This window comes from Streptococcus sp. 27098_8_12 (assembly GCF_041432115.1).
In the GTDB taxonomy this organism is placed as follows: Bacteria; Bacillota; Bacilli; order Lactobacillales; family Streptococcaceae; genus Streptococcus; species Streptococcus parasanguinis_V.
The window spans coordinates 1-47,873 of sequence record NZ_JAPVZA010000018.1; the positions used below are offsets into that span (position 1 = coordinate 1).

Here is a 47,873-nt window from a genome sequence, read left to right on the forward strand (position 1 = left end):
ATCTCTTTTTTTACTTTTCATTTTAATGTTAATTAAAGCTCCGTTTAGTTAACGGAGCTTTTCTCTATTTAGTTATTTGGGAAAAATGCTTGATATAAGGCTTTAATTGCTTTTTCTTCTTGATCTTTACTTACAACGAACATAATGGAAACTTCACTAGAACCTTGCGAGATCATTTGAATATTTACTTCATTTTCTGATAGTGCTTTGGCTGCAGTGGCGGTAACCCCTACCTGACTCTTCATTTTCTCCCCAACGATCATAATGATGGAAAGATCATGTTCAATTTCGGCTGTGTCAACTTCGAGTTTTTGTGTTAATTGTTTCAGAATTTCTTGTTCTTTGATCGGAGTCAGTTCACGTGAACGCAAAATGATAGACAAGTCATCAATTCCTGTTGGCATATGTTCCCAACTGATATTGAGATCTTCTAAAATTTGAAGGACTTTTCGACCGAAACCGACTTCTCGGTTCATTAGGTATTTTGTAGTGTTAATACTAACGAATCCTGAATCACCTGCAATCCCTACAACAGTCACATGATCATTTGAATGTTCCAAAACGATGCGGGTTCCAGGGTGGTCTGGATTATTAGTATTTTTAATGACTAATGGAATTTTACCTCTGTAAGCTGGAACGAGAGCTTCATCATGCAAGACTGAAAAACCAGCATAGGCTAATTCACGCATTTCTTTGTAGGTTAATTCAGGAATAGAATGTGGGTGTTTAATGATACCTGGATGTGCTGCAAAAATACCATTTACGTCTGTAAAGTTTTCGTATAAGTCTGCTTTTACACCTGCTGCAATAATCGATCCTGTAATATCAGATCCTCCACGAGAAAATGTACAAATGTCGCCATCTTGAGTAACACCAAAGAATCCTGGAATGACAATCACTTCACTTGAATCTTTTAGTTCTTCAATTTTATCGTAACTAGATGGTAAAATACGAGCGTTGGAAGGTTCGGCAGTGACCGTAATTCCTGCTTCTTTTGGATGGATATATCTTGCTTCTAATCCATTTTGATTGAAATAAGCAGCAATGAGTTTAGCGTTGTTATTTTCGCCTGCTGCTAGGAATGCATCGTATGTGAATGGATTTCCTTTTTTAGGTAAATTTGTTAAATCATAGATATCTTCTGCAATTTCTTGAATAATGGAATCTTTGAGACCCAATTCTTCTGTAATGGCCCGATAACGTTCAATAATCCACTGTTGTGTTTGTGTGACATCCTTATCTGAAGTAAATTCTTTATAATACCGGATCAGAGCATCTGTTACTTTTGTATCTTCAGCGTTGCGTTTGCCTGGAGCTGATACAACTACAAATCTTCTTTCTGGATCATCTTTAATGATATTAAGTACTTTTTTTAATTGAGAAGCTGATGCTAGAGAACTTCCACCGAATTTAGTTACTTTCATATTTTCTCCTTAATAGTTTCATTAATACATTATACCAAAGTTCAGTTATTGATACAATGTATTTACAGATAGGGCATAAAATAATTGATTCTGTAGAGGGGATAAATTGTAATTATTCAAATTTTACAATTTTGTTACATCTTATAGATATATTTTACTATTTTACTTTTTTGTGGTATGATATGTTATAATTCAAAAGTTTTAATATCAAAATATTTTATATTTAAACAAAAGGAGTCTGTGATGTTTGAAACAATTTTGTATTCTGTCGAAAATGACCTCGCGACAATCTCTTTAAATCGTCCTGAAGTATCCAATGGTTTTAACATTCCAATGTGTCAGGAAATTTTAGCTGCCCTGGAAGATGCAGAAAAAAATGAGGAAGTAAAATTCATTATTCTATCAGCAGAAGGGAAAATCTTTTCAGTTGGTGGAGATTTGAGCGAAATGAAACGCGCAGTCGATGCGGATGACATCGAGTCTCTTGTTTTAATTGCCGAATTAGTTAATACGATTTCAAAGAAAATCAAGCAATTGCCAAAACCGGTTATTATGGTGGCAGATGGAGCGGTTGCTGGAGCAGCTGCTAATATTGCAGTAGCTGTTGATTTTTGTATTATTAGTGATCGTACTAAATTTATCCAAGCCTTTGTTGGGGTTGGTTTAGCACCGGATGCGGGTGGGTTATTCTTGTTAGGAAAAGCCATTGGCATGTCTCGGGCTACTCATTTAGTAATGACGGGTGAAGCCTTGACTGCTGAAAAGGCATTTGATTATGGTCTAGCTTATCGTGTTTGTGAATCTGAAAAACTCGATAAAACGGTTGAGCAATTGCTAAAAAAATTAAGAAGAGGATCTTCAAATTCTTATGCTGCCATGAAAGAAATGGTTTGGGAAGCATTCTTGAAAGAATGGGACCAATATGCGGGTCTTGAATTGGATTTGCAAAAGAAACTAGCATTTACAGAAGATTTCAAGGAAGGGGTTATTGCCTACTCTGAGAAACGTCGGCCACAATTTAAAGGAAAATAAATTTGTAATTTTTCTATGTTTTGTGAAAAAATGCTTGCAAATTATTTTCATTTTTGATAAAATTTGACTATCAAAGTAAAATTAGGAGGTGGAGTTTTGAATTACCAATTAGTTAACGACTATTTAACATCCATCTTTAATAATGTTTTGGTTATTGAGGAGTCGAGCCTAAGAGCAAGTCGATTCAAAGATGTTTCTATTAAAGAAATGCATACGATCGATGTGATTGGTTCGACACCGAATGCAACCCCGAGTGATATTTCACGGGAGTTGATGGTGACTTTGGGGACTGTCACGACAAGTTTGAATAATCTTGAGCGCAAAGGGTATATCGAAAGAAGAAGATCGGAAGTTGATCGCCGGGTTGTACACTTGAGTTTAACGAAGAACGGTCGTCTACTTTATCGTCTTCATCAGCAATTCCATAAACGGATGGTCAACCAGATTATTGGAGATATGAGTCCCGAAGAGAAGAAAGTGATGCAAAAAGGATTGCAAAATCTGTATCGTTTCTTGGAGGAAATTAAATAATGGTCTTTGCTAAAATTAGTCAAGTTGCTCATTATGCACCTGACCAAGTAGTATCAAATGATGATTTGGCTGAGATCATGGATACAAGTGATGAATGGATCAGTAGTCGGACAGGTATCCTTCGGCGTCACATTTCAAAAGATGAGACGACAAGTGATCTAGCAACAATTGTTGCACAAAGATTATTAGCAAAAGCAAACTTAGATGCTGAGGAAATTGATTTCATCGTTGTTGCTACGATTACTCCAGACAGCTTAATGCCATCAACTGCAGCCCGAGTACAAGCTAATATTGGAGCTTCTCGAGCTTTTGCCTTTGATCTGACTGCAGCATGTAGCGGATTTGTATTTGCATTAGCCACTGCTGAAAAATACATTTCTTCAGGAATGTATCGGCGAGGAATTGTGATCGGTAGTGAGACGCTTTCAAAAGTATTAGACTGGTCAGACCGTTCCACTTCAGTCCTTTTTGGAGATGGAGCTGGTGGTGTCTTGCTTGAAGCGAGCGATCAAAATTCGTTTTTGGCTGAGAATCTTTTTACGGATGGTAGCCGAGGTGCTAGTCTTGAGTCTTGCTATTTGGGTCTGTCTTCCCCTTATTCAGAGGAAGTTTCTGATCGAAGATATCTGACAATGGACGGACGGGCAGTTTTTGATTTTGCCATTCGTGATGTCACGAAAAGTATTCAAAAAATTATAGCAGACGCCTCTATGGAAGCAGAAGAGATTGACTATTTTCTGTTACACCAGGCGAATGACCGAATGTTAGATAAGATGTCAAAAAAACTGGGTGTCTCTAGAGAGAAAATCCCAGCAAATATGATGGAATATGGGAACACTAGTGCTGCTAGTATCCCCATTCTATTATCGGAGTGTGTCGAGAATCATCGAATCAAGATGGATGGAAGTCAAAAAATTCTTCTGACAGGATTCGGTGGAGGTTTGACATGGGGCACACTTCTTGTTACAATCTAGTTAAACATGTGGAAACACATTTTAAAAATTTATATATTATTTTTTAAGGAGGCCTATCATGGCAGTATTTGAAAAAGTACAAGAAATTATCGTTGAAGAACTTGGTAAAGAACCATCAGAAGTAACTCTTGAGTCTACATTCGAAGATTTAGAAGCAGATTCATTGGATTTGTTCCAAGTGATCTCTGAAATTGAAGATGCTTTTGACATCCAAATCGACACTGAAGAAGGATTGTCTACAGTTGGTGACCTTGTCGCTTACGTAGAAGAAAAAACAAAATAATGATAGATGAGAGTATCGAAAGATATTCTCTCTTGTTTAGGTAATAGTTTGAGGCTCAAAGAAACAATCTTTTAAACTCAAACTATTACTTAAGCGAAAAAAGAGGTAGGTATAATGCAAACACGAATTACTGAACTATTGAATATTAAATATCCAATCTTCCAAGGTGGGATGGCATGGGTCGCTGATGGTGACTTGGCTGGAGCAGTATCAAACGCCGGTGGTCTTGGAATCATTGGTGGCGGGAACGCTCCAAAAGAAGTTGTAAAGGCTAACATTGATAAAGTGAAGTCTATTACAGATAAACCTTTTGGTGTAAATATCATGCTTTTGTCCCCATTCGCGGATGACATTGTTGACCTGGTGATTGAAGAAGGTGTAAAGGTTGTTACAACTGGTGCTGGAAATCCTGGGAAATACATGGATCGTTTCCATGAAGCAGGGATCACTGTCATTCCTGTTGTTCCATCTGTTGCCCTTGCAAAACGGATGGAAAAATTGGGTGCCGATGCAGTGATTGCAGAAGGAATGGAAGCTGGAGGTCACATTGGTAAATTGACGACTATGACCTTGGTTCGTCAAGTGGTTGAAGCTGTTTCTATTCCAGTAATTGGTGCTGGAGGTGTCGCTGATGGTGCCGGTGCTGCAGCTGTCTTTATGTTAGGTGCCGAAGCTGTTCAGGTGGGAACTCGTTTCGTGGTTGCTAAAGAATCTAATGCTCACCAAAACTTTAAGAATAAAATCTTGAAAGCGAAAGATATTGATACGGTAGTTTCAGCATCAGTTGTTGGACACCCTGTTCGTGCGATCAAGAATAAATTGGCTTCTGCCTATAACCAAGCTGAAAAAGATTTCTTGGCAGGTAAGAAGACTCAAGAAGAAATTGAAGAATTAGGGGCAGGTGCTCTTCGCAATGCCGTTGTTGATGGAGATGTTGACAATGGATCTGTAATGGCAGGTCAAATTGCTGGTCTTGTGAGCAAGGAAGAAACCTGTGCTGAAATTCTAGAAGATATCTATTATGGTGCAGCCAAGGTAATTCAAAAAGAGGCTGCTCGTTGGGCAGATGTAAACGTCTAAAAACGTCGAAAGGATTAGGATAGTGACAAAACGTGCGTTCTTATTTGCTGGTCAAGGGGCTCAGAAATTGGGCATGGCGAGCGATTTGTATGCGACTTATCCCGTTGTTAAAGAGACATTTGATACGGCTAGTCGTATTCTAGGTTATGATTTGCGTGAATTGATTGATTCTAACGAAGAAAAACTGAATCAGACACGCTATACTCAACCAGCTATTTTGACAACGTCAGTAGCCATTTATCGTCTCTTAGCAGAAAATGGTATCACTCCTGATATTGTTGCCGGCCTCTCTTTGGGGGAATATTCTGCCCTGGTTGCGGCTGGAGCTCTTTCGTTTGAAGATGCAGTAGCTTTGGTTGCGAAACGTGGTGAGTTCATGGAAACAGCAGCTCCTGCTGGAAGTGGGAAAATGGTTGCTGTTATGAATACAGATCCAAGTTTGATCGAAGAGATTTGTCAACAAGCATCCGAAAAGGGTGTAGTAACACCAGCTAACTACAATACGCCAGCACAAATTGTGATTGGTGGTGAGGTTGCGGCTGTGGACTATGCTGTGGAACTATTGCAGGAAGCAGGTGCCAAACGCTTGATCCCTTTGAATGTGTCAGGTCCATTCCACACAGCCTTACTGGAATCTGCTAGTCAAAAATTGGCGGCTGAACTAGAAAAAGTATCATTTAATGATTTTGATCTTCCTTTAGTTGGGAATACAGAAGCGACTATCATGAAGTCAGAAGATGTGAAAGCACTTTTGGCCCGTCAAGTAAAAGAACCGGTTCGTTTCTATGATTCAATTGCTACGATTCAAGACTTTGGTGTAGATGAAGTCATCGAGATCGGACCTGGAAAAGTCTTGTCAGGATTCTTGAAGAAAATTGATAAAACTCTTCCAACTCATAACGTCGAAGATCAGGCTAGTCTATATGCACTTCTGAATGCTTAAAACGAGGTAAAGATGGAACTTAAGAATAAAAATGTTTTTGTAACAGGTTCAACACGCGGAATTGGATTGGCTGTGGCTCATAAATTTGCGAGTCTCGGTGCCAATGTTGTCCTAAATGGACGTTCTGAAATTTCTGAGGACTTGCTTGCACAGTTTGCTGACTATGGTGTGACTGTTGTTGGTATTTCTGGGGATATTTCTAATGGCGAAGATGCTCAACGTATGGTAGCTGAAGCTATTGAAAAGCTTGGTAGTGTTGATGTTTTGGTCAATAACGCTGGCATTACAAACGACAAGTTGATGTTGAAGATGACTGAAGAAGATTTTGAACGTGTCTTGAAAATCAACTTGACTGGTGCCTTCAATATGACACAAGCTGTCTTGAAACCAATGTCTAAGGCGCGTCAAGGTGCCATCATCAATATGTCATCTGTTGTAGGTCTCATGGGGAATATCGGTCAAGCTAACTATGCGGCTTCAAAAGCTGGTTTGATTGGTTTCACCAAATCAGTAGCGCGTGAAGTTGCGGCCCGTGGTGTCCGTGTCAATGCTATCGCTCCCGGTTTCATTGAATCAGATATGACTGACGCTATTCCAGAGAAAATAAAAGATGCCATGCTAGCTCAAGTGCCAATGAAACGAATTGGTCAAGCTGAAGAAGTGGCAGAAGTTGCGGCTTTCTTGGCAGGTCAAGAATATTTAACTGGTCAAACAATTGCCATTGATGGCGGCATGACTATGCAATAATGAATGCTTACTGATCGAAAATCACTTACTTAAATATCCATCCGACAAAAGGAGAATATATATGTCTACAAATCGTGTTGTTGTTACAGGTTACGGTGTAACCTCACCAATCGGAAATACACCAGAGGAGTTCTGGAATAGCCTTCATGAAGGAAAAATTGGAATCAAGCCCATTACAAAATTTGATGCTTCTGAAATTCCAGTCTTTAATGCTGGTGAAATTCAAGATTTCCCATTCGATAAATATTTCGTGAAAAAAGATCAAAATCGTATGGATACTTACTCATTGTATGCAATCTATGCTGCGATGGAAGCTATTGAAAATTCAGGCTTGAACATGGAAGAAGAAGATCGCGATCGTGTAGGTGTGATTGTATCATCTGGTATCGGTGGTTTGCAAGAATTGGAAGATCAAATTATCCGGATGCATGAACGTGGGATGAAGAGAATCCAACCAATGTTTATTCCAAAAGCTCTTTCAAACATGGGTGCTGGAAACATCGCACTTAAGATTGGGGCTCAAGGGGTATGTAAATCTGTGACAACAGCTTGTGCTTCTGCTAATGATGCCATTGGTGAAGCTTTCCGTGAGATTAAATTTGGTATGCATGATGTTGTTTTGGCAGGTGGTGCTGAAGCTTCAATTACTAAGATTGGTATCGGTGGTTTCAATGCCCTTACGGCCCTTTCAACAACGGAAGATCCAGAACGTTCATCTATCCCATTTGACAAAGACCGCAATGGTTTTGTGATGGGTGAAGGTGCAGGGGTTCTTGTCATCGAAAGCTTGGAACATGCTCAAAAACGTGGTGCTAATATTTTAGCTGAAATTGTTGGTTATGGTTCAAACTGTGATGCTTACCATATGACAACACCGACACCAGATGGTTCAGGTGCGGCCAAAGCGATTAAATTAGCGATCAATGAAGCGGGTATCAAGCCTGAAGATGTCGATTATGTCAATGCACATGGTACATCTACACCTGCCAATGAGAAAGGTGAAAGCGGAGCTATTGTTTCTGTACTTGGTAAAGAAGTTCCTGTATCATCTACTAAATCATTTACAGGACACTTGCTTGGTGCTGCTGGTGCGGTTGAAGCAATTGCTACCATCGAAGCGATTCGTCACAGCTTTGTACCAAAAACTGCTGGTACTAAAGAATTGTCTGACTATATCGAAGCAAACGTTGTTTATGGTGAAGGTCAAGAAGCGGATATTCAGTACGCTATCTCAAATACCTTTGGTTTTGGAGGACACAATGCTGTTCTGGCCTTTAAACGTTGGGAGGGTTAATTCATGAATATTTCTGAAATCAAAGATTTGTTGGCTCAATTTGATGCGTCAACTTTGCGTGAATTCTCATATAAAAATAATGGCGAAGAATTGAATTTGAGTAAAAACCAAACGAGTTCAGTTGCGGCTACACCGGTTGCTCCTGCACTTGAAGTGGTAACAGCCCCTCAAACTCCTGTAGTAGCCCCTGTTGTTGAAGCACCAGCAACTCCAGCTGTAGCGGCTGAACCAGTTGCTGCTCCAGCTCAGGCTGCAGAAGGTGATGTGGTTGAAAGTCCATTGGTTGGGGTGGCTTACTTGTCGCCAGCTCCGGATAAACCAGCCTTTGTATCTGTAGGAGATAAGGTCACTAAGGGTCAAACACTCTTGATTATCGAAGCCATGAAAGTGATGAATGAAGTCCCAGCACCAAAAGATGGGGTAGTCACTGAAATTTTAGTAACGAATGAAGAAATGGTTGAATTTGGAAAAGGATTGGTTCGAATCAAATGACAATTGATATTAATGCTATTCGTGAGGCTTTGCCGCATCGTTACCCAATGCTTTTGGTGGATCGCGTTTTAGAAACAAGCGAAGATACGATTGTTGCCATTAAAAACGTGACAATTAATGAACCATTTTTTAATGGACATTTTCCACAATATCCTGTTATGCCAGGTGTTCTCATCATGGAAGCTTTGGCACAAACAGCAGGTGTACTAGAGTTGTCAAAACCTGAAAATAAAGGAAAATTAGTCTTTTATGCAGGGATGGACAAGGTGAAGTTTAAAAAACAAGTCGTTCCAGGAGATCAACTGGTGATGACAGCTACTTTTGTCAAACGTCGTGGAACAATTGCTGTTGTTGAAGCGAAAGCAGAAGTAGACGGTAAGCTTGCAGCTTCAGGAACGCTTACGTTTGCAATTGGAAATTAAGAAAGGCCTATCTATGTTTCGTAAGATCTTAATCGCCAATCGTGGTGAGATTGCAGTGCGCATTATTCGTGCGGCTCGTGAACTTGGCATCGAGACGGTTGCGGTGTATTCTACTGCTGATAAAGAAGCCTTGCATACCTTACTAGCGGATGAAGCAGTCTGTATTGGCCCTGCTAAATCAACAGAATCTTATTTGAATATGAGTGCTGTCTTGTCTGCAGCTGTTCTAACAGGAGCAGAAGCTATCCATCCTGGTTTTGGATTTTTAAGTGAAAACTCAAAATTTGCGACCATGTGTGAGGAAGTGGGCATTAAATTTATTGGTCCTTCTGCTAAAGTCATGGATTTGATGGGGGATAAGATTAATGCTCGTAAACAGATGATCAAAGCAGGAGTACCTGTTATTCCTGGATCAGATGGTGAAGTCTATACTGCTGAAGAAGCCCTCGAGATTGCAGAACGTATTGGTTACCCTGTGATGTTGAAAGCATCTGCAGGAGGTGGTGGTAAAGGAATTCGGAAGGTTGAAAAACCAGAAGATTTGGTTGCTGCTTTTGAATCTGCTTCCTCAGAAGCTCAAGCTGCTTTTGGGAATGGGGCCATGTATATGGAGCGGGTGATTTATCCGGCACGCCACATTGAAGTACAGATTTTAGCGGATCAGCATGGACATGTCATTCACTTAGGTGAACGCGATTGTTCTCTTCAACGAAATAACCAAAAAGTTCTAGAAGAATCCCCTTCGATTGCTATTGGAAAAACTCTTCGTGATCGGATTGGTTCTGCAGCTGTTCGTGCAGCTGAATCAGTTGGGTACGAGAATGCTGGAACGATTGAATTCTTGTATGATGAAGGCAAGGGTGAGTTCTACTTTATGGAAATGAATACCCGTGTGCAAGTAGAGCATCCTGTCACGGAATTTGTAACGGGAGTGGATATTGTTAAGGAACAGATTAAAATCGCAGCTGGCCAAGAATTATCCGTTACTCAAGAGGATATTGTCATTAAAGGCCATGCGATTGAGTGCCGGATCAATGCGGAAAATCCTTCCTTTAACTTTGCACCAAGCCCAGGTAAGATCACTAATCTCTATCTTCCAAGTGGTGGGGTTGGCTTGCGTGTGGATTCTGCTGTGTATCCTGGTTATACGATTCCACCATACTATGATAGTATGATTGCCAAGATCATTGTCCATGGGGAAAATCGCTTTGATGCACTGATGAAAATGCAGCGTGCTCTTTATGAGTTGGAAATCGATGGTGTCACAACCAATAGCAGTTTCCAGTTGGATTTGATTTCAGATTCACATGTGATCGCTGGTGATTATGACACTGCATTTTTGATGGAACAATTCCTTCCAAATTATAATAAGGAATGATGAAAAAGCCTGGACTTGTGAGGGAAGTATGAACATCATCCTCACAGTTGCAGGCTTTTATAGTAATGCTACAGATGCTGTAGCATATTATAAGGAGTAAGTAATGGCATTATTTTCTAAAAAAGATAAATATATTCGGATCAATCCGAATAGGTCAGCCTGGAAGGAGCCTCAGCCAAAACCTGAAGTTCCTGATGAACTATTTTCACAATGCCCAGGTTGTAAACATACCATTTACCAAAAGGATTTAGGTAGTGAACGAGTATGCCCGAATTGTGGCTATACCTTCCGTATTTCTGCTAAAGAACGCTTGGCGCTGACAGTGGATCCAGCTAGCTTTGAAGAAATGTTTACAGGAATCGAAACGACTGACCCTTTGAATTTCCCAAATTATAAGAAGAAATTAGCAGCAGTTCGGGAAATGACAGGACTGGATGAAGCTGTCCTGACTGGAACTGCCTTGATTAAAGGGCAAAAAGTTGCGCTTGGGATCATGGATTCCAACTTTATCATGGCTTCAATGGGTTCTGTAGTAGGCGAAAAAATTACTCGTTTATTTGAATTTGCGACAAAAGAAAAATTGCCAGTTGTTCTCTTTACCGCTTCCGGTGGTGCTCGGATGCAAGAAGGAATCGTGAGTTTGATGCAAATGGCAAAAATTTCTGCGGCTGTTCAACGTCATTCTAAAGAAAAATTGTTCTATTTGACGGTATTGACAGATCCGACAACTGGTGGGGTGACAGCCTCATTTGCTATGGAAGGTGATATTATCATGGCAGAGAGTCAGGCCTTGGTTGGTTTTGCCGGTCGGCGCGTGATCGAATCAACTGTGCGTGAACAATTGCCAGATGATTTCCAAAAAGCAGAATTTCTACAAGAACATGGATTTGTAGACTTGATCGTGGAGAGAAGCCAAATCCGAGCAACAGTTGGACAATTATTGGCCCTTCATGGAGGTAAACATGAGTAAAATAACACAGATTATTAAAGAGGCACGTGACCAAGGAAGATTGACTGCGCTTGATTTTGCTCAAGGAATTTTTGATGATTTTATCGAATTACATGGAGATCGAAACTTCCGTGATGATGGTGCGGTGATTGGTGGGATTGGACGCTTAGGCGATCAAACGGTTACAGTCGTTGGAATCCAAAAAGGAAAAAATCTTCAGGATAATCTAAAACGTAATTTTGGGCAACCCCATCCAGAAGGCTATCGAAAAGCTTTGCGCCTCATGAAGCAAGCAGAGAAATTTGGCCGTCCAGTTGTGACCTTTATCAATACAGCGGGTGCTTATCCTGGTGTTGGTGCTGAAGAACGAGGACAAGGGGAAGCCATTGCCCGTAACCTCATGGAAATGAGTGATTTAAAAGTTCCGATTATCGCGATTATCATCGGAGAAGGTGGCTCTGGTGGTGCCTTGGCTCTTGCTGTGGCAGATAAGGTCTGGATGCTTGAGAACTCCATCTATGCGGTCTTGAGTCCAGAAGGTTTTGCCTCTATTCTTTGGAAAGATGGAAGTCGTGCCATGGAAGCAGCAGAGTTGATGAAGATTACTTCTCACGAATTGTTAAATATGGAAATTGTCGATAAGGTGATTCCCGAGCATGGATTTTCAAATGGAGAACTACTGGCTCAAGTGAAGAAGGAATTACAGGAAGAGTTAAAGGTTTTACAAGCTTTACCTCTCGAAGAGCTTCTGGAGCAACGCTACCAACGTTTTCGTAAATATTAAAAAACTGAGCTTGCAATTTGCAAGACTCAGTTTTTTTAAACTTTATTTTGGTGCGATGACTTCTGCGCCACCCATGTATGGGCGAAGGACTTCTGGAATGGTCACAGAACCGTCTTCGTTTTGGTAGTTTTCAAGAATAGCAGCGACGGTACGTCCAACAGCCAATCCAGAACCGTTCAAAGTGTGAAGGAGTTTTACCTTGCCATCTGCTTCATCACGGTAGCGGATTTGCGCACGGCGAGCTTGGAAATCTTCTGTATTGGAACAGCTTGAGATTTCACGGTAGGTATTTTGCGCTGGAATCCATACTTCCAAGTCATAAGTCTTGGCAGCTGAGAAGCCCATGTCTCCTGTTGAGAGAGCTACTACACGGTATGGAAGGTTCAGTTTTTGAAGGATATTTTCAGCATTGACAACCATTTTTTCCAATTCATCATATGATTCTTCTGGTTTAGCAAATTTCACCATTTCAACCTTATGGAATTGGTGCAAACGGATCAATCCACGAGTATCACGACCAGCTGAACCAGCTTCTGAACGGAAAGATGGACTCATAGCGGTGAAGTAGATTGGAAGATCTTTCCCATCAAGAATTTCATCGCGGTAGTAGTTTGTCAAAGGAACTTCGGCTGTTGGAATGAGGACATAATTGGTATCGCTAAGTTCAAAAGTATCTTCCTTGAATTTTGGATACTGACCAGTACCAAACATAGAATCATGGTTGACCATGTAAGGAGGGATGACTTCAGTGTAGCCTTCTTTGCCATGTTCGTCCAACATAAAGTTGTAGATAGCGCGTTCTAAGCGAGCTCCAAGTCCTTTGTAGAAGAGGAAACGAGCACCAGTGACTTTAGCTCCGCGTTCCCAGTCAAGGATATCAAGGTCTTCACCTAAATCCCAGTGAGCTTTTGGTTCAAAGCCAAATTCGCGCGGTGTTCCCCAACGGCGAACCTCAACGTTGTCATCCTCATCCGCTCCAACAGGGACACTATCAGCAGGGATGTTTGGAAGGGTAGTAGTGAATTCAGTTAATTTTGCATCGATTTCAGCTAATTCTGTATCCAATGCTTTGACCTCTGCAGAGAGGGTTTGCATGGCAGCAATCTTATCATCTGCATTTTCCTTGTTGCGTTTAGCTTGTGCGATTTCAGCAGATACAGTGTTACGCTCTGCTTTGAGATTTTCTACTTTGACTAAGATATCTCGACGTTTAGCATCGATTTCTTTCATTTCATTCAAAATAGCTGCATCTACGCCACGTGTTGCCAATTTTTTAGCAACCGCATCAAAGTCTGTACGAATCCGTTTAATATCTAACATAGCTTCTCCTTTAACAAAAAACACACCTGTTAGAGTGTTGGAGTGGCAGAGCCACGGTTCCATCCAACTTCACAGGTGTGCACTTGATTCGATATTGTATTTTAAAGAAACGGTAGAATTTCAATTAAGATTTCTATCTGCTCGCAGCAACCGCAGACTTTCTGAAAGAACCTCTTAACTTACTTATCCGTTTGCGTCTATTATACAAGAAAAGATCCTATTTTGCAAATAGATTTTTAATTTTAGCCGTGATGATTTGGATCAACGTAGGAAGTTTGACAATTTTATCATTTCCTAGATGTTCCCGAGCAATCTTTAAAATTTTTCCAGAGTCTTTTGAAGCAAAGAGAAATTTTGATTCTCTGGTATAGATTTCAAAATGGCGGCTAATTTTACGTCCGGATACATTGGCTCCGATTTGATCGATTTCTTGCCAGGGAATTTGGATGTAGTCTTCAACATTAGCATCCGCATAAAATTCAAAAGCGGCATTCCCGACTAGGATTTTTCCAACCTTTCCCCCCACTCCAAGGTAAGAAACCCCTGTAGTATGGAATTCAACGGTTTTATTCAATGATTGAGCCATGAGATCCTCCTGTATTGCTATTCATTCCATTATATCATAATAAAAAGAAGGTCGAAACCTTCTTTTTTGTTGATCTTTGCTTACATCAAGCCAGCAACGTGTGCCAAGACACCGATTACAAAGAGGGCGATGATGATAGTGATTGGAGATACTTTCTTCTTAAGCAACCACATACAAGCGAAAGTAAGAAGCAATCCCATCAAACCAGGAATCAATGAATCCAAGTTTTGTTGGAAAGTTGTAACTTTTTCAGGTGTTTGAGATAGACCTGAACCAACTTGAGCGAAGGCTTCTTGGATACCCTTGTATCCTTCAGGAAGTTTATCCCAGTGGATATAAGCTTTGTCGTCTAATTTGACAGAAGAAACATTGAAGACGAATTTAATAGATACCCAACGTTCTACCAAGACAGCGAGGATGAACATCCCAAGGATAGAAGCCCCTTTAGTGATGTCTTGCAAGATCCCACCAGACATATCTTTGGTAATTTCAGAACCTGCTTTGTAGCCAAGTTCTTGCGTGTACCACAAGAAGGCCATACGAATCGCATTCCATGCGATAAAGAAGATGAGTGGGCCAAGGATGTTACCAGACGCAGCAAGTGATGCACCAAGAGCCCCAAGAATTGGACGTACTGTAAACCAGAATACTGGATCTCCGATACCCGCCAAAGGACCCATCATACCAATTTTAACCCCTTGGATGGCAGCATCGTCAATCGCAGCACCGTTTGCTCTTTCTTCTTCAAGAGCAAGTGTTACCCCGATGATAGGAGCGGCAACGTATGGGTGAGTGTTGAAGAATTCCATGTGACGTTCAAGAGCAGCCGCTTGGTCTTCTTTCTTCGTGTAGAGTTTTTTGATAGCTGGGATCAATGAGTAAGCCCAACCCAAGTTTTGCATCCGTTCATAGTTCCAAGAACCTTGCAAGAAGGTTGAACGCCACCAAACTTTTTGACGATCTGATTTAGATAATTGTAATTTTTCAGTCATGATAGTGTCACACCTTTCTTAATAGTCTTCGAGAATGTCGCCAATTGGATCGTTAGAAGTAGCGGCACCGCCACCTCCATTGCCACCTTTCTTAGAAAGAGTAAGGTAGATCAAGGCAAGGGCAACACCGATTGCTCCAAGAGCGATCAAAGTTAATTGGCTAACGGCTGCAAGAGCAAAACCGATGGCAAAGAATGGCCATACTTCACGGCTCGCCATCATGTTGATAACCATGGCATAACCAACGGCTACAACCATACCACCACCGATTTGCATTCCATCAGAGAGCCATTTTGGCATTTGTTCAAGAGCAGTTTTGACAGTTTCAGCAGGAATCATCAACAAGAGGGCTGCAGGAATGGCGATACGAAGACCTTGAAGAAGAAGGGCCACAAAGTGAGCGCGTTCTACACCTTTGATATCCCCTTTTCTAGCAGCAGCGTCGGCAGTGTGAACCAAACCAACGGAAAGGGTACGGACGATCATGGTCAAGAAAAGACCAGCAACTGCAAGTGGAATAGCGACACTTTGAGCGACAACGATTCCTTTTGTACTGAAGTCTCCCCCAAGTACCATGATGATGGCAGCAGCGACAGATGCAAGGGCAGCATCGGGTGCAACTGCGGCACCAATGTTTGCCCAGCCAAGTGCAATAAATTGAAGGGAACCACCAAGCATAATGCCAGCAGTCAAATTACCTGTTACCAAACCGATTAAGGTACAAGCAACAAGGGGTTGGTGGAATTGGAATTGGTCAAGGATACCTTCAAGACCTGCTAAGAAGGCAACAACGACCACTAATACCATAGAAATAATAGACATGTTTAAAATCCTTTCGTAAGTAATCGATTATTGAACGTTAGCTTTGTTAATTAAGTCAAACAAATCTTTCTTAGAGTCATTTGGTACTTTACGGACGTCAAATTCAACTCCAAGATCACGCATTTTTTCAAATGTAGCCACGTCATCTTTATCCATTGACAACACATTGTTCACCATGGTTTTACCAGTTGAGTGGGCCATTGAACCAACGTTCAAGGTTTTAATCGGAACACCACCTTCGATGGCGCGAAGAGCATCTTGAGGTGTTTCAAATAAGATCAAAGCATGGGTATTTCCAAAACGTGGATCTTTTGCAACGTCGATCAATTTTTGAATTGGGACAACGTTTGCTTTCACACCATTTGGTGCCGCTTGTTTGATCAATTCCTTACGGAGTTCATCTTTGGCAACAGAATCTGAAGCAACAATGATCCGATCGGCTTTTGAATCAGGTGTCCAAGCAGTTGCGACTTGTCCATGAAGAAGACGTGTATCTAAGCGGGCAAGGTTAATCTTGAGTTTTCCATCTCCGATAACCGTTCCTTCTGGAATAGCAGCTTGGGCTACAGGAGCAGCAGCGGCTGTACTAGCTTCTTCAACAGGATTCAATTCTTCTGGAAGGGCTTTGACACCGTCTTTTGCTTCCTTGATGATGTTTGCAGCGACTTGATCAACGCTGGCATTTGCATCCATCAAACGTTCTGTATAAGCTTGAATCAACATCGGAAGGTTCAATCCTGTGATGATCGCAAATTTACGATCTGGATTTTCTCCCATGACGCGACTTGCTTGGTTAAATGGAGAACCACTCCAAAGGTCAGCCAAAACCAAGACTTCATCTTCTGCATCAAATGCGGCAACAGCTGCATTAAATTTAGCATAGAGATCATCCGGGCCTTCACTTGGCATGAACGTAACCACTTGAACTTTCTCTTGATCCCCAAAGATCATCGAGCCGGATTGGTGGATTCCAGCTGCAAATTCACCGTGGCTAGCAATAATGATACCAATACTCATTATTGACATTCCTCCTTATAAAATTTGTTTGACTTTCAGTTTAAGAAAACTTTAAGCTACTTTATTATAAATCGTTTTCACACTTAAGTCAATTTTTCTATCAAAAACTCGATATAAAAGCATTAATTTATTATATTAAATTATCGTTGAATAAAAATTGAATGCTCTTGAATGGCTCTTGTTTATTAGTTGATGATGGCAGAAGAAAGAAATGATATGTAGGTTTCATAGGATTTTGTTCTTAATGAAAAGATTCCGACAATCAAACGATATTCTCGAAAATAAAAATAAATATATAATAAATTGTAAAATAGAGTGATTGAGAGCACTCAAAAAGACTAGCCCAGTTGGGCTAGTCCTGTAGGTTCAGTTGTTTAGTTTGTAAAGTCAAGTACCATACGTCCTTGAATGGTTCCGGCTTCCATTTCGTCAAAGACTTTGACAGCATCTTCTACTGGACGTTTTTGAACGACAGGGACTACCAAGCCTTCTGCACCAAATTGGAAAGCTTCTTCCAAGTCTTTACGAGTTCCTACAAGAGAACCAATGACTTGGATACCATCTAATACAGTTTTCACAATGCTGAGGTCCATCATTTCAGAAGGAAGACCAACTGCGACCACGCGGCCACCTGCACGAACAGAATCTACTGCTTGGTTGAAAGCTACTTTAGAAACAGCTGTTACGACAGCAGAGTGAGCTCCACCATTTGTTTTTTCTTTGATCAATCCTGGGACATCTTCAACTTCGCGACCGTTGATGACAAAGTCTGCACCAACTTCTTTTGCCAATTCTAGTTTATCATTGTTGATATCGACAGCGATGACATGAGCGTTGAAGACTTTTTTGGCATATTGAACAGCCAAGTTTCCTAGTCCTCCAGCTCCGTAGATGACAACCCATTGTCCTGGTTCAGCTTTGCCTTCTTTAATGGCTTTGTAAGTTGTAACCCCGGCACATGTAATAGAAGAAGCTTGTGCTGGATCTAATCCTTCTGGTACTTTCACTGCGTAATCTGCAGTAACGATACATTGTTCAGCCATTCCTCCATCAACAGAGTAACCAGCATTTTTTACAGTACGGCAAAGAGTTTCACGACCAGTTGTACAGTATTCACAAGTTCCACATCCTTCGAAGAACCAAGCAACACTAACGCGGTCACCAACTTTTAAGCTTGTCACATCTGGAGCAAGTTCTTTAACAATTCCGATTCCTTCATGTCCAAGAACACGGCCTGGGACTTTACCGAAGTCTCCGTGAGCAACGTGCAAGTCCGTGTGGCAGACACCACAGTACTCAATTTGAACAAGTGCTTCACCTGTTTCCAATGGACGCATATCCTTGTTTGCAACGATTTCAACACCAGTACCTTCTGGATTAACAACAACAGCTTTCATTTTGTTCCTCCTTAAGTGAACGAGAAGCGATTTAGTTTTTTTGAAAGCGCTTCTTTAATAACTATGTTAATAATATCACAAACTTATCTGTTGAACAATAAAAAAATGGAAAAAAAGGGGGGTATTGATTAACCGATTAAGGATTTAGGGGACAAAAAGACATGAGGGATAGCTCATGTCTGTTCCTATTATAAGAATAATTGAATGAGTTGGCGCGCGACACCATCTTCATTATTCGTGAAATCAGTGATGGAGTCTGCATAGGGGAGAAGGACGGCGCTGGCATTTTTCATAGCGTATCCATGACCAGCTAGAGCTAGCATCTCAGTATCATTGTGCTCATCTCCAAAAGCAATCAAATCTTTCTGATCCATATTGAGTTTACCTAGAAGGTAGGTCAGAGCGGATGCTTTGGTCACATTTTTGGGATTGCATTCCAGAATATTTAAGGGACCACCCCAAGTATTAATAGACAGATTGTAGTCATAATGCCGATTCATTTCATCTGCCAGAGCATATTTGTCTTCCGCTTTCGTTTGAAAAAGGATACAGTTTGGGTCACTTGTTACCCGTTCTGGGTTGAATTGATTTTCTGGTTGGAAAGATTCAATACCGAATAATTTAGGGTCTGCGACTTGCTCATTTGGATCGGTAATAAAGAATTTATTGCGGTATTCGCCAGCGATAAAGTCTGCTTGGATGGTATCTCGGTTGGCGACCATATCTAGGAGGTATTTTTTATCTAAGGTTAAACATTGTTCATCTGCCCATTTTTTCTCAGGCAGATGGGTGAGGGAGCCATTGAAATTGATCATCGGAGTATCAAGCTCTAGTTGTTTGTAATAGGTATGGGCCATACGGTAGGGACGTCCTGTTGTAATAATGATTTTATGGCCAAGAGCGCTAATTTTTTTAATGGTATCAATAGTAAAGTCGCTCAATTTACTTTCGGAATTTAAGAGGGTTCCGTCTAGATCGAGAGCGATCATCTTTTTATGCATATTTCAGTTCCTTTCGAGAAGAATGAGACCATTATATCAGAAAAATCGGAAAAGCGCTCAAAAATCGAGAAGAGAAGCGGGATTTCTTGAAAGGCGAAAGATCTTTTGGTAGAATAGATATAACGTTCGCAAATTGATTGGGAGCGAGAATGATGAAAAAGGAGTTTATTCTGAAATGGATAAGTTTTTTAAACTTTCAGAACATGGAACCACTGTTCGGACAGAGGTTCTTGCTGGTCTGACAACCTTTTTTGCGATGAGTTATATCCTCTTCGTAAATCCGCAAATGTTGTCACAAACAGGTATGCCAGCTCAAGGGGTCTTTCTTGCAACGATTATTGGATCTGTTGTCGGAACCTTGATGATGGCTTTTTATGCCAATTTACCGTATGCACAAGCACCAGGAATGGGCTTGAATGCCTTCTTTACCTTTACCGTTGTATTTGGTATGGGCTACTCATGGCAGGAAGCTTTGGGAATGGTCTTCATTTGTGGTGTGATTTCATTGATAATCACATTGACAAATGTTCGGAAGATGATCATCGAATCGATTCCGACAGCCCTACGCTCTGCTATTTCAGCGGGGATTGGGATTTTCTTGGCCTATGTTGGGATTAAGAATGCAGGATTTTTGAAATTTACGATTGACCCTCATACCTATACAGTGGTCGGAGAAGGAGCAGATAAGGCGAATGCAACGATTTCAGCCAATGCATCTGCTGTTCCTGGTTTGGTTGATTTTAACAATCCAGCTGTCCTCTTGGCTCTTGTTGGTCTTGCGATTACTATTTTCTTTGTTGTCAAAGGGATTAAGGGAGGGATTATCCTTTCTATCTTAGCAACGACTGTGCTTGGAATTCTCATCCATGTGGTTGATATCACTAAAATCGACTTTGCAAGTAATCATCTAGGAGCTGCCTTTAATGATTTAGGCAAGATCTTTGGTCAAGCATTGGGATCAAAAGGATTGGGTTCGTTGATTTCCAATACGTCTCGTTTGCCTGAGACCTTAATGGCCATCTTAGCCTTCTCCTTGACTGATATTTTTGATACAATCGGAACTTTGATCGGTACGGGTGAAAAAGTTGGGATTGTTGCGACAAATGGGGAAAACCATCAATCAGCGAAATTAGATAAGGCCCTCTATTCAGACCTTGTAGCGACTTCAGTCGGAGCTATTGCAGGAACTTCAAACGTAACGACGTATGTTGAATCTGCAGCTGGTATTGGAGCTGGTGGACGCACTGGTCTGACAGCCTTGGTTGTGGCAATCTGTTTTGCTATTTCAAGTCTCTTTAGTCCGTTGTTGGCGATTGTACCGACCGCTGCTACAGCTCCAATTTTGATTGTTGTTGGGATCATGATGTTGAGTGGCTTGAAAAATATCCATTGGGAAGATATGTCAGAAGCAGTTCCTGCCTTCTTCACCTCTATCTTTATGGGATTCAGCTACTCGATTACACAAGGGATCGCTGCTGGATTTATCACCTATAGCTTGGTGAAAGTGGTTAAAGGACAAGCCAAAGAAGTGCACAGCATGATTTGGATTTTAGATGTTCTATTTATTTTAAACTACGTTAGCATGGCCTTGAATTAAGCATCAGGAAAGTGCCAAAAAGGAATGGGAGTTGTCTCCCATTCCTTTTTGGATGGATCGAGGGAATGAATGGGAGAGTTTCCTGTTTTCTTTGATTCCTTTTTCTCAAAAACAAACCGGAGTCGAACAATTTCTAAAAGAAAGAGCAGATTTTTAAAAAGTTTGGTATAATAGAGAAATGATTAGTCACAATGAAACGGAGCTGATCGCTCTAGGAAAACAGCTAGGAAAACTCTTAGAAAAGCAAGACGTGATCATCTTATCAGGTGATCTAGGGGCAGGAAAAACGACCTTTACCAAAGGAATTGCAAAGGGGTTAGAGATTGATCAGATGATTAAAAGCCCGACCTATACCATTGTTCGTGAATACGAAGGCCGCTTGCCTTTATACCATTTGGATGTTTACCGGATTGGGAATGATCCAGATTCTATTGATTTAGATGATTTCCTATTTGGAGATGGTGCTACCATTATTGAATGGGGAGAGCTGATTGAGCCGAGTCTCTCGGATGCTTATCTAAAAATTTTTATCCGAAAATTGGAAGATGGGCGAGAGTTGGCTTTTGAAGCTCATGGAGCGCGTGCAGAAGATTTACTAGCATCCTTTAAGCAGGTGGAAAAAAACGATGACTAAGGAAAAGGAAGTGACAGTAGAAATTCGGCAAGCTGACAGTGCAGACGCGGCTCTTGTCGTTGATTTCTTAAATCAAGTTGGGAAAGAGTCAGATTACATGACGCTAGATGAAGCTGGGATAGGCATGTCTCCAGCAGACATGGAGCAATTTCTGATGGTGCAAGAGATGGCGGAAAACCGGATTTGCCTCTTGCTATTTCTAGATCAGGAACTGGCAGCTTTGTTAAATATCACTGCAGCTTCTCAACGGTCCATTCGGCATATTGGTGATGTCTTTATTGTGGTTCAAAAAGCTTATTGGAATCAAGGGCTTGGACAGATCCTGTTGGAAGAAGGGATCGAGTGGGCGCACTCGACCGGTGTTCTTAGGAAACTAGTCTTGAATGTCCAAGTGCGCAATGAACGGGCGGTTCACCTGTATAAAAAGTTAGGTTTTGAGATCGAAGGTTGCCAAGCTCGTGGAGCTTGTTCAGCTGAAGGAGAATTCTTAGATGTTTACCTTATGGGGAAACTGATAGATTAGAGAGAGATTCTATATGGTTAAAAAAATTATTTTAATGTTTTTGAGCTTATTGACGGTAACAGTGATTGGGATTGGGGCTTATGGCCTTACCATCCTAAACCAAACGACTGGGACCCTCAGTAAGACTTATAAGGGCTTTGGAAATGAGACCAATGTCATTGCAGAAAACAAGCCGATGACCATCCTTTTGATGGGGGTTGATACAGGTAGCGGTTCTCGGGAAGATCCTTGGGCCGGAAATAGTGATACCATGATTTTGGTGACTGTTAATCCTCAAACAAAAGAAACAACCATGACGAGTTTGGAAAGAGATATCCTAACCAATATTACTTCAGATGGCGAAACGGTCCAAGCAAAATTGAATTCGGCTTATGCTCAAGGCGGTGCCAAGTTAGCCATTAAGACCATTCAAGATCTTTTGAATATCCATATTGACCGCTATGTCATGATCAATATGAAGGGACTGGTTCAATTAGTGGATAAGGTTGGTGGTATCACGGTCAACAATCCATTTGACTTCGATATCTCGATCGAGGAAAATGAGCCAGAATATACGGCTAAGATCGCACCAGGACGTCAGGAGATTAATGGGGACCAAGCTCTCGTTTATTCACGGATGCGCTACCAAGACCCAGAAGGAGACTATGGACGTCAAAAACGCCAACGTGAAGTGATCAAAAAGATTGTTGAGAAAGTTTTAAGCCTCAATAGTTTGAGTCACTACAAAGGAATCATTGAGTCTGTTAGTGACAATATGCAAACCAACATTTCACTTGATAGCAACAGTCTTCTTCAATTGTTAGGATATAAAGATGCCCTTTCAACGATTCATCAGTACCAGCTGAAAGGAGAAGATGCCACCTTAGCAGATGGCGGAAGTTATCAGATTGTCACTTCAAAACATCTCTTGAAAATTCAAAATATCATCCGCAAAGCTTTGGGTCTGAAAGAAATTAAAACATTGAAAACCAATGCTTACCTATTAGATGGAGATGAAGAGTTGAAGAATACTTCTTCTCAAAATGATACGCCAGCGGCATCATCTGAGGAAGCACCTGTTTACCAAGAGTTTAATCAATTACCAGTTGTACCATCGACCCAGGATACGGGAGTGGTGACGCCTCAAAGTTCTGTTGCACCAGTGACACCAGTTGCTCCTGCAGCTACAGAGTCGAGCAGTGTGACACCTACGGTACCTTCAGAATAAGAAAAAAACGATTGAGTTTTCTCAATCGTTTTTACTTGGTTGCCAGATGTCTTGAATTTCTTTTAGAGAGGCTGTTGCTTGTTGACTAAATAGTTTGGTCTTGTATTGGAAATCCGTTACCAATTCTTGAAGATTGGTCTTTTGGTCTTGGATAATATCCAGATTGCGTTGGATTTTTGCTAGGTTATCTTGAATTCCCTTAACCAATTGGCTGGATTCAGTCACCTCTGTTTTGATTTCTTTGCGGTTTTTTACTAGGTGGTAGCTAATGCTAGCTCCTGTTGCAAACCAAAAGAGATTTTTGAGTTTCATATAGACTCCTTTTTAACTGTTTTTGATGGTTTCTGCGAGAACTGCTAGTTGTTCAAAATTAGGCTCGTGTTCAGTAAATGAAATGGCAAGCTCATCTTGATCAGAATAGCGAGGGATAATGTGGACATGTGTGTGAAATACGGTTTGTCCAGAAACTTCTTCCATGTTGCTGATGATATTCATTCCCTTAGCTTGGGTAGCAGCTTCTACTTTTTTAGCAACTTTAGAAACACGTGCAAATAGTTGAGCTGTGGCGGTTTCGTCCATCTCTAAGAGGTTGCGAGCGTGTTTTTTTGGAACCACTAACGTATGACCTGGTGTAACCTGAGAGATGTCCAAAAATGCGAGGACTTCCTCGTCCTCATAGACTTTGGAGGAAGGAATGTCGCCAGCTATAATCTTACAAAAAATACAATCGTCAACCATAAATACACCTCATTTAGACTAAATTTTGTTATAATATAAGAACATTATACCAGAAATCGGAGAAAATATGTTAGAAATCAACAAGTTGACAGGGGGCTATGTCAACATCCCTGTCCTGAAAGAGGTGAGTTTTTCAGTTCCGGATGGCCAACTGATTGGTTTGATTGGACTAAATGGAGCTGGGAAGTCAACCACGATTAATGAAATTATTGGTCTCCTGCATCCTTATGCTGGGGAAGTACGGATTGACGGCTTGAGTCTTCAAGAAGCTCCAACTGACTATCGTAAAAAAATCGGCTATATTCCAGAAACTCCTAGCCTATATGAAGAATTAACCTTGAGAGAGCATATCGAAACCGTAGCTATGGCCTATGATTTAGACATGGATCAGGTCATGGTGCGCGTCCAGCCTTTGTTGGAACGATTTCGTTTGGCTGAAAAATTAGATTGGTTCCCGACCCAGTTTTCAAAAGGGATGAAGCAAAAGGTCATGATTATTTGCGCCTATGCAGTGGATCCAAGTCTTTATATTGTCGATGAACCCTTTTTGGGATTGGATCCTGTTGCGATTGCAGATTTGATTCAGTTATTGGCCGATGAGAAGGCAAAAGGAAAATCGATTTTGATGAGTACCCACGTTCTTGATTCGGCTGAAAAGATGTGTGATGGTTTTGTGATCCTCCATAAGGGTCAGGTCCGAGCACAAGGGACCTTGGACGAGCTGCGTTCAACTTTTGGGGATGAAAAAGCAAGTCTAAATGATATCTACATGACCTTGACAGAAGAGGAAACAGCATGAAAGAGTTGATGAAAAAACGGCAAGAAACGTTTCGAACTCAATGTGTAAAATATAGCCGCTATGTTCTCAATGATCATTTCGTCCTCTTTATGCTGATTTTCATAGGATTTTTGGCGGTTCAATACAGCCAATTCTTGCAAGATCTCCCCAAAGATACAAGCCTGATCCGCTGGAGTCTCATGATTGGCTTGCTCCTCTTGGTTCCGATAGGCTCCATTGCGACCTACTTAGAGAAGCCCGATGCTTTATTCCTTTTAGTAAAGGAAGAGGAAGTGAAAAGTTATATCAAAGGGCAGGCCAAGAAGTCTTTTGTGTTTTGGTTTTTGATTCAAAGTGTTGTCCTTCTATTATTTGTGCCTCTTCTTCTGGCAACGGGGCTGGATAAACTTGCTATTGTAGCCTATATCCTTGTCTTAGGAGTGGCTAAAGGGGCTGTTTTTAGCTGGAAGGAAGCGCGCTTCTACCAGGATGGAAATTTGAATTGGACCTTAGCCATTGCTCGTGAGAATGCAAGGAAACAATTGATTCTTCGCTTCTTTGCCTTGTTTACAACGGTAAAAGGTATTACCAACAGTGTCAAAAGAAGAGCTTACTTGGATGGTTTCTTAGGGCTTCTTCCCAAAACACATGGCAATACGTGGCTTCACTTATATATGCGCTCCTTCCTACGGAATGGAGATCTTTTCTCTATGACTCTCCGACTCTTGGCTCTTTCCATTCTCGCTATCATCTTTATTCCCCAACCCCTCGTAGTGATTGCCCTTGTAGCCTTGCTCAATTACTTGGTTATTTTTCAATTACTGGGGCTTTACAGTGCTTTTGATTACCAACCCTTGACCCTCCTTTTTCCGATGAAAAAGGGCAGTAAAAAGGCAGGGTTGAACAAAACGATTCAGCTGGTCATGGGGATGATAACGGTGATAGAAGGGGGAATTGGCCTGGTCTTTATTTCAGATAAAGTCCTGTTGTTAGGCTTATTGGCTTATACAGTTGCTTTAATCCTACTCTATCTTCCATTTAAGATGGCGCGCTTGGTTGACGAAAATCGTTAAAATTAGTAAAATAGATTGGAAACTTTTTACGGAGGAAAAGATGGACTCGAATGAAAAAGAGCTAAGCCTCACCCCAATTCCTGGGAAGAGTGGGAAGGCCTACATGGGGACCTACCCAGATGGTGGGCGCGTTTTTGTAAAAATGAATACGACCCCAATCCTTGCGGGTCTAGCAAAAGAACAGATTGCTCCTCAATTGTTATGGAGTCGACGATTGCCAGATGGAAATGTGATGAGTGCCCAAGAATGGTTGAATGGGGAAATTCTCACGCCAAATGGGATGTCAAAAAAACAAGTGGTCAATATTTTAACGAGATTGCACCGTTCTAGACCTTTGATGACCCAATTGAAAAAACTTGGCTATCCTGTGGAATCTCCATTAGAATTGCTCAATTCTTGGAGCAACCGGTTGCCAATTGCCCTACGTCAGAACCACTATATCCAATCAGTCGTAAAGAATTTACGTAAGACAGTGCCTGCCTTTCGGGAGGATTATGCGACGATCGTCCACGGAGATGTTCGTCATAGTAACTGGATTGAGACAGAGAGCGGCTTGATTTATCTAGTCGATTGGGACTCTGTTCGTTTGACAGACCGGATGTTGGATGTGGCGCATATCTTGAGTCACTATATCCCAGATTCTAATTGGCGCGATTGGTTAGGCTATTATGGCTACAAGTACAATCAAAAAGTATTTGATAAACTCTATTGGTTTGGTCAATACTCTTTCTTGTGCCAAATTGCTAAATACTATGAAAATAATGATTTAGAAAATGTCAATCGCGAGATCTATGCTCTGCGCAATTTCCGGTTGAAATATGGAAAGGAAATATGAGAGTTAGAAATCGCAAGGGAGCGACTGAATTATTAGAAGCGAACCCGCAATATGTGGTCCTAAATCCAGAAGATGCCAAGGGAAAATGGCATGAAATTTTCGGGAATGACCATCCTATTCATATCGAAGTGGGTAGCGGAAAAGGGGCCTTTATTACTGGGATGGCCAAGGCCAATCCAGAGATCAACTACATCGGAATTGATATTCAAAAATCAGTCTTGAGTTATGCTTTAGATAAGGTCTTAGAAGCTGATGTTCCTAATATTAAATTGCTTTGGGTAGACGGGGATAGCTTGACCAACTATTTTGAAGATGGAGAAATCGATCAACTCTATCTGAATTTTTCAGATCCTTGGCCTAAGAAACGTCATGAGAAGCGTCGTTTAACATACAAGACCTTCTTGGATACCTTCAAGCAAATTCTTCCAGAACATGGGGAGATTCACTTTAAAACAGACAACCGAGGTTTGTTTGAATACAGTTTGGTGAGTTTTTCGCAATATGGAATGACTTTGAAGGGAGTCTGGTTAGACCTTCATGCTAGTGACTTTGAGGGCAATGTCATGACGGAATATGAGAAGAAGTTCTCAAGTAAAGGCCAGGTCATTTACCGTGTAGAAGCACAGTTTTAGCATATTCCTTGCAATCATTGGGAAATCGTGCTATAATACATTAAATGAATAGAAAAGGAGAGGCGGGGAAATATCTTCGCCTCTTATCTATGAGGAGGTGGCAACCATCGCAACGATTGTTGACTTAGTAACAGAAGTGATTCAGCCAGCTATAAAGGAACCATTTGAATTGGTCGATGTTGAATATGGCAAAATGGGTGGTGACTACGTCTTAAGCATTTTCGTAGACAAACCAGAAGGGATCACACTGAATGATACAGCGGATTTGACAGAAATCATTAGCCCGCTATTGGATCAAATCAAACCAGACCCATTTCCAGAACAGTACTTTTTAGAAGTTACCAGTCCTGGCCTGGAGAGACCATTGAAAACCAAGGAAGCACTCGAGGGAGCTGTTGGCAAGTATGTCAATATCAGCTTGTATAAGGCTGTTGAAAAACAAAAGGTTTTTGAGGGGAACTTGGTAGGTTTTGAAGAGGATGTTTTGACCATTGAGTATATGGATAAAACACGAAAGAAAACTGTAGAAATTCCTTATAACCTTGTGTCCAAAGCAAGGTTGGCTGTAAAATTGTAACAGAATGAAAGAAAGGATGCCTTTATAATAGAGGCAAGAAAAACATGAGTAAAGAAATGCTAGAAGCCTTCCGCATTTTGGAAGAAGACAAAGGGATCAAAAAAGAAGATATCATTGAAGCCGTCACAGAATCATTGCGTTCAGCTTATCGCCGTCGTTATGGACAATCAGAAAGTGCAGCGATTGAATTCAATGAAAAAACTGGAGATTTCCGTGTTTATACGGTTCGTGAAGTGGTGGATGAAGTCTTTGATAGTCGCTTAGAAATCAGCTTGAAGGATGCCTTAGCCATTAGCTCTGCTTATGAGTTGGGGGACAAGATCAAGTTTGAAGAAGCACCAGCTGAATTTGGTCGTGTAGCAGCTCAATCTGCTAAACAAACGATCATGGAAAAAATGCGTAAGCAAACGCGCACCATCACCTATAACACTTATAAAGAACATGAAAATGAAATCATGAGTGGAACAGTGGAGCGCTTTGATAATCGTTTTATCTATGTCAATCTTGGTTCGATCGAAGCTCAATTGTCTAAGCAAGATCAAATTCCAGGAGAAGTGTTCCAATCTCATGATCGGATTGAAGTCTTTGTCTACAAGGTAGAAGATAATCCACGTGGTGTCAATGTCTTTGTTAGTCGAAGCCATCCTGAAATGATCAAACGTTTGATGGAACAAGAAATTCCTGAAGTCTATGATGGAACTGTTGAGATTATGAGTGTAGCGCGTGAAGCTGGAGATCGTACAAAAGTTGCGGTTCGCAGCCATAATCCAAACGTAGATGCGATTGGAACGATCGTTGGTCGTGGTGGATCGAATATTAAAAAGATTACCAGCAAGTTCCACCCAGCTCGATACGATCAAAAATTAGACCGTATGGTTCCAACAGAAGAAAACATCGATGTCATTGAATGGGTTCCAGATCCAGCTGAATTTATCTACAATGCGATCGCTCCTGCAGAAGTGGACCAAGTTATTTTTGATGATGAAGATAGCAAACATGCTCTCGTTGTGGTTCCAGATAATAAACTATCTCTTGCCATTGGTCGTCGTGGTCAAAACGTTCGTTTGGCAGCTCATTTGACTGGTTACCGCATCGATATCAAATCTGCTAGTGAGTTCGAAGAAATGGAAGCAGCTCAAGAAACTTTTGAAGACCAAGTAGAAAGTGACGAAGAGCAAGTCGATTAAGAGAGGGAGGGAAAATGGTAAAAACAAGAAAAATCCCTTTAAGAAAATCTGTCGTTTCAAATGAAATTATTGATAAGCGCGATTTGCTCCGCATTGTCAAAAATAAAGAAGGACAAGTCTTTATCGATCCAACTGGCAAAGCCAATGGTCGAGGTGCTTACATCAAGCTAGACAATGAAGAAGCGGCACTTGCTAAGAAAAAGAAAGTTTTTAATCGTAGCTTTAATATGGAAGTGGAAGAAGCTTTCTATGATGAATTGATCGCTTATGTAGATCATAAGGTGAAGAGAAGAGAGTTAGGCCTTGAATAAGCAAAAGATAAGTAATTTGTTGGGCTTGGCGCAAAGAGCAGGAAAACTCATTTCTGGAGAGGAACTTGTGATCAAAGCCATCCAGGAAGAAAAAGCTAAATTAGTTTTTCTGGCAAATGATGCAGCTAGTAACCTGACAAAAAAGGTGACAGATAAGGGTCACTATTATGAGGTTCAAGTATCTACCGTGTTTTCAACACTAGAATTAAGCACTGCAATTGGACGTGCCCGTAAGGTCGTCGCTGTTGTAGATGCTGGATTTTCAAAGAAAATGAGGTCTCTTATGGAATAGAAGAGGAGGACAGCAATTGTCTAAGAAAAGATTATACGAAATTGCCAAAGAATTGGGCAAGGAAAGTAAGGAAGTCGTCACTCGTGCGAAAGAATTAGGTTTTGACGTCAAGAGTCATGCATCTAGTGTCGATACTGATGTTGCTGAAAAGTTGATCAAGAGCTTTGCAGCGAAAAAAGAAACAGTCGAAAAGAAAGTAGCAGAAGTGGCTGCCAAGGCAACGGCTGTCGCAGAGAAAAAAGAAGCAGCGCCCGTCAAAAAAGAAGGAGCAACTGAGACAAAATCAGTAACGCCAGCTGCTAAACCAAAGAGTCGTAACTTTAAAGCGGAACGAGAAGCGCGTGCAAAAGAGCAGGCTGAACGTAGGAAACAACAAGACAATCGTCCAAAACGCGATCGCAAGGACAATCAGCGTCATGGTGACAACCGAAATCAACGACCACAAGAGAGAAATGAACAACGAAACCAAGGTTCTGATCGTCGCAATAACCGACCAGATCAAAGACGTAGTGCACAACCCCAAGTGGCACCAAAAGTTGATTTCAAAGCGCGTGCAGCAGCACTGAAAGCTGAACAAAATGCTGAATACGCACGTGGAAGTGAAGATCGCTACAAACAACAAGCTGCAAAAGCAGAACAAGAACGTCAACAGCGCCGGAAACGGGTAGAAGCACCAGAAGTGAAAGCACCTGTACAGGAGCCAGCTGTTGAGAACCATACAAAACCAGCTGTTGCTGCTGCTCCAGCTCAAGTCGATACACGTCGGAAGAAACAAGCGCGACCAGATAAGAAACGCGATGATTTTGATCGTGAAGAAGATGGTCCAAGAAAACAACAAAGGAATCGAAATAGTCAAAATCAAGTGAGAAATCAGAGAAATAGTAACTGGAATAACAACAAGAAGAATAAAAAAGGAAAGAACAACCGTAATGATGCTCCAAAACCAGTAACAGAGCGTAAATTCCATGAATTACCAAGTGAATTTGAGTATACGGATGGAATGACGGTTGCCGAAATCGCAAAACGCATCAAGCGTGAACCGGCTGAAATCGTCAAGAAACTCTTTATGATGGGAGTCATGGCGACTCAAAATCAATCGCTGGATGGAGATACGATTGAACTCTTGATGGTGGATTATGGAATTGAAGCCAAGAAAAAGGTTGAAGTGGACAATGCCGATATCGAACGCTTCTTCGTTGAAGATGGTTATTTGAATCCAGATGAGTTGGTAGAGCGTCCACCAGTTGTCACCATCATGGGACACGTTGACCACGGTAAAACTACCCTTTTGGATACCCTTCGTAATTCACGTGTAGCAACAGGTGAAGCGGGAGGAATCACTCAGCACATCGGGGCTTATCAAATCGTGGAAAATGGCAAGAAGATTACCTTCTTGGATACACCTGGACACGCGGCATTTACTTCTATGCGTGCACGTGGTGCCTCTGTTACCGATATTACCATCTTGGTCGTAGCTGCAGATGACGGGGTGATGCCACAGACCATCGAAGCCATCAACCACTCAAAAGCTGCCAATGTTCCAATCATTGTGGCTATTAACAAGATTGATAAACCAGGTGCTAACCCAGAACGTGTCATCGGTGAATTGGCTGAACACGGTGTTATGTCAACTGCCTGGGGTGGTGATTCTGAGTTTGTAGAAATCTCAGCCAAATTCAACCAAAATATCGATGAACTCTTGGAAACTGTCCTTCTTGTAGCTGAAATCCAAGAGCTCAAAGCAGACCCAACCGTTCGTGCCATCGGTACCGTTATTGAAGCTCGTTTGGATAAAGGAAAAGGTGCGGTTGCGACCCTTCTTGTCCAACAAGGTACTTTGAATGTTCAAGACCCAATTGTTGTTGGAAATACCTTTGGACGTGTCCGTGCCATGACCAATGACCTTGGACGTCGTGTGAAGGTTGCAGGACCATCTACTCCGGTTTCTATCACTGGTTTGAACGAAGCGCCAATGGCGGGTGACCACTTCGCGGTTTACGAAGATGAAAAATCTGCGCGTGCGGCGGGTGAAGAACGTGCCAAACGTGCTCTGATGAAACAACGTCAAGCAACCAACCGCGTCAGCCTTGAAAATCTCTTTGATACCTTGAAGGCTGGGGAAGTGAAATCTGTTAATGTCATCATTAAAGCCGATGTACAAGGTTCGGTTGAAGCCCTTGCTGCCTCCCTTCAAAAGATTGAAGTGGAAGGTGTGAAAGTGACCATCGTTCACTCAGCAGTTGGTGCTATCAACGAATCAGACGTGACCCTTGCAGAAGCTTCAAATGCCTTCATCATCGGATTTAACGTCCGCCCTACGCCACAAGCACGTCAACAAGCTGAAGCTGATGAGGTAGAAATCCGTCTTCACTCAATTATCTACAAAGTGATTGAAGAAATGGAAGATGCTATGAAGGGAATGTTGGATCCTGAGTTCGAAGAGAAAGTCATCGGGGAAGCAGTGATTCGTGAAACCTTTAAAGTCTCTAAAGTGGGTACCATTGGTGGATTTATGGTCCTTAGTGGTAAGGTTACACGTGATTCCAAAGTCCGTGTCATTCGTGACGGTGTCGTGATCTATGACGGTGCTCTTGCAAGCTTGAAACACTTCAAAGATGATGTCAAAGAAGTGACAAATGGTCGTGAAGGTGGATTGATGATTGAAGGCTACAATGATATCAAGACAGACGATACCATTGAAGCCTACATCATGGAAGAAATTAAAAAATAAGAGGCTGACTAGGAAAAAAGAGGAATTTTCTCTGATTTCCTAGTTTTTAAACACAAAGCAGAAAGGAGTTCCTATGGCAAGTCATTTTCGGACAGATCGAGTAGGGATGGAAATCAAGCGTGAAGTCAATGAGATTTTACAAAAGAAAGTCCGTGACCCGCGTGTTCAAGGCGTTACTATTACGGATGTTCAAATGCTAGGTGATTTGTCTATGGCCAAAGTGTATTATTCAATTATGAGTGATTTGGCTTCAGACAATCAAAAGGCTCAGACAGGCCTTGAAAAAGCAACAGGAACCATCAAGCGTGAATTAGGTCGGAATTTGAAACTGTACAAGATTCCGGATCTTACTTTTGTCAAAGACGAGTCTATCGAATACGGTAACAAGATCGATGAGATGTTACGCAATTTGAACAAAGACTAGAGAGGTTGGAAATTTTCCACGCCCAGATTGAAAGACAAAGTCTTCTTAGAAACTTTCCTTAGGTGAGTACGGACGTCAGCGAACTTCTTCGAAGTTCCATGACTAATTATTGAGCCTAAGGTCTCAATAATTCCGAGTACCTGAAACTATTAAGTTTCAGGTACTTTTCTCACGACGAAAAGTTTCAGTAGATGATTGAATCACTCTAACGAGTAACATTTCTTTTTATAGAATTTATTAGATTTATAAAAAAGAATAGTTTGTCTACAGTCTCGGGTTGGAAATTTTCCACCCTCTTTTTTTGGCTCTTAAAACGAGGAAAATAAAACAGAAGGAAAAACGGTTTCAAAAAATAATAGAAATTTACAGAAATCTCTTGTGTGATTGGAAATTATCCTTTACAATAGGAGAGGAGTTTTATTTCTGATCTCAAATTTGGAGGAATGAACATGTCGATTAACTGGCAGGAAATTGTATTTAACTTTTTGGGAGGCCTGGGGCTCTTTCTCTATAGTATTAAAACCATGGGAGAAGGCTTGCAACAGGCTGCAGGAGATCGACTTCGATACTATATTGATAAATATACGAGTAATCCCTTTCTAGGGGTTCTAGTAGGGATTGGGATGACTGCCTTGATTCAGTCGAGTTCAGGGGTTACAGTGATTACGGTCGGTCTGGTGAGTGCAGGACTTCTAACCCTCCGTCAAGCTATTGGTATTGTTATGGGGGCCAATATTGGAACGACTATTACCTCCTTTATCATTGGTTTTAAATTAGGAGACTACGCTCTTCCCATGCTCTTTATCGGAGCGGTTTGTCTCTTCTTTACCAAAAATCGTTTGGTTAATAATGTTGGACGAATCGTTTTTGGTGTCGGTGGTATCTTCTTTGCCCTCAACTTGATGAGTGGGGCTATGGAACCTCTTAAAGATTTGCAAGTCTTTCGTGACTATATGGTGCAGTTAAGTAAAAGTCCTATCTTGGGTGTCTTTGTTGGATCAGGCTTAACACTTTTGATTCAGGCCTCTTCTGCAACCATTGGTATCTTGCAAAATCTCTATGCTAGTCATTTGATTGACCTGAAAGGAGCCCTCCCAGTTCTCTTTGGTGATAATATCGGAACGACCATTACAGCTATCATTGCTTCCTTGGGAGCTAATATTGCGGCCAAACGTGTGGCAGGTGCCCATGTAGCCTTTAATGTTATCGGAACCATTATCTGTCTTGTCTTCCTTGTTCCGTTTACCTCTTTGATTCAATGGTTTGAAACGACTCTTCATTTATCCCCAGAAATGACCATAGCCTTTGCTCACGGAACCTTTAATATAACCAATACCATCATCCAGTTCCCATTCATTGGAGCTTTGGCATACTTTGTGACCAAGCTGATTCCTGGTGAGGATGAGGTTGTCAAATATGAACCGCTCTACTTGGATGAAAACTTGATCACCCAAGCGCCTTCGATTGCTCTTGGAAATGCGAAAAAAGAGTTGCTTCATTTAGGTGGATATGCAGACAAAGCTTTTAATCTTTCTTATGATTATATTGTTCATCAAAATGAGAAAACAGCTGAAAAGGGTCATAAGACAGAAGAAGCCATCAATACCATTGATGATGATTTGACTCGCTACCTGATTCGTTTGTCAAGTGAAGCCTTGAGTCCGAGAGAAAGTGAAGTTCTCACCAATATCTTGGATTCTTCACGGGATTTGGAGCGGATTGGAGATCACGCGGAAGCCTTGATCAATCTGACCGATTATTTAATTCGTAAGAAAGTGGTCTTTTCAGAAGCGGCCTTGGCTGAATTGGAAGATATTTACAACCAAACCCATCAATTTGTAGAGGATGCCTTAAAAGCTGTTGAGAACAATGATGTGAGTCTTGCAAACCAATTGGTAGCACGTCACGAGGCAATTGAAAAGTTGGAGAAAAGACTTCGGAAAACCCATATTCGTCGTTTGAACCAAGGCGAATGTACACCTCAAGCCGGAGTAAACTTTATTGATATCATTTCTCACTATACACGTGTTGCAGACCATGCCATGAATCTCGCTGAAAAAGTACAAATCGAGCAAATTTAAGGAACGTCAAACAGAGTAAGTAGGAAGCTTACTCTGTTTTTTGTTGGATTCTATTCAAAAATAGGTCTAGACCATTTACAAATGGAAGTGAAAGCGTTATAATATGTATGAATATAAATGGAACACAGTTCCTACAATGGAAAGGACGATTTTATGTCTACATATATTAAAGCAGATCAATTTTATTATCCACATGGGGTTCGCCGCGGAGGCTATTTGGAGCTTGTTGATGGCAAGTTTGGAAAACATGTGGAAAGCTTACCAGAAGGTGCGGATGTGCTGGATTATTCTGGTTACAGCATTGCGCCTGGCCTCGTAGATACCCATATTCACGGATTTGGTGGGGTAGATGTGATGGATAATAATATCGAAGGCACTCTCCATACCATGAGTGAAGGGCTCTTGAGTACAGGGGTTACGAGCTTTTTGCCTACGACCTTGACTTCCTCTTACGAACAACTTTTGGCAGTAACTGAAAATATCGGTGCACGATACAAAGAAGCAACAGGAGCTAAGATTCGCGGGATTTATTTTGAAGGCCCTTATTTTACAGAAAAATACAAGGGAGCTCAAAACCCATCTTATATGAAGGATCCAAGTATGGAAGAATTCCGGGCTTGGCAAAAAGCTGCCAATGGTCTGTTGAATAAGATTGCCCTTGCTCCCGAGCGTGAAGGGGTGGAAGAATTTGTTCGGACCATTACAGGAGAAGGAGTGACTGTCGCTCTGGGACACTCCAATGCTACTTTTGAAGAAGCTAAAAAAGCGGTTGATGCAGGTGCGAGTGTCTGGGTACATGCCTACAATGGTATGCGTGGTTTGACGCACCGTGAACTCGGTATGGTTGGTGCCATGTATGAGTTGCCTCATACTACAGCAGAGTTGATCTGTGATGGCCATCACGTGGATCCACTAGCGTGTGATATCCTGATGAAACAAAAAGGCAAAGAAAATGTTGCCTTGATTACGGACTGTATGACAGCTGGGGGCTTAGAAGACGGGGACTACATGCTTGGGGAATTCCCAGTCGTGGTTGCTGAAGGGACTGCTCGCTTGAAATCAACTGGTAATCTAGCTGGCTCAATCTTGAAATTGAAAGATGGATTAAAAAATGTTGTAGAGTGGGGGATTGCTAACCCTCACGAAGCAGTGATGATGGCCAGCCTCAATCCGGCAAAATCAGTCCATATTGATGATGTTTGTGGTCAAATTCGAGAAGGATATGACGCGGACTTCATCGTGCTTGATCAAAATTTGGATCTGGTTGCGACCTATCTCGATGGGGTCAAACGTTACCAAGCTACCAATTAGATTCAAGAATCGAAGATAGAATACTTCCTCTCTAAGTCATACCTAGAGAGGTTTTTGTTTACCGATGGTAGTGCAATTTTGTGAATGCTGTCTTTTCATGCTATAATGGGAATTGAAATGTGAGGTAGCTTATGAAGGCAATTGATATACGTTTTTTATTGATGGGAATTTTTTTCTTGCTCTATGGGATTGTAAGAAAAAATATCTTTATTGTGATTGTTGGTGGGGCATTTTTACTCTATAGTTTTTATAGCAAGAAGATGGAGCCAACCAAGAAGAATATTTTTAAGCCAGAGCTCAAGCTTCGAGGGCCTAAGAAACCGAAATCGAAGAAAGGAAAGAAAAAATGAACAATTATCGTTTAAATAATGGGGTGGAGATTCCTGTATTAGGATTTGGAACCTGGAAAGCAGCAGATGGAGAAGAAGCCTATCAAGCTGTCTTAGCTGCTTTAAAAGCAGGTTACCGCCATATCGATACAGCTGCGATTTATCAGAATGAAGAGAGTGTGGGTCGGGCCATTAAAGACAGTGGTCTTGCGCGCGAAGACCTGTTTATTACCACCAAACTTTGGAATACTCATCACACCTATGAAGACGCTCAAGCTGCTTTGGAAGAGTCTCTTGAGAAACTAGGCTTGGACTATGTGGATCTTTATTTGATTCATTGGCCAAATCCAAAATCACTTCGAAAAAATGATGCTTGGAAACAACGAAATGCTGAGGTTTGGCGAGCAATGGAAGATATGCTAGCTGCTGGCAAGGTTCGGGCTATTGGTATTAGCAATTTTCTGCCTCATCATTTGGAAGCCCTCCTTGGAACAGCTCGGGTCATTCCGGCTGTGAACCAAATTCGTCTAGCACCTGGGGTTTACCAAAGTGAAGCCATTGCAGCAAGTCGCAAGCATGGCATTTTACTAGAGGCTTGGGGACCTTTTGGCCAAGGAGAATTGTTCCAAAATGAACAAGTAAAAGAAATGGCTACTAAATATGGAAAGACCGTCGCTCAACTAGCCTTGGCTTGGAGTTTGCAAGAAGGTTTCCTTCCATTGCCCAAATCGGTTACACCTGAGCGGATTGCGAGTAATTTAAATTGCTTTGATTTTGAATTGACAGCAGATGATGTGGAACTCCTTCGCCATCTTCCGGTTGAAGCAGGTGCACCAGATCCGGACACCAAAGATTTTTAAAAGGGAATTTCTATTCATTAATAAAAACCGAGGACAGTTTCGTTCTCGGTTTTTAAAATCCTTTCAATGATTAAATAATTTTAAAACTCCAACAAAAACAGATGTTCTATAATACTTTCCCATTCTAATTTACAATTTTCCGAACGAAAATAAATTAATAGCTAGTAATATACGTAAATATTACAATTGTGTTACAATTCATTTTTGAATGAATTTTCAGATAATTTTGCGTTATAATAGTTACTATTAAAATAAAAGGGGAGTTTCTATGAATAGACAAGTGCGTTTTTCATTAAGGAAATACAAATTTGGTGTAGCCTCAGTTTTATTAGGGGCTGTTTTGGTATTTGGATCTGCACAAGCGAGTGCAGAAGAACAAACAGCGGGTCAAACGAGCGCTGGGACACAGCTTGTAGCAAACAGTCAACAGGCACCTGCTGAAGAAGAGCATTCACAAGCAACAGAAGCAAGTACAGCAGTTGCTAGTGAGAAAGTAGCAGTTGCAAATGAAGCAACAGTTGCTGAAAAGACAAGTCATACAACAGAAGCAGCTGTAGTTGAAAAAACAGAAGCTCCGAAAGAGGCAGCTGCTGTTCCAGAAACAAAACTGGAAGTAGCGGAAAAACCTGTAGAAAAATCTGTAGAAAAAGCGACAGAAGTGGCTACTGCGACAAGTTCGGAAACAACGAATCGCCATGAGGCAGCTGAAAAACCTCAAAGCATCGAAAGTGACGAGATTATTACTGTTCCACAAACCTGGAAGCAAGGCTACAAAGGGGAAGGGATGGTTGTCGCCGTCATTGATTCTGGCTTGGATGTGAACCACGAGGTTCTTCGGATTACCGATCCTTCTAAAGCTAAGTTTAAAAACCAAGAAGAAATCGAAGCTGCTAAGAAAGCAGCAGGAATTGATTATGGTAAATGGTACAACGACAAAGTTGTCTATGCTTATGACTATTTTGATGGTACTGACAATATTAAAGAGGCCGAAAGAGATTCTCACGGGATGCACGTTACAGGGATTGCGACAGGGAATCCTGATAAAGAAGCAGGAAACGGAGAAAAGATCTATGGTGTAGCACCAGAAGCTCAAGTTATGTTTATGCGTGTCTTCTCAGATCGTCAAAAAACAACGGGATCTGCTCTTTATGTAAAAGCAATTGATGATGCTGTAGCCCTTGGTGCAGATACCATCAATATGAGTCTTGGATCTACTACTGGTTCTATGGTCAATGCTGATTCAGATATTGTGGATGCCATTAAACGAGCGCGTGCTAAAGGGGTATCTGTCCTAATCTCTGCAGGAAATAGCAATACTTTTGGGAATGGTTATTCTAGACCAGCAGCAGAAAATCCAGATTACGGTTTGGTTGGAAATCCATCAACGGTAGAGGACTCTATCTCTGTTGCTTCTATCAATAACAACATCATTACAACAGAAGTTTTTGAAGTCAAAGGTTTGGAAGGCAATGCAGAAGCGGATAACGGAAAATTTGATTACAGTAAATCTGCTGCAGATGCTGATTTTGAAAAAGGCAAAGAGTACGAATATGTATCAGTTGGTCTTGGGAAAGAAGATGATTTTAAAGATCTAGACCTTACCGGTAAATTGGCCTTAATCCAACGTGGGGAAATTCCATTCTCAGAAAAGATTGCCAATGCCTTCCATCATGGTGCAGCAGGAGCTTTGGTCTACAATAATGTGGAAGGATCTAATCTTGGAATGGCAATTGATGGGGATGCTAAGAAAATTCCATCTGTCTTCATTTCAAAACGCTATGGGGAAGCTCTTAAAGCTGGATCTTACAAAGTTGTCTTTAACAATACCATGGCTAACCGTCCATCTCCAGAAGCAGACCAATTGTCTGATTTCTCAAGCTGGGGAGTGACAACCGATGGTCAGTTGAAACCAGATGTCACAGCACCTGGTGGGAATATCTTTTCTTCTTTAAATGACAATACCTACGGGGATATGAGTGGTACAAGTATGGCCTCTCCTCACGTAGCAGGTGTGGCAGCCTTGGTTAAAGAATACCTTGTGAAGAACCATCCAGAATTGACTCCAGAACAAGTTTCTGAAACTGTCAAAGCCTTGATTATGTCTACGGCTAAACCACATGTTAATAAAGAAACCGGTGTTTATACTTCTCCACGTCAACAAGGAGCAGGGGTTGTAGACACAGCTGCAGCCGTTTCAACAGACTTGTATGTGACTGGTGAAAACAACTATCCAAGCGTTACTCTTGGAAATGTTGGAGATAGCTTTACCTTTGATGTGACGGTTCACAATATTTCAGATACCGATCGTACCTTGAAAATGTTGGTGAATACTGACACAGATGAAGTGAAGGATGGTAAATTTACCCTCCGTCCACGTAAATTGACTGAAACAGCTTGGCCTGAAGTAACCGTGAAAGCACATAGCTCTGAAACGGTTACGGTGAAAGTCGATACAAGTAAATTCACAGAAGAATTAAGCAAAGAAATGCCGAACGGCTATTTCCTTGAAGGATTTGTTCGCTTTGTAGATCCGGCAGATGATGGGGATGTGGTCAGCTTGCCGTTTATGGGATTCAAGGGAGAATTCCAAAACCTTCCAGCTGTTGAAAAACCAATCTATGATTTGGTTCGCGAAGGAAAAGATGGCTTCTACTATCATGTTCCAAAAGATTTGAATATCTCCTCTAGTGCCAATGTTTCTGCGCTTGTTACCCTGCAAAATGACCTTCTCCTCACACAAGGAAAACGAGATGGTCGTCGGATTACAGTTCTTGGTATTGAAGAAAATGCGGAAGGTACACATTCTCTTCAATTAGATGAGAATGGGAATGTTCGCATTGCCATTTCGCCAAATGAAGATGGAAATAAAGACCTCGTTGAATACAAGACAGTCGCCCTTAGAAACATTGAAAACCTTCATGCAACGGTCTACGCAGCAAGTGATACGGAACATAAAAATCCATTGTGGGAAGGAACTCCATCTGACCATCGTAAGAACTTCTTCAACGGTGACCAAAAGAACCCACGCAGCTACACATTAGCTAATACTACTTGGAATGGTATTGATGCGAATGGGAATGCAGTAGCAGATGGTCTATATGATTATGTCATTCGTTACACACCAATGGTTCCTGGTGCTGAAGAGCAATCAACGACCTTTAAGGTTCAAGTTGATACCCAAAAACCAGTGATCACATCTGGATATATTCGCTTTAAAGATGGGGCACAACAGTTTGTAGCTCGTAAAGCCAAAGATGTTGGAGACGGCGGAATCTTATCTGAAAAACTCGTTTACGTCACACCATTTGATGATAAGGGAACAATGGTCCAAACCAGTGATGATAAGAATGGGACACGTGCCCTTGAAAATTACCATGTCATTAAAGCGAATGCAGATGGTAGTTTCGATCTTCCTGAAAATATCGATAAGAAGAATATCTATTACTACGTAGAGGACTTTGCAGGGAACGTAGACTATGTTTCACTAGCTGATTTAGTTCGGGATCAAAATAGTGGCCGGATTCAAATTGCTGTTCGTGACGCTAAGACGAACAAAGATTTGGATACTATGTATGTTTACCGAATCAAAGATAGTAATGGTCAATATGTGTCAGTTGATAAGACAAAAGATATTAACTTCTTGAACTTTGGTCATTATACTGCAGAAATCTTTACGTATGATCGTACAGAAGTGAAATTTGTCAGCAGCTTGACACAAGAATTTGATTTGACAGAGGATAATAGTTTCCAAACGATCGCTTTCCTTGCCAATACTTTAGAATATGCACCAGTTAGCATCAGCTTTGATCAACCGGTTTCAAAAGCAGCTACGATCGTATTAAAAGGGGCAGATGGTGAAAACTTTGTCTTGCCTGCTGAAAAATATGGTAAAAATGGCTTTGGTAAATCTGTAGCAACTGGTCAATATACCTTGGTTGCAACTCTTCCTACAGGCTATGAACTAGCTGAGGAAGCACCAGTGATCTCAGTTGTCGCAGGGCGTAACAACAATTATCGTATTGGAGTAATCTCAAAAGTGAATCTCTTGGCTGCTTTGAACAACCAAGCAGATGTTACAAAGACAGCGCAATACTTCAATGCCAGTGCGGATAAGAAGGAAGCCTATGATCAAGCTTTGCAAGCTGCCCAAGCAGCCTTGACCAACAAGGTTAGTCAAGAGCAAGTCAACCAAGCTCTAGCTAGTCTTGAAGCTGCTAGCCAAGCTTTGGATGGGAAAGTTTCAAACGTTGCGGCCTTAAAAGAAGCGATGCAGGCTTACGATGCTACGACTAAAACTGGTCGTTATGCCAATGCCAAAGAAAAAGTACGTCGCGACTACGATCGTGCTTTCCAAACAGTAGCCTTGCTTGCAGTTGATCCAACTGTGAAACAAGAACAAATCAATCAAGCACTTGCTGAGCTTAGCCGTGCGGAAGGAAAATTAAACGGGAAAGCAACTGATTTTTCAAGCCTTGAAAAATACATCAAGGAAGAATTGAAGTTCCAAGAAAAGAATGCGAAATTCATCTATGCTGGAAATGAAGAAAAAGAAGCTTACCTAGCAGCCTTCAAGGATGCACAAACCATCCTTTCAAATCCAGGAGCAAGCCAACAAGATGTGAAAGATGCTTTGACAGCCTTGAAGAATGCCAAGAAAAAACTTCATGGTAAAAAACCAAAAGCTGCGAGACGTCCATAAGAAAAACAACCTTGTTTGTTAGCCTAAAATCCGTATGAAACGATTGTTTCATGCGGATTTTAATTTACAAGTCACTAAAAATCTGCTATAATACTAGTCAAGAAAGAAGGGCTTACGGCGTTTTTCTAGCGAGCTTGGGATAGTGAGAGCCAAGTAGAGCAAGGTAAGCAAGTGGCGCTTTCTCTCAGTAAAAATCTGAGTAAAGTAAAATAAAATGAAGTAATAAATTAGGGTGGAACCGCGTTTCTGACGCCCCTAGGTCACAGACTTAGGAGCGAGGACACGGTTCTTTTTGTATCCTGAGTCACAAGAAACTTTATGAATAAGGAGTATTCAATGTCAAAAAAACTAACCTTTCACTGCGTCAGTGGCAGAGAGCTCCTTACAGTCGGACTGCCCCACGCTCAGCACTAGGGTGCCTGAGCTAAACGCAGTACTAACTCGTCTTGCCCCGTACGATTGACGAGGCAGACTCGTGTCGCAAGAAATTATAGAAAAAGGAGTAAATAATGTCTAAAAAATTGACTTTCCAGGAAATCATCCTTACTTTGCAACAATACTGGAATGACCAGGGTTGTATGCTCATGCAGGCTTATGATAATGAAAAAGGTGCGGGAACCATGAGTCCTTACACTTTCCTTCGTGCCATTGGTCCTGAGCCATGGAATGCGGCTTATGTAGAGCCATCTCGTCGTCCAGCGGACGGTCGTTACGGGGAAAACCCAAACCGTCTTTACCAACACCACCAATTCCAAGTGGTGATGAAACCATCACCATCAAACATCCAAGAGCTCTACCTTGAGTCATTGGAAAAATTGGGGATCAATCCTTTGGAGCACGATATCCGTTTCGTTGAAGATAACTGGGAAAATCCATCAACTGGTTCAGCTGGTCTTGGTTGGGAAGTTTGGTTGGACGGTATGGAAATCACTCAGTTCACCTACTTCCAACAAGTTGGTGGTTTGGCAACTGGCCCAGTAACTTCTGAGGTCACTTACGGATTGGAACGTTTGGCTTCTTACATCCAAGAAGTAGACTCAGTTTATGATATTGAGTGGGCTCCAGGCGTTAAATACGGAGAAATCTTCCTTCAACCAGAATATGAACACTCAAAATATAGCTTTGAAGTTTCTGACCAAGATATGCTTCTTGAAAACTTCGAAAAATTTGAAAAAGAAGCAGGGCGTGCTTTGGAATTAGGCCTTGTTCACCCTGCCTATGACTACGTTTTGAAATGTTCACACACCTTCAACTTGCTTGATGCACGTGGAGCAGTATCCGTTACAGAACGTGCCGGTTACATTGCCCGCATCCGTAACTTGGCCCGTGTCGTAGCCAAAACCTTCGTCGCAGAACGCAAGAAACTCGGTTACCCACTTCTTGACGAAGCCACACGCGCCAAACTCCTAGCAGAAGAGGAAGAATAAAAAGAGTTACAAGAATGGAAAATGGGCAAACAAAGTGAGCCCGTACGGCTACCCAGAGGCAAGTCGGAGACTTGCTAAAGGGATAGGCACCGCTGTACTGCTATATGGGGATTTTTGAAACGTTAGGTTCAAAAATCAGTTGGCTAAATCCACTTTGATGAGACTGTTGGAAATCGATGTCAAGGAGACAGAAGATTTCCAACAGTCTCACAAAGTTAGTTAGCGACGTCCCCAGTACCTAAGGTGCCTATCAAAAAGAAGAATTTTGTAAAGGAAAAAACATGACAAAAAACTTATTAGTAGAACTTGGACTTGAAGAGTTGCCAGCCTACGTTGTCACACCAAGTGAAAAACAACTCGGTGAGAAAATGGCAGCCTTCTTGGATGACAACCGACTTTCATACGAAAGCATTCAAACCTTCTCAACACCACGCCGTTTGGCTGTCCGTGTCATTGGTTTGGCGGATCAACAAACAGATTTGACCGAAGTTTTTAAAGGACCTTCTAAGAAAATCGCCTTGGATGCAGATGGAAACTTCTCAAAAGCGGCCCAAGGATTCGTCCGTGGGAAAGGTTTGACGGTTGACGATATTGAATTCCGCGAAGTCAAAGGGGAAGAGTACGTTTATGTTACGAAGCACGAAGCTGGAAAACCTGCCAAAGAAGTCTTGGCTGGCCTTCCAGAAGTGCTTGCTTCAATGACCTTCCCTGTTAGCATGCACTGGGCTAACAACACCTTTGAATACATTCGCCCAGTTCACACCTTGATCGTTCTTTTGGGTGATGAAGCGCTTGACCTTAATTTCTTGGATATCCAGTCAGGACGTGTGAGTCGTGGACACCGTTTCCTTGGACATGAAGTGGAAATTACCAATGCGGATTCTTATGAAGAAGACCTTCGTACCGTTTACGTGATTGCGGATAGCAAAGAACGTGAAAACATGATTCGTGAGCAAATCAAGGCTATCGAAGCAGAACAAGGTGTTCAAGTTCAAATCGAAGAAGGCCTTTTGAATGAAGTCTTGAACTTGGTCGAATACCCAACTGCCTTTATGGGAAGTTTTGACACTAAATATTTAGACGTTCCAGAAGAGGTTTTGGTGACATCAATGGAAACACACCAACGTTACTTTGTTGTACGTGACCTTGATGGTCAGCTGAAACCAAACTTCATCTCCGTCCGTAATGGGAACGCTGAGCACTTGGAAAATGTCGTTCGAGGAAATGAAAAAGTCTTGGTGGCACGTCTTGAAGATGGTGAATTCTTCTGGCGTGAAGACCAAAAACTTAAGATTGAAGACCTGGTTGCTAAATTGGCACACGTGACCTTCCATGAAAAAATTGGTTCTCTTTCAGAACACATGGCGCGTGCTGGTGTCATTGCAGCGTCACTAGCTGAGCAAGCTGGTTTGACAGCTGAAGAAAGAGCAGCCGTCGCTCGTGCAGCTGAAATCTACAAATTTGACCTCTTGACGGGTATGGTCGGAGAGTTCGATGAATTGCAAGGAATCATGGGTGAAAAATACGCCCTCCTTGCTGGTGAAGATGCTGCGGTAGCGACAGCTATCCGTGAGCACTACCTTCCTGATTCAGCAGACGGAGCCCTTCCAGAGACTAAGGTTGGTGCCATCCTTGCCCTTGCAGATAAATTGGATACCCTCCTTTCCTTCTTCTCAGTAGGCTTGATTCCATCAGGTTCCAATGACCCTTATGCGCTTCGTCGTGCAACACAAGGGATTGTCCGTATCTTGGATGCCTTTGGCTGGCATATCCCTATGGATGAGTTGATTGACAGCCTTTACGCTCTTTCATTTGATAGCCTTTCTTATGATAATCAAGCAGAAGTGCTCAACTTCATCAAGGCGCGTGTGGACAAGATGATGGGACGCACAGCAAAAGATATCAAAGACGCTGTTCTTGCTGGTTCAAACTTTGTCGTGGCAGATATGTTGGAAGTAGCTGACGCTCTCTCAGAAGCTATGAAGACGGATGGTTACAAGGCAGCTGTTGAATCCCTCTCACGTGCTTTCAACTTGGCAGAAAAAGCAGATGCTTCAGTAGCGGTCGATGCCAGTCTCTTTGAAAATGATCAAGAAAAAGCTCTTGCTAAAGCAATTGAAGAGCTTGAATTGACTGGTGCAGCTAGTGACAAATTGACTCAACTCTTTGCTCTTAGCCCAGTCATTGATGCCTTCTTTGACAATACTATGGTGATGGCAGAAGATGAGGCGGTTAAAAACAACCGTTTGGCCCTTCTTGCAGGCCTTGTAGCGAAAGCTAACGCTGTTGCAGCCTTCAACCAATTGAACACAAAATAAGTACCTGATGACAGGTAGAAAGTAGGTTTTATTATGACACCTGAAAAAATCGCTCGGATCAATGAGCTTGCTAAAAAGAAAAAAACAGAAGGTTTGACTCCTGAAGAAGCAGTGGAACAAGCAAAACTACGTGAAGAATACATTGAAGGTTATCGTCGTTCGGTTCGTCACCACATCGAAGGGATCAAAATTGTGGATGAAGAAGGTAACGATGTAACACCTGAGAAACTACGCCAAGTGCAACGTGAAAAAGGTTTGCATGGCCGTAGTCTCGATGACCCTAATTCATAAGCAAAAGAGTGCTGGAAGAGATTTCAGCACTCTTTTTAATCTATAAAATTCAGAATATTCTGGACTGGATTGACCAATTTTTAAAAACATGGTATAGTAGATTGTATGAAAATTTGAAGTATACTTTTCTGAAAATGTACAGAAAAAGAATTGGAGTAATTATATGTCAAAAAAACATCATCCTGGTGAAGAAACCGAAAATGGGATGGTTCGTGGTCTGCAAAATCGGCATGTTCAGCTGATCGCTATTGCAGGAACCATCGGGACAGGACTCTTTCTTGGAGCCGGTCGTTCCCTTTCTTTGACAGGGCCCTCTATTATTTTAGTCTATATGCTGACTGGCGCCTTCATGTACTTGATGATGCGGGCAATCGGAGAAATGCTCTATATGGACCCTGATCAACACACCTTTATCAATTTTATCACCAAGTATATAGGAAAAGGTTGGGGTTATTTTTCAGGATGGTCCTATTGGGTCTCCTTGGTATTTTTGGGAATGGCAGAGATCACCGCTGTTTCCAACTATGTCCAGCTTTGGTTTCCAAATTGGCCAGCCTGGCAGATTCAAATTATCTTTTTAGCGCTCTTAAGTTGTGTAAACTTGATCGCTGTGAAGGTTTTTGGAGAGGTTGAATTCTGGTTTGGAATGATCAAGATTGTCACTATTTTAGCCTTGATCGCAACAGGGATCTTTATGGTGACGACGAACTTTGAAACACCAGCTGGACACGCTAGCTTAACCAATATTACCAATGGTTTTCAAATGTTTCCAAATGGTTGGGTCAAGTTCGTCATGGCCTTCCAAATGGTCTTCTTTGCTTATCAAGCGATCGAGTTTGTTGGAATCACTACTTCTGAAACAGCTAATCCCCGCCAAGTATTGCCAAAAGCTATTAAAGAAATTCCAATCCGAATTGTGATTTTTTATGTAGGGGCTTTGTTGGCGATTATGGCTATTTTCCCTTGGCAACAGCTTCCTGTCAATAAATCACCGTTTGTAACAGTCTTTCAGATGGTAGGAATCAAGTGGGCAGCAGGATTGATTAATTTTGTCGTACTGACAGCTGCTGCATCTTCCTTGAATTCCACCCTCTATTCAACAGGGCGTCACTTGTACCAGATTGCAAAAGAAACACCAAACAGCAAAGTGATGAATCGTTTGAAACTGAATAGCTTATCTCGTATGGGGATTCCAAGTCGCGCGATTATTTTTTCTGCGATTGTGGTTGCTGTTTCAGCCTTTATCAATGTCTTGCCAGGTGTCTCAGATGCCTTTGCCTTGATTACGGCATCTTCTTCTGGTGTCTACATTGCTATTTACATTTTGACTATGCTTGCCCATCTTAAGTACCGTAAATCGAAAGAATTTATGCCAGATGGTTTTGTCATGCCAGCCTATAAAGTGTTGAATCCATTAACCATTGTTTTCTTCCTCTTTGTATTCGTTTGTCTCTTCTTGCAAGAATCAACATACATTGGAGCGATTGGAGCAACCATCTGGATCATTCTTTTTGGGATTTACAGCAATTGGAAACATAATCAATAAACCG

At 41.6% G+C, this 47,873-nt stretch carries 45 protein-coding genes and 2 pseudogenes; 37 read left to right on the forward strand and 10 right to left on the reverse strand.

Annotated features, from left to right (window positions below):
* Window positions 1-68 precede the first annotated feature (68 nt).
* Entirely contained in the window at window positions 69-1,424 is a 1,356-nt protein-coding gene (locus O3629_RS08115) for an aspartate kinase (RefSeq protein WP_021154497.1), read from the reverse strand.
* Window positions 1,425-1,664: 240 nt separating this feature from the next.
* Here O3629_RS08115 and O3629_RS08120 point away from each other — a divergent pair, with 240 nt between their 5' ends.
* The 13 genes from O3629_RS08120 (at window position 1,665) to O3629_RS08180 (ending at window position 12,333) form a co-directional block, all read left to right on the forward strand.
* The gene (locus O3629_RS08120; RefSeq protein WP_049482583.1) at window positions 1,665-2,456 is read left to right on the forward strand and encodes an enoyl-CoA hydratase; all 792 of its coding nucleotides are present in this window, start codon (window positions 1,665-1,667) and stop codon (window positions 2,454-2,456) included.
* A gap of 96 nt (window positions 2,457-2,552) precedes the next feature.
* Complete coding sequence (locus tag O3629_RS08125; protein ID WP_003003993.1) at window positions 2,553-2,987, forward strand: MarR family winged helix-turn-helix transcriptional regulator; 435 nt, start codon at window positions 2,553-2,555, stop codon at window positions 2,985-2,987.
* Window positions 2,987-3,961 carry a beta-ketoacyl-ACP synthase III gene (locus O3629_RS08130; protein WP_371609004.1) on the forward strand — a complete coding sequence of 325 codons (975 nt, stop codon included), beginning with the start codon at window positions 2,987-2,989 and terminating at the stop codon, window positions 3,959-3,961. Before O3629_RS08125 ends, O3629_RS08130 begins: the two co-directional genes overlap by 1 nt.
* Window positions 3,962-4,019: 58 nt before the next feature.
* Entirely contained in the window at window positions 4,020-4,244 is a 225-nt protein-coding gene (locus O3629_RS08135) for an acyl carrier protein (protein WP_371609005.1), read from the forward strand.
* Window positions 4,245-4,358: 114 nt separating this feature from the next.
* Window positions 4,359-5,324, forward strand: coding sequence for an enoyl-[acyl-carrier-protein] reductase FabK (gene fabK / locus O3629_RS08140; RefSeq protein ID WP_003018538.1), 966 nt, complete (start codon window positions 4,359-4,361; stop codon window positions 5,322-5,324).
* 22 nt (window positions 5,325-5,346) lie between these two features.
* On the forward strand, window positions 5,347-6,267 hold the full coding sequence (gene fabD / locus O3629_RS08145; protein ID WP_371609006.1) for an ACP S-malonyltransferase: 921 nt from the start codon (window positions 5,347-5,349) through the stop codon (window positions 6,265-6,267).
* A 12-nt stretch (window positions 6,268-6,279) separates the two neighbouring features.
* Window positions 6,280-7,014, forward strand: coding sequence for a 3-oxoacyl-[acyl-carrier-protein] reductase (gene fabG, locus O3629_RS08150; protein ID WP_371609007.1), 735 nt, complete (start codon window positions 6,280-6,282; stop codon window positions 7,012-7,014).
* A gap of 61 nt (window positions 7,015-7,075) precedes the next feature.
* Window positions 7,076-8,308, forward strand: coding sequence for a beta-ketoacyl-ACP synthase II (gene fabF, locus O3629_RS08155; RefSeq protein WP_003010454.1), 1,233 nt, complete (start codon window positions 7,076-7,078; stop codon window positions 8,306-8,308).
* A gap of 3 nt (window positions 8,309-8,311) precedes the next feature.
* Complete coding sequence (gene accB / locus O3629_RS08160) at window positions 8,312-8,800, forward strand: acetyl-CoA carboxylase biotin carboxyl carrier protein (RefSeq protein ID WP_371609008.1); 489 nt, start codon at window positions 8,312-8,314, stop codon at window positions 8,798-8,800.
* Window positions 8,797-9,222: a 3-hydroxyacyl-ACP dehydratase FabZ gene (gene fabZ / locus O3629_RS08165; RefSeq protein WP_003004019.1), complete on the forward strand. Its 426-nt coding sequence runs from the start codon at window positions 8,797-8,799 to the stop codon at window positions 9,220-9,222. Before accB ends, fabZ begins: the two co-directional genes overlap by 4 nt.
* A gap of 13 nt (window positions 9,223-9,235) precedes the next feature.
* Window positions 9,236-10,600 (forward strand): acetyl-CoA carboxylase biotin carboxylase subunit, encoded by a 1,365-nt coding sequence (locus tag O3629_RS08170; RefSeq protein ID WP_045760281.1) that lies wholly within the window; start codon window positions 9,236-9,238, stop codon window positions 10,598-10,600.
* A gap of 103 nt (window positions 10,601-10,703) precedes the next feature.
* Complete coding sequence (gene accD, locus O3629_RS08175; RefSeq protein ID WP_049471731.1) at window positions 10,704-11,570, forward strand: acetyl-CoA carboxylase, carboxyltransferase subunit beta; 867 nt, start codon at window positions 10,704-10,706, stop codon at window positions 11,568-11,570.
* Entirely contained in the window at window positions 11,563-12,333 is a 771-nt protein-coding gene (locus O3629_RS08180; protein WP_021154504.1) for an acetyl-CoA carboxylase carboxyl transferase subunit alpha, read from the forward strand. Before accD ends, O3629_RS08180 begins: the two co-directional genes overlap by 8 nt.
* A gap of 42 nt (window positions 12,334-12,375) precedes the next feature.
* On the opposite strand, the gene serS is transcribed toward O3629_RS08180, so the two are convergent.
* The 7 genes from serS to O3629_RS08215 all read right to left on the reverse strand — a co-directional run bounded on the left by serS (window position 12,376) and on the right by O3629_RS08215 (window position 19,468).
* Window positions 12,376-13,653, reverse strand: coding sequence for a serine--tRNA ligase (gene serS / locus O3629_RS08185; RefSeq protein WP_003018473.1), 1,278 nt, complete (start codon window positions 13,651-13,653; stop codon window positions 12,376-12,378).
* Between the two features lie 217 nt (window positions 13,654-13,870).
* Complete coding sequence (locus O3629_RS08190; protein WP_003012627.1) at window positions 13,871-14,239, reverse strand: DUF956 family protein; 369 nt, start codon at window positions 14,237-14,239, stop codon at window positions 13,871-13,873.
* A gap of 80 nt (window positions 14,240-14,319) precedes the next feature.
* Window positions 14,320-15,231, reverse strand: coding sequence for a PTS system mannose/fructose/sorbose family transporter subunit IID (locus O3629_RS08195; RefSeq protein ID WP_061604608.1), 912 nt, complete (start codon window positions 15,229-15,231; stop codon window positions 14,320-14,322).
* 18 nt (window positions 15,232-15,249) lie between these two features.
* Window positions 15,250-16,053 (reverse strand): PTS mannose/fructose/sorbose transporter subunit IIC, encoded by an 804-nt coding sequence (locus tag O3629_RS08200; RefSeq protein WP_003018496.1) that lies wholly within the window; start codon window positions 16,051-16,053, stop codon window positions 15,250-15,252.
* Between the two features lie 27 nt (window positions 16,054-16,080).
* Window positions 16,081-17,070 carry a PTS sugar transporter subunit IIB gene (locus tag O3629_RS08205; RefSeq protein ID WP_371609009.1) on the reverse strand — a complete coding sequence of 330 codons (990 nt, stop codon included), beginning with the start codon at window positions 17,068-17,070 and terminating at the stop codon, window positions 16,081-16,083.
* 374 nt (window positions 17,071-17,444) lie between these two features.
* Complete coding sequence (gene adhP, locus O3629_RS08210; RefSeq protein ID WP_371609010.1) at window positions 17,445-18,467, reverse strand: alcohol dehydrogenase AdhP; 1,023 nt, start codon at window positions 18,465-18,467, stop codon at window positions 17,445-17,447.
* A 188-nt stretch (window positions 18,468-18,655) separates the two neighbouring features.
* Window positions 18,656-19,468, reverse strand: a complete 813-nt coding sequence (locus tag O3629_RS08215) for a Cof-type HAD-IIB family hydrolase (protein WP_371609011.1) — start codon at window positions 19,466-19,468, stop codon at window positions 18,656-18,658.
* A 175-nt stretch (window positions 19,469-19,643) separates the two neighbouring features.
* Between O3629_RS08215 and O3629_RS08220 the strand changes: the two genes are divergently transcribed.
* From O3629_RS08220 to O3629_RS08235, 4 genes are all read left to right on the forward strand, one after another.
* On the forward strand, window positions 19,644-21,065 hold the full coding sequence (locus O3629_RS08220; protein WP_070586276.1) for an NCS2 family permease: 1,422 nt from the start codon (window positions 19,644-19,646) through the stop codon (window positions 21,063-21,065).
* A 178-nt stretch (window positions 21,066-21,243) separates the two neighbouring features.
* Window positions 21,244-21,699, forward strand: coding sequence for a tRNA (adenosine(37)-N6)-threonylcarbamoyltransferase complex ATPase subunit type 1 TsaE (gene tsaE / locus O3629_RS08225; protein ID WP_371609012.1), 456 nt, complete (start codon window positions 21,244-21,246; stop codon window positions 21,697-21,699).
* Window positions 21,692-22,222: a GNAT family N-acetyltransferase gene (locus O3629_RS08230; RefSeq protein ID WP_049472478.1), complete on the forward strand. Its 531-nt coding sequence runs from the start codon at window positions 21,692-21,694 to the stop codon at window positions 22,220-22,222. The genes tsaE and O3629_RS08230 overlap by 8 nt, the downstream gene beginning before the upstream one ends.
* Before the next feature lie 13 nt (window positions 22,223-22,235).
* Entirely contained in the window at window positions 22,236-23,429 is a 1,194-nt protein-coding gene (locus O3629_RS08235) for an LCP family protein (protein ID WP_223325650.1), read from the forward strand.
* 21 nt (window positions 23,430-23,450) lie between these two features.
* On the opposite strand, the gene O3629_RS08240 is transcribed toward O3629_RS08235, so the two are convergent.
* Window positions 23,451-23,741: a hypothetical protein gene (locus tag O3629_RS08240; protein WP_003012641.1), complete on the reverse strand. Its 291-nt coding sequence runs from the start codon at window positions 23,739-23,741 to the stop codon at window positions 23,451-23,453.
* 12 nt (window positions 23,742-23,753) lie between these two features.
* Window positions 23,754-24,167 carry an HIT family protein gene (locus tag O3629_RS08245; protein WP_003012582.1) on the reverse strand — a complete coding sequence of 138 codons (414 nt, stop codon included), beginning with the start codon at window positions 24,165-24,167 and terminating at the stop codon, window positions 23,754-23,756.
* 67 nt (window positions 24,168-24,234) lie between these two features.
* Between O3629_RS08245 and O3629_RS08250 the strand changes: the two genes are divergently transcribed.
* The 20 genes and pseudogenes from O3629_RS08250 to O3629_RS08345 all read left to right on the forward strand — a co-directional run bounded on the left by O3629_RS08250 (window position 24,235) and on the right by O3629_RS08345 (window position 47,869).
* Window positions 24,235-24,966 carry an ABC transporter ATP-binding protein gene (locus O3629_RS08250; RefSeq protein ID WP_070506150.1) on the forward strand — a complete coding sequence of 244 codons (732 nt, stop codon included), beginning with the start codon at window positions 24,235-24,237 and terminating at the stop codon, window positions 24,964-24,966.
* Window positions 24,963-26,018, forward strand: a complete 1,056-nt coding sequence (locus O3629_RS08255; protein WP_371609013.1) for an ABC transporter permease — start codon at window positions 24,963-24,965, stop codon at window positions 26,016-26,018. The genes O3629_RS08250 and O3629_RS08255 overlap by 4 nt, the downstream gene beginning before the upstream one ends.
* A 40-nt stretch (window positions 26,019-26,058) precedes the next feature.
* Window positions 26,059-26,853 carry a cell cycle regulator CcrZ gene (gene ccrZ / locus O3629_RS08260; RefSeq protein ID WP_003003852.1) on the forward strand — a complete coding sequence of 265 codons (795 nt, stop codon included), beginning with the start codon at window positions 26,059-26,061 and terminating at the stop codon, window positions 26,851-26,853.
* Window positions 26,850-27,485: a tRNA (guanosine(46)-N7)-methyltransferase TrmB gene (trmB, locus tag O3629_RS08265; protein WP_024056398.1), complete on the forward strand. Its 636-nt coding sequence runs from the start codon at window positions 26,850-26,852 to the stop codon at window positions 27,483-27,485. The genes ccrZ and trmB overlap by 4 nt, the downstream gene beginning before the upstream one ends.
* A 97-nt stretch (window positions 27,486-27,582) precedes the next feature.
* A complete protein-coding gene (rimP, locus tag O3629_RS08270) occupies window positions 27,583-28,062 on the forward strand; it encodes a ribosome maturation factor RimP (RefSeq protein ID WP_021154518.1) in 480 nt (159 codons plus the stop codon).
* A gap of 44 nt (window positions 28,063-28,106) precedes the next feature.
* Complete coding sequence (nusA, locus tag O3629_RS08275) at window positions 28,107-29,249, forward strand: transcription termination factor NusA (protein WP_031575236.1); 1,143 nt, start codon at window positions 28,107-28,109, stop codon at window positions 29,247-29,249.
* Between the two features lie 14 nt (window positions 29,250-29,263).
* Entirely contained in the window at window positions 29,264-29,560 is a 297-nt protein-coding gene (gene rnpM / locus O3629_RS08280) for an RNase P modulator RnpM (RefSeq protein ID WP_003010401.1), read from the forward strand.
* The gene (locus O3629_RS08285) at window positions 29,553-29,852 is read left to right on the forward strand and encodes a YlxQ-related RNA-binding protein (protein ID WP_003010399.1); all 300 of its coding nucleotides are present in this window, start codon (window positions 29,553-29,555) and stop codon (window positions 29,850-29,852) included. The genes rnpM and O3629_RS08285 overlap by 8 nt, the downstream gene beginning before the upstream one ends.
* Before the next feature lie 16 nt (window positions 29,853-29,868).
* Window positions 29,869-29,992, forward strand: a pseudogene (locus O3629_RS08290) (translation initiation factor IF-2 N-terminal domain-containing protein); the annotation flags it as partial.
* A gap of 95 nt (window positions 29,993-30,087) precedes the next feature.
* Window positions 30,088-32,583, forward strand: a pseudogene (infB, locus tag O3629_RS08295) (translation initiation factor IF-2); the annotation flags it as partial.
* A gap of 73 nt (window positions 32,584-32,656) precedes the next feature.
* The gene (gene rbfA / locus O3629_RS08300; RefSeq protein WP_003003976.1) at window positions 32,657-33,007 is read left to right on the forward strand and encodes a 30S ribosome-binding factor RbfA; all 351 of its coding nucleotides are present in this window, start codon (window positions 32,657-32,659) and stop codon (window positions 33,005-33,007) included.
* A 449-nt stretch (window positions 33,008-33,456) separates the two neighbouring features.
* Complete coding sequence (locus tag O3629_RS08305) at window positions 33,457-35,088, forward strand: Na/Pi cotransporter family protein (protein WP_037608308.1); 1,632 nt, start codon at window positions 33,457-33,459, stop codon at window positions 35,086-35,088.
* 153 nt (window positions 35,089-35,241) lie between these two features.
* Entirely contained in the window at window positions 35,242-36,399 is a 1,158-nt protein-coding gene (gene nagA / locus O3629_RS08310; RefSeq protein WP_042760248.1) for an N-acetylglucosamine-6-phosphate deacetylase, read from the forward strand.
* Between the two features lie 131 nt (window positions 36,400-36,530).
* Complete coding sequence (locus O3629_RS08315; protein ID WP_003018530.1) at window positions 36,531-36,749, forward strand: hypothetical protein; 219 nt, start codon at window positions 36,531-36,533, stop codon at window positions 36,747-36,749.
* Window positions 36,746-37,588: an aldo/keto reductase gene (locus tag O3629_RS08320; RefSeq protein ID WP_371609014.1), complete on the forward strand. Its 843-nt coding sequence runs from the start codon at window positions 36,746-36,748 to the stop codon at window positions 37,586-37,588. The genes O3629_RS08315 and O3629_RS08320 overlap by 4 nt, the downstream gene beginning before the upstream one ends.
* 268 nt (window positions 37,589-37,856) lie before the next feature.
* The gene (locus O3629_RS08325; RefSeq protein ID WP_371609015.1) at window positions 37,857-42,287 is read left to right on the forward strand and encodes a S8 family serine peptidase; all 4,431 of its coding nucleotides are present in this window, start codon (window positions 37,857-37,859) and stop codon (window positions 42,285-42,287) included.
* 509 nt (window positions 42,288-42,796) lie between these two features.
* Window positions 42,797-43,714, forward strand: a complete 918-nt coding sequence (gene glyQ / locus O3629_RS08330) for a glycine--tRNA ligase subunit alpha (RefSeq protein WP_002886077.1) — start codon at window positions 42,797-42,799, stop codon at window positions 43,712-43,714.
* 281 nt (window positions 43,715-43,995) lie between these two features.
* Window positions 43,996-46,032 carry a glycine--tRNA ligase subunit beta gene (glyS, locus tag O3629_RS08335; protein WP_371609016.1) on the forward strand — a complete coding sequence of 679 codons (2,037 nt, stop codon included), beginning with the start codon at window positions 43,996-43,998 and terminating at the stop codon, window positions 46,030-46,032.
* A gap of 33 nt (window positions 46,033-46,065) precedes the next feature.
* A complete protein-coding gene (locus O3629_RS08340) occupies window positions 46,066-46,323 on the forward strand; it encodes a DUF896 family protein (protein WP_003012632.1) in 258 nt (85 codons plus the stop codon).
* Window positions 46,324-46,486: 163 nt separating this feature from the next.
* The gene (locus O3629_RS08345; protein WP_371609017.1) at window positions 46,487-47,869 is read left to right on the forward strand and encodes an amino acid permease; all 1,383 of its coding nucleotides are present in this window, start codon (window positions 46,487-46,489) and stop codon (window positions 47,867-47,869) included.
* The last annotated feature ends 4 nt before the right edge of the window (window positions 47,870-47,873 follow it).

Coding starts and splice junctions, on each gene's coding strand:
- O3629_RS08220 (WP_070586276.1), top strand. CDS start 19,644: ATGGATAAGTTTTTTAAACTTTCAGAACATGGAACCACTGTTCGGACA.
- glyQ (WP_002886077.1), top strand. CDS start 42,797: ATGTCTAAAAAATTGACTTTCCAGGAAATCATCCTTACTTTGCAACAA.
- O3629_RS08315 (WP_003018530.1), top strand. CDS start 36,531: ATGAAGGCAATTGATATACGTTTTTTATTGATGGGAATTTTTTTCTTG.
- trmB (WP_024056398.1), top strand. CDS start 26,850: ATGAGAGTTAGAAATCGCAAGGGAGCGACTGAATTATTAGAAGCGAAC.
- rbfA (WP_003003976.1), top strand. CDS start 32,657: ATGGCAAGTCATTTTCGGACAGATCGAGTAGGGATGGAAATCAAGCGT.
- O3629_RS08195 (WP_061604608.1), bottom strand. CDS start 15,231: ATGACTGAAAAATTACAATTATCTAAATCAGATCGTCAAAAAGTTTGG.
- O3629_RS08205 (WP_371609009.1), bottom strand. CDS start 17,070: ATGAGTATTGGTATCATTATTGCTAGCCACGGTGAATTTGCAGCTGGA.
- O3629_RS08135 (WP_371609005.1), top strand. CDS start 4,020: ATGGCAGTATTTGAAAAAGTACAAGAAATTATCGTTGAAGAACTTGGT.
- O3629_RS08345 (WP_371609017.1), top strand. CDS start 46,487: ATGTCAAAAAAACATCATCCTGGTGAAGAAACCGAAAATGGGATGGTT.
- O3629_RS08250 (WP_070506150.1), top strand. CDS start 24,235: ATGTTAGAAATCAACAAGTTGACAGGGGGCTATGTCAACATCCCTGTC.
- O3629_RS08320 (WP_371609014.1), top strand. CDS start 36,746: ATGAACAATTATCGTTTAAATAATGGGGTGGAGATTCCTGTATTAGGA.
- accD (WP_049471731.1), top strand. CDS start 10,704: ATGGCATTATTTTCTAAAAAAGATAAATATATTCGGATCAATCCGAAT.
- O3629_RS08115 (WP_021154497.1), bottom strand. CDS start 1,424: ATGAAAGTAACTAAATTCGGTGGAAGTTCTCTAGCATCAGCTTCTCAA.
- O3629_RS08200 (WP_003018496.1), bottom strand. CDS start 16,053: ATGTCTATTATTTCTATGGTATTAGTGGTCGTTGTTGCCTTCTTAGCA.
- O3629_RS08235 (WP_223325650.1), top strand. CDS start 22,236: ATGGTTAAAAAAATTATTTTAATGTTTTTGAGCTTATTGACGGTAACA.
- O3629_RS08340 (WP_003012632.1), top strand. CDS start 46,066: ATGACACCTGAAAAAATCGCTCGGATCAATGAGCTTGCTAAAAAGAAA.
- tsaE (WP_371609012.1), top strand. CDS start 21,244: ATGATTAGTCACAATGAAACGGAGCTGATCGCTCTAGGAAAACAGCTA.
- O3629_RS08230 (WP_049472478.1), top strand. CDS start 21,692: ATGACTAAGGAAAAGGAAGTGACAGTAGAAATTCGGCAAGCTGACAGT.
- glyS (WP_371609016.1), top strand. CDS start 43,996: ATGACAAAAAACTTATTAGTAGAACTTGGACTTGAAGAGTTGCCAGCC.
- fabZ (WP_003004019.1), top strand. CDS start 8,797: ATGACAATTGATATTAATGCTATTCGTGAGGCTTTGCCGCATCGTTAC.
- ccrZ (WP_003003852.1), top strand. CDS start 26,059: ATGGACTCGAATGAAAAAGAGCTAAGCCTCACCCCAATTCCTGGGAAG.
- O3629_RS08240 (WP_003012641.1), bottom strand. CDS start 23,741: ATGAAACTCAAAAATCTCTTTTGGTTTGCAACAGGAGCTAGCATTAGC.
- O3629_RS08215 (WP_371609011.1), bottom strand. CDS start 19,468: ATGCATAAAAAGATGATCGCTCTCGATCTAGACGGAACCCTCTTAAAT.
- adhP (WP_371609010.1), bottom strand. CDS start 18,467: ATGAAAGCTGTTGTTGTTAATCCAGAAGGTACTGGTGTTGAAATCGTT.
- fabG (WP_371609007.1), top strand. CDS start 6,280: ATGGAACTTAAGAATAAAAATGTTTTTGTAACAGGTTCAACACGCGGA.
- fabK (WP_003018538.1), top strand. CDS start 4,359: ATGCAAACACGAATTACTGAACTATTGAATATTAAATATCCAATCTTC.
- O3629_RS08255 (WP_371609013.1), top strand. CDS start 24,963: ATGAAAGAGTTGATGAAAAAACGGCAAGAAACGTTTCGAACTCAATGT.
- nusA (WP_031575236.1), top strand. CDS start 28,107: ATGAGTAAAGAAATGCTAGAAGCCTTCCGCATTTTGGAAGAAGACAAA.
- O3629_RS08130 (WP_371609004.1), top strand. CDS start 2,987: ATGGTCTTTGCTAAAATTAGTCAAGTTGCTCATTATGCACCTGACCAA.
- O3629_RS08180 (WP_021154504.1), top strand. CDS start 11,563: ATGAGTAAAATAACACAGATTATTAAAGAGGCACGTGACCAAGGAAGA.
- serS (WP_003018473.1), bottom strand. CDS start 13,653: ATGTTAGATATTAAACGGATTCGTACAGACTTTGATGCGGTTGCTAAA.
- O3629_RS08305 (WP_037608308.1), top strand. CDS start 33,457: ATGTCGATTAACTGGCAGGAAATTGTATTTAACTTTTTGGGAGGCCTG.
- accB (WP_371609008.1), top strand. CDS start 8,312: ATGAATATTTCTGAAATCAAAGATTTGTTGGCTCAATTTGATGCGTCA.
- rnpM (WP_003010401.1), top strand. CDS start 29,264: ATGGTAAAAACAAGAAAAATCCCTTTAAGAAAATCTGTCGTTTCAAAT.
- fabF (WP_003010454.1), top strand. CDS start 7,076: ATGTCTACAAATCGTGTTGTTGTTACAGGTTACGGTGTAACCTCACCA.
- nagA (WP_042760248.1), top strand. CDS start 35,242: ATGTCTACATATATTAAAGCAGATCAATTTTATTATCCACATGGGGTT.
- O3629_RS08170 (WP_045760281.1), top strand. CDS start 9,236: ATGTTTCGTAAGATCTTAATCGCCAATCGTGGTGAGATTGCAGTGCGC.
- O3629_RS08325 (WP_371609015.1), top strand. CDS start 37,857: ATGAATAGACAAGTGCGTTTTTCATTAAGGAAATACAAATTTGGTGTA.
- O3629_RS08190 (WP_003012627.1), bottom strand. CDS start 14,239: ATGGCTCAATCATTGAATAAAACCGTTGAATTCCATACTACAGGGGTT.
- O3629_RS08245 (WP_003012582.1), bottom strand. CDS start 24,167: ATGGTTGACGATTGTATTTTTTGTAAGATTATAGCTGGCGACATTCCT.